The sequence below is a fragment of the Nostoc sp. genome (assembly GCF_036916735.1).
GTDB lineage: Bacteria > Cyanobacteriota > Cyanobacteriia > Cyanobacteriales > Nostocaceae > Nostoc.
This window is the reverse complement of sequence record NZ_JBALFV010000101.1, coordinates 172,848-230,518: the sequence shown is the minus strand read 5'-3', so window position 1 is coordinate 230,518 and position 57,671 is coordinate 172,848. Positions and strand designations below refer to the sequence as shown.

42 protein-coding genes and 3 pseudogenes (2 of these 45 cut by a window edge) are annotated in these 57,671 nt (G+C 42.6%); 25 read left to right on the top strand and 20 right to left on the bottom strand.

All coding sequences use genetic code 11. From position 1 onward, the window contains the following. Positions 1 to 589, bottom strand: partial view of a PD-(D/E)XK nuclease family protein gene (locus V7L20_RS24580; protein WP_334746573.1) — the 5' portion only. It extends 170 nt beyond the left edge of the window; 589 of the gene's 759 nt are visible here — the first part of the coding sequence; it begins with the start codon at positions 587 to 589; its stop codon lies beyond the left edge, outside the window. 338 nt (positions 590 to 927) lie between these two features. Then, a pseudogene (locus V7L20_RS24575) lies at positions 928 to 1,014 on the bottom strand (beta-carotene hydroxylase); the annotation flags it as partial. A gap of 210 nt (positions 1,015 to 1,224) precedes the next feature. On the opposite strand from V7L20_RS24575, the gene V7L20_RS24570 reads away from it, so the two are divergent. Further along, on the top strand, positions 1,225 to 1,449 hold the full coding sequence (locus V7L20_RS24570; protein ID WP_334746572.1) for a DUF433 domain-containing protein: 225 nt from the start codon (positions 1,225 to 1,227) through the stop codon (positions 1,447 to 1,449). 354 nt (positions 1,450 to 1,803) lie between these two features. On the opposite strand, the gene crtR is transcribed toward V7L20_RS24570, so the two are convergent. After that, positions 1,804 to 2,694 (bottom strand): beta-carotene hydroxylase, encoded by an 891-nt coding sequence (gene crtR, locus V7L20_RS24565; RefSeq protein WP_334746661.1) that lies wholly within the window; start codon positions 2,692 to 2,694, stop codon positions 1,804 to 1,806. Positions 2,695 to 3,073: 379 nt separating this feature from the next. Here crtR and pyk point away from each other — a divergent pair, with 379 nt between their 5' ends. Beyond that, positions 3,074 to 4,843 (top strand): pyruvate kinase, encoded by a 1,770-nt coding sequence (gene pyk / locus V7L20_RS24560; RefSeq protein ID WP_334746571.1) that lies wholly within the window; start codon positions 3,074 to 3,076, stop codon positions 4,841 to 4,843. Between the two features lie 94 nt (positions 4,844 to 4,937). On the opposite strand, the gene V7L20_RS24555 is transcribed toward pyk, so the two are convergent. Both V7L20_RS24555 and V7L20_RS24550 read right to left on the bottom strand, forming a co-directional pair. Then, positions 4,938 to 6,722, bottom strand: a complete 1,785-nt coding sequence (locus V7L20_RS24555; RefSeq protein WP_334746570.1) for a M61 family metallopeptidase — start codon at positions 6,720 to 6,722, stop codon at positions 4,938 to 4,940. An 83-nt stretch (positions 6,723 to 6,805) separates the two neighbouring features. Beyond that, positions 6,806 to 8,425 (bottom strand): cellulase family glycosylhydrolase, encoded by a 1,620-nt coding sequence (locus tag V7L20_RS24550; protein WP_334746569.1) that lies wholly within the window; start codon positions 8,423 to 8,425, stop codon positions 6,806 to 6,808. 574 nt (positions 8,426 to 8,999) lie between these two features. On the opposite strand from V7L20_RS24550, the gene V7L20_RS24545 reads away from it, so the two are divergent. Then, positions 9,000 to 9,800 carry a hypothetical protein gene (locus V7L20_RS24545; RefSeq protein WP_334746568.1) on the top strand — a complete coding sequence of 267 codons (801 nt, stop codon included), beginning with the start codon at positions 9,000 to 9,002 and terminating at the stop codon, positions 9,798 to 9,800. 353 nt (positions 9,801 to 10,153) lie between these two features. Here the strand turns inward: V7L20_RS24545 and V7L20_RS24540 are convergent, their stop codons facing one another. Next, the gene (locus V7L20_RS24540) at positions 10,154 to 10,921 is read right to left on the bottom strand and encodes a hypothetical protein (RefSeq protein WP_334746567.1); all 768 of its coding nucleotides are present in this window, start codon (positions 10,919 to 10,921) and stop codon (positions 10,154 to 10,156) included. A gap of 349 nt (positions 10,922 to 11,270) precedes the next feature. On the opposite strand from V7L20_RS24540, the gene V7L20_RS24535 reads away from it, so the two are divergent. The 5 genes from V7L20_RS24535 (at position 11,271) to bcsA (ending at position 21,865) form a co-directional block, all read left to right on the top strand. Further along, on the top strand, positions 11,271 to 13,031 hold the full coding sequence (locus V7L20_RS24535; protein WP_334746566.1) for a carbohydrate porin: 1,761 nt from the start codon (positions 11,271 to 11,273) through the stop codon (positions 13,029 to 13,031). Next, on the top strand, positions 13,028 to 15,385 hold the full coding sequence (locus V7L20_RS24530) for a tetratricopeptide repeat protein (RefSeq protein ID WP_334746565.1): 2,358 nt from the start codon (positions 13,028 to 13,030) through the stop codon (positions 15,383 to 15,385). Before V7L20_RS24535 ends, V7L20_RS24530 begins: the two co-directional genes overlap by 4 nt. A 39-nt stretch (positions 15,386 to 15,424) precedes the next feature. Then, on the top strand, positions 15,425 to 16,681 hold the full coding sequence (locus V7L20_RS24525; RefSeq protein WP_334746564.1) for a glycosyl hydrolase family 8: 1,257 nt from the start codon (positions 15,425 to 15,427) through the stop codon (positions 16,679 to 16,681). Between the two features lie 180 nt (positions 16,682 to 16,861). Beyond that, positions 16,862 to 19,201 carry a cellulose biosynthesis cyclic di-GMP-binding regulatory protein BcsB gene (locus V7L20_RS24520; protein WP_334746563.1) on the top strand — a complete coding sequence of 780 codons (2,340 nt, stop codon included), beginning with the start codon at positions 16,862 to 16,864 and terminating at the stop codon, positions 19,199 to 19,201. A gap of 51 nt (positions 19,202 to 19,252) precedes the next feature. After that, positions 19,253 to 21,865, top strand: a complete 2,613-nt coding sequence (gene bcsA / locus V7L20_RS24515) for a UDP-forming cellulose synthase catalytic subunit (RefSeq protein WP_334746562.1) — start codon at positions 19,253 to 19,255, stop codon at positions 21,863 to 21,865. A gap of 195 nt (positions 21,866 to 22,060) precedes the next feature. Here bcsA and V7L20_RS24510 read toward each other — a convergent pair whose 3' ends face one another. The 4 genes from V7L20_RS24510 to V7L20_RS24495 form a co-directional block, all read right to left on the bottom strand. Then, the gene (locus tag V7L20_RS24510; RefSeq protein ID WP_334746561.1) at positions 22,061 to 22,744 is read right to left on the bottom strand and encodes a Crp/Fnr family transcriptional regulator; all 684 of its coding nucleotides are present in this window, start codon (positions 22,742 to 22,744) and stop codon (positions 22,061 to 22,063) included. A gap of 463 nt (positions 22,745 to 23,207) precedes the next feature. Beyond that, the gene (locus V7L20_RS24505; protein ID WP_334746560.1) at positions 23,208 to 24,395 is read right to left on the bottom strand and encodes a HetZ-related protein 2; all 1,188 of its coding nucleotides are present in this window, start codon (positions 24,393 to 24,395) and stop codon (positions 23,208 to 23,210) included. Between the two features lie 1,591 nt (positions 24,396 to 25,986). After that, on the bottom strand, positions 25,987 to 26,334 hold the full coding sequence (locus V7L20_RS24500; protein ID WP_334746559.1) for a carbon dioxide-concentrating mechanism protein CcmK: 348 nt from the start codon (positions 26,332 to 26,334) through the stop codon (positions 25,987 to 25,989). A gap of 85 nt (positions 26,335 to 26,419) precedes the next feature. Further along, on the bottom strand, positions 26,420 to 26,731 hold the full coding sequence (locus V7L20_RS24495; protein WP_334746558.1) for a BMC domain-containing protein: 312 nt from the start codon (positions 26,729 to 26,731) through the stop codon (positions 26,420 to 26,422). A 270-nt stretch (positions 26,732 to 27,001) separates the two neighbouring features. On the opposite strand from V7L20_RS24495, the gene V7L20_RS24490 reads away from it, so the two are divergent. Further along, positions 27,002 to 27,886, top strand: coding sequence for an alpha/beta fold hydrolase (locus V7L20_RS24490; RefSeq protein ID WP_334746557.1), 885 nt, complete (start codon positions 27,002 to 27,004; stop codon positions 27,884 to 27,886). Positions 27,887 to 28,310: 424 nt separating this feature from the next. Here the strand turns inward: V7L20_RS24490 and V7L20_RS24485 are convergent, their stop codons facing one another. Both V7L20_RS24485 and V7L20_RS24480 read right to left on the bottom strand, forming a co-directional pair. Further along, positions 28,311 to 28,949, bottom strand: coding sequence for a hypothetical protein (locus tag V7L20_RS24485; protein ID WP_334746556.1), 639 nt, complete (start codon positions 28,947 to 28,949; stop codon positions 28,311 to 28,313). After that, on the bottom strand, positions 28,937 to 29,569 hold the full coding sequence (locus V7L20_RS24480; protein ID WP_334746555.1) for a ParA family protein: 633 nt from the start codon (positions 29,567 to 29,569) through the stop codon (positions 28,937 to 28,939). The genes V7L20_RS24485 and V7L20_RS24480 overlap by 13 nt, the downstream gene beginning before the upstream one ends. A 310-nt stretch (positions 29,570 to 29,879) precedes the next feature. Between V7L20_RS24480 and V7L20_RS24475 the strand changes: the two genes are divergently transcribed. Continuing rightward, on the top strand, positions 29,880 to 31,250 hold the full coding sequence (locus V7L20_RS24475; RefSeq protein WP_334746554.1) for a cytochrome P450: 1,371 nt from the start codon (positions 29,880 to 29,882) through the stop codon (positions 31,248 to 31,250). A 328-nt stretch (positions 31,251 to 31,578) separates the two neighbouring features. On the opposite strand, the gene V7L20_RS24470 is transcribed toward V7L20_RS24475, so the two are convergent. The 5 genes from V7L20_RS24470 to V7L20_RS24450 form a co-directional block, all read right to left on the bottom strand. Further along, positions 31,579 to 32,169 carry an acyltransferase gene (locus V7L20_RS24470; protein WP_334746553.1) on the bottom strand — a complete coding sequence of 197 codons (591 nt, stop codon included), beginning with the start codon at positions 32,167 to 32,169 and terminating at the stop codon, positions 31,579 to 31,581. 626 nt (positions 32,170 to 32,795) lie between these two features. Next, the gene (locus tag V7L20_RS24465; RefSeq protein WP_334746552.1) at positions 32,796 to 33,053 is read right to left on the bottom strand and encodes a YggT family protein; all 258 of its coding nucleotides are present in this window, start codon (positions 33,051 to 33,053) and stop codon (positions 32,796 to 32,798) included. Positions 33,054 to 33,180: 127 nt separating this feature from the next. Next, a complete protein-coding gene (locus V7L20_RS24460; protein WP_334746660.1) occupies positions 33,181 to 33,534 on the bottom strand; it encodes a hypothetical protein in 354 nt (117 codons plus the stop codon). A 72-nt stretch (positions 33,535 to 33,606) separates the two neighbouring features. Next, positions 33,607 to 34,257: a uracil phosphoribosyltransferase gene (gene upp, locus V7L20_RS24455; protein ID WP_334746551.1), complete on the bottom strand. Its 651-nt coding sequence runs from the start codon at positions 34,255 to 34,257 to the stop codon at positions 33,607 to 33,609. A gap of 196 nt (positions 34,258 to 34,453) precedes the next feature. Next, positions 34,454 to 34,645: a hypothetical protein gene (locus V7L20_RS24450; protein ID WP_334746550.1), complete on the bottom strand. Its 192-nt coding sequence runs from the start codon at positions 34,643 to 34,645 to the stop codon at positions 34,454 to 34,456. A gap of 50 nt (positions 34,646 to 34,695) precedes the next feature. On the opposite strand from V7L20_RS24450, the gene crtH reads away from it, so the two are divergent. Then, complete coding sequence (gene crtH, locus V7L20_RS24445) at positions 34,696 to 36,198, top strand: carotenoid isomerase (protein WP_334746549.1); 1,503 nt, start codon at positions 34,696 to 34,698, stop codon at positions 36,196 to 36,198. A gap of 160 nt (positions 36,199 to 36,358) precedes the next feature. Then, a complete protein-coding gene (locus V7L20_RS24440; RefSeq protein ID WP_334746548.1) occupies positions 36,359 to 37,696 on the top strand; it encodes a serine hydrolase in 1,338 nt (445 codons plus the stop codon). Positions 37,697 to 37,913: 217 nt separating this feature from the next. Here the strand turns inward: V7L20_RS24440 and purT are convergent, their stop codons facing one another. Next, entirely contained in the window at positions 37,914 to 39,077 is a 1,164-nt protein-coding gene (gene purT, locus V7L20_RS24435; protein ID WP_334746547.1) for a formate-dependent phosphoribosylglycinamide formyltransferase, read from the bottom strand. A gap of 65 nt (positions 39,078 to 39,142) precedes the next feature. Further along, the gene (locus V7L20_RS24430; protein ID WP_334746546.1) at positions 39,143 to 39,625 is read right to left on the bottom strand and encodes a pentapeptide repeat-containing protein; all 483 of its coding nucleotides are present in this window, start codon (positions 39,623 to 39,625) and stop codon (positions 39,143 to 39,145) included. A gap of 632 nt (positions 39,626 to 40,257) precedes the next feature. Here V7L20_RS24430 and V7L20_RS24425 point away from each other — a divergent pair. From V7L20_RS24425 to accD, 13 genes and pseudogenes are all read left to right on the top strand, one after another. Further along, positions 40,258 to 41,295 carry a response regulator gene (locus V7L20_RS24425; protein ID WP_334746545.1) on the top strand — a complete coding sequence of 346 codons (1,038 nt, stop codon included), beginning with the start codon at positions 40,258 to 40,260 and terminating at the stop codon, positions 41,293 to 41,295. A 141-nt stretch (positions 41,296 to 41,436) separates the two neighbouring features. Continuing rightward, on the top strand, positions 41,437 to 44,523 hold the full coding sequence (locus V7L20_RS24420) for a hybrid sensor histidine kinase/response regulator (protein ID WP_334746544.1): 3,087 nt from the start codon (positions 41,437 to 41,439) through the stop codon (positions 44,521 to 44,523). A gap of 95 nt (positions 44,524 to 44,618) precedes the next feature. Next, positions 44,619 to 44,867, top strand: coding sequence for a hypothetical protein (locus V7L20_RS24415; protein WP_334746543.1), 249 nt, complete (start codon positions 44,619 to 44,621; stop codon positions 44,865 to 44,867). A gap of 533 nt (positions 44,868 to 45,400) precedes the next feature. Continuing rightward, positions 45,401 to 45,625, top strand: a pseudogene (locus V7L20_RS24410) (element excision factor XisI family protein); the annotation flags it as partial. A gap of 60 nt (positions 45,626 to 45,685) precedes the next feature. Beyond that, a complete protein-coding gene (locus V7L20_RS24405; RefSeq protein ID WP_334746542.1) occupies positions 45,686 to 50,263 on the top strand; it encodes an ATP-binding protein in 4,578 nt (1,525 codons plus the stop codon). 220 nt (positions 50,264 to 50,483) lie between these two features. Beyond that, positions 50,484 to 50,672, top strand: a complete 189-nt coding sequence (locus V7L20_RS24400; RefSeq protein WP_334746541.1) for a hypothetical protein — start codon at positions 50,484 to 50,486, stop codon at positions 50,670 to 50,672. 22 nt (positions 50,673 to 50,694) lie between these two features. After that, the gene (locus tag V7L20_RS24395) at positions 50,695 to 51,753 is read left to right on the top strand and encodes a CheR family methyltransferase (protein ID WP_334746540.1); all 1,059 of its coding nucleotides are present in this window, start codon (positions 50,695 to 50,697) and stop codon (positions 51,751 to 51,753) included. A 71-nt stretch (positions 51,754 to 51,824) separates the two neighbouring features. Continuing rightward, positions 51,825 to 52,163: pseudogene (locus tag V7L20_RS24390) on the top strand (P-type ATPase); the annotation flags it as partial. A gap of 131 nt (positions 52,164 to 52,294) precedes the next feature. Then, positions 52,295 to 53,383 carry a 3-isopropylmalate dehydrogenase gene (gene leuB, locus V7L20_RS24385; RefSeq protein ID WP_334746539.1) on the top strand — a complete coding sequence of 363 codons (1,089 nt, stop codon included), beginning with the start codon at positions 52,295 to 52,297 and terminating at the stop codon, positions 53,381 to 53,383. Positions 53,384 to 53,473: 90 nt separating this feature from the next. After that, entirely contained in the window at positions 53,474 to 53,734 is a 261-nt protein-coding gene (locus V7L20_RS24380) for a hypothetical protein (RefSeq protein WP_334746538.1), read from the top strand. A gap of 179 nt (positions 53,735 to 53,913) precedes the next feature. Beyond that, positions 53,914 to 54,762: a prepilin peptidase gene (locus V7L20_RS24375; protein WP_334746537.1), complete on the top strand. Its 849-nt coding sequence runs from the start codon at positions 53,914 to 53,916 to the stop codon at positions 54,760 to 54,762. 600 nt (positions 54,763 to 55,362) lie between these two features. Continuing rightward, a complete protein-coding gene (locus V7L20_RS24370) occupies positions 55,363 to 55,650 on the top strand; it encodes a hypothetical protein (protein ID WP_334746536.1) in 288 nt (95 codons plus the stop codon). A 160-nt stretch (positions 55,651 to 55,810) separates the two neighbouring features. Beyond that, complete coding sequence (accD, locus tag V7L20_RS24365) at positions 55,811 to 56,761, top strand: acetyl-CoA carboxylase, carboxyltransferase subunit beta (RefSeq protein ID WP_334746535.1); 951 nt, start codon at positions 55,811 to 55,813, stop codon at positions 56,759 to 56,761. A 122-nt stretch (positions 56,762 to 56,883) separates the two neighbouring features. Here accD and V7L20_RS24360 read toward each other — a convergent pair whose 3' ends face one another. Continuing rightward, on the bottom strand, positions 56,884 to 57,671 hold the 3' portion of the coding sequence (locus tag V7L20_RS24360) for an MFS transporter (protein WP_334746534.1). The gene runs 640 nt beyond the window's last position; the window shows 788 of its 1,428 coding nt (coding positions 641–1,428); its start codon lies beyond the right edge, outside the window; the stop codon is at positions 56,884 to 56,886.

Genomic DNA, 57,671 nt, shown 5'->3' with positions numbered 1-57,671 from the left:
CAAATTTGAGTTGTTCAGGAGTGGTTGTAATGATGTCAGATACTAAGCCAGTTTCTAAGTTATAGAATGAGGCAATAGATGGTTGTTGTGGATAGAGATAGTTAGCTGCTAACAGGTAGACGTAAGCCTGTCGTCGGTCAAAGTCTGATTTACCTGTCTTGAAATCTAAAATATGAATAGTACCATCTGGCTGTTTAAAAGTGCAGTCAGTTGGTGCATATAGATTGAAATAATAATTACCTTCTTGGATAGTGATTGGTGAAGGAAATCCCTCATCGCCTTTGCTCAACTGAATAATTTGCTTGCCAACTAAAATAGGTTCTTTACAATAGTTATTCAGAATCTCAATGATTCGCTCTTGAACTTCCTTTGGCTCTTGATTAAGTTTCAGAATAGCTGCAACTTTTTCTACACCCTCAGACTGTGACAAAAGTTGTGGATATTGATAAAATTCATAAACACCGCCTTGTGCTAATTTCCCAATTCGCTGATGTTTATTGTCTTCCAACAGAGCTTTAACTTGAGGTTCTTTCTGACGAACCTTGTTAAAGCCTCGCTTCATATCACAAAACCAGAATTCTTGACCCACTCATGAATCTGATAAAGACCAAAGATTATAACTTGCAGATGGTAGCCAAGCTTGTTTCATAAGTTTCAATTTCCTATGATGAAAGCTGGTGTTTGACGTGGCGTACCTGCTCTAAATCTCGAATCATAGACAGAATTTCTCTGTTCTTAGTTAAGAAGAGACTATATACCATCTTATGGTTAGTGGTCAAAGCTCTTAGGAAAAAAACTATATGCTATATCTGTAAATTAACTTTTTGCCAATAATTATTTATCTAATTGCATCACTTCTACCACGACAGTGATCGTACATTACGTTTTATTGCCAATAGAAAGCCACAAATGATGAATTAAGTGTTAATTATGTCCCATAATCAGAATATTGAGAACTGAGTTAGGATAAACACGAGCATTTTTCCAGCGATCGCACTCTGCAAAGGGACAATGAAATCAGGGCGAACGCACGGCATTTTTGAAACCCCTGCTGGATAAGGATCTTGACGAAAAAATAGGCTAAATTAAAAAACGCCGAAACCCTTGCTATTAAAGGATTCTTATACTTTAGATGCTTTGCCCTGACAATGGAATATATACTGAGATTTCCAAAAGGGTGAGAGTTAGGATCAAAAAATAGTCTGTTGCAGACAAGCTAACTATATGACATCCACATCGCGTATTGTTCATAGCGACCCCGATATATTGGGAGGAACCCCTGTTTTTGTTGGTACTCGTGTGCCGATAAAAACCTTGCTCGATTATTTAGAAGCAGGTGACTCAGTGGATGAGTTTCTAGATCACTTTCCCAGTGTCAGCCGTGAGCAAGCAATTGCCACTCTCGAATTAGCAAAGGAAATGCTAACCGCTTATGCGAATTTTGCTTGATGAGTGTGTTCCACGACCTTTAAGGCGTGAACTCACTGATTATGAGGTACGCACAGTTGTGGAGATGGGATAGTCAGGCAAAAATAATGGTGAGCTATTGCAACTGATGATCCAGGAGAGTTTCACAATTCTCCTCACAACAGACCAAAACTTACGATATCAGCAAAACTTGCAACAGACTGGAGTTGCGGTCGTTGTTCTTGTAGCGTCTAGTAATCGCTTGCCTGATTTACTTCCATTAATACCCAGTGTTCGCAGTATCCTAACTATGATCACTCCGGGTGTGGTTGTTGAAATCAGAGATTATTGACGCGTTGGCGCAGCCCGTCGTAGGCATCGTTTTATACAGCAACTCTATTCTTTGTGATAATGAAACCGAATTCCTAAAAAGATATCATAAACAAACTCAAAAAAGTCCTTTTTCTGCAACAATCCTGAAGTTTGATAACAGCCTTTTTTATCTAACAGGGGCTTCATCACATAGTATGCAGGTTGATAATTATACCAAGGAATAGAAGGCCACAAATGATGAATTAAGTGGTAATTCTGTCCCATAATCAGGATATTGAGAACTTGGTTCGGGTAGACGCGAGCATTTTTCCAGCGATCGCGCTCTGCAAAAGGACGATGGGGCAAATAGTCAAAAAATAATCCCAGTGCTATCCCCACCACAAAAGCGGGTATGAACCAAAAATTGAGAATGTAACCCAAAAAGTGGTATTGCACTGATATATAAACAATTACACCAACAATTAAGCGGCTGATGAACCATTCTAATAGCTCATATTTCCGCCACAGTCGCCGTTGAAAGAAAAACACTTCATGGTACAAAAACCGCACCGCAATTAGCCATAGTGGGCCACCCGTAGAGACATAATGATCTGGGTCGTCTTCGGGATGATTGACATGTCCATGATGCTGTAAATGCACCCGCGTAAACACTGGAAAAGCAAAAGCTAGCATCAATGCACTGCCATGCCCTAACATCGCATTCATTACCCGGTTGCGATGGGCAGATTGGTGACAAGCATCATGAATTACCGTCCCAGCACAATGCAAGGCAATCGTGTTAACGCAAAAGCACAACCAGTGCGACCATTCCCAAAGCCAGTAACCAAAGTTAGATAACACCAGCATTCCTACAGCTACTAAAAACAGTAGTAGCGTGGGATTGAAATCACCAGGAGGCGTTAAAAATTCCTTCGGCGGGATTGTCAGTGGCTTTTGTGCCTCCGATGCGATCATCTCTAACATTGACTCCTTCTTAATCAAACATTACAAATATACGATGAAGATTAGAAAATAATAAAATTTTGTAAAGTTTTGTATAGCAATATTTATCCACAGCTTTGCATCTTAGTAGATGAATAACGTTATGATTCAAGACTTGAACTAATTTTTACTGATCAGTGGGGTATGACAATTTCTAAGAAGTTGATGGGATAAACACCTTCGTTAGGAGGATGGATACAAGATTGATGTACTATATCTAGTCTATCCCACAGCCTCCACTCTCCCATAAACCCTCTCTAACTGCTTATGTCTATTGATATAGCAGTGACTGAAAAGGAGATGCGACTTAAGTTACGATAACTTCCCAGATAGCTCCCTAACTTCAGCCCCTATGCAATTAAGAGATTCTCTGCGCCGGACAAAAATTGTCGCTACTATTGGCCCCGCCACTAGCAGTCCTGAAATGCTCAAGGCGATTATTGAAGCGGGAGCCACGACGCTGCGGCTAAACTTCTCCCACGGAACTCATGCCGATCATCAGCGTAGTATTCGCTTAATTCGGCAAACCGCTTTTGAATTAAATCAGCCAGTGGCTATTCTCCAAGACTTGCAGGGCCCAAAAATTCGCTTGGGGAAGTTTGACAACGGGTCTATAGTTTTGGCAAAAGGCGATCGCTTCACCTTGACAAATCGTCCAGTGGTAGGTAATCAAGAAATTAGCTGCGTCACCTACGATTATTTAGCCGAAGAAGTCCCAGTTGGTGCAAAAATCCTCCTCGATGATGGAAGAGTAGAAATGTTGGTAGAGCAGATTAACCGGGACAAAGGTGATTTGCATTGTCGGATCACCGTGCCTGGCAAACTTTCTAACAACAAAGGCGTAAACTTTCCTGGCGTTTACCTGTCAATTAAGGCAATGACTGATAAAGATCGAGAGGATCTGATGTTTGGTCTAGATCAAGGTGTAGATTGGGTGGCACTTTCCTTTGTCCGCAATCCCCAGGACATGATCGAAATTAAAGAACTAATTTCCAGTACAGGCAAGCAAGTGCCAGTGATTGCCAAAATTGAAAAGCACGAGGCCATTGAACAAATGGAGGCGGTTCTAGCTTTGTGTGATGGCGTGATGGTTGCCAGAGGTGACTTAGGCGTAGAATTGCCAGCTGAAGATGTTCCGGTACTCCAAAAGCGTCTAATTGCTACAGCAAATCGCTTGGGGATTCCTATCATCACCGCCACCCAGATGTTAGACAGCATGGTCAGCAATCCCCGTCCCACTCGAGCTGAAGTATCGGATGTGGCAAATGCGATTTTAGACGGCACAGACGCGGTAATGCTCTCCAATGAAACTGCTGTGGGTAGCTTCCCAGTAGAAGCAGTGGCGACGATGGCACGGATTGCCGAGCGCATGGAGCAGGAACAAGCTCAACACTTAAACTTACGTTCCTTAAGAGATGCGCGACGCTCGATTCCCAATGCTATTAGTCAAGCTGTAGGTCAAATTGCCGAACAACTAGGTGCAGCAGCAATCATGACCCTAACCCAAACTGGGGCAACAGCTCGCAATGTCTCTAAGTTCCGTCCCCAGACACCAATTTTGGCAGTGACACCCCATGTAAATGTGGCGCGACAACTACAAATGGTATGGGGAGTAAAACCTCTGTTGGTATTAGGATTACCTTCTACAGGTCAGACATTTCAAGCTGCGATCAACGTGGCTCAGGAACTGAAGCTACTATCTGAGGGAGATTTAGTAGTAATGACGGCTGGCACACTCCAGGGAATTTCCGGCTCCACAGATTTGATTAAAGTAGAGGTGGTAACAGCAATACTAGGTCACGGAATTGGATTAGGACAAGGTTCAGTCAGTGGTCGCGCTCGGGTGGCTAATACTGGTATGGATGTTAGTAACTTTAATCCTGGAGACATATTAGTTGCACCCCGCACTAGTGCCGATTTCGTCGAAGCAATTCGTAAAGCCGCCGGGATTATTACGGAAGAAGAAAGTCTTACAAGCCACGCAGCAGTAATTGGCCTGCGTCTCGGCGTACCAGTGATTGTCGGCGTGAAACACGCAACGCAAGCGATCCGGGATGGAGCGATTATAACGCTGGATCTGCAACGGGGTTTAATTTATTCTGGGGCAGTGAGAACGGCTTAGAAGTGGGGATTGCTGACTGAAGACTGGAGACTGGGGATTAGGGAGGCAGAGGGCAGGAGAAGAATATATTTAATTCTCAATGCCCAATGCCCCTTTATGAAACAGTTGTGATTACTACTCCAAGCCATCTAGCAAAATTTTGCTGTTGTATGGAGTTAGGATACTCAACAGGCTTTACCTGATACCGAGTGGGACGTGGTGAAGCGAGGATGATCGAATAAGTACGCAGTTCGTCTTGGTGAAAAACTGTGACTTTAATTTTATCGTTTGGTTGGTAATCTTTGAGGCGATCGCTTAAGCCACTCGCCATTAGCTTAATCCCATCAATTGCTAATAATTCATCACCTGCATCAATTCCCCCTATTTGTGCAGGTGAACCAGTTTCCACAAACTTAATCATCTCTCGCCCATTCTCTGTATTTATTCTCACACCCAAGTAAGGTTCTTCCTGCTGATCAGCTACCAACTGCAAGCCAAAGGGTTCTAAATACTGATTCAAAGGCAAATCGTCAGTGCCATCAATGTATCGTTTAAAGAAATCAGTCAAATCGATTCCAGCTACAGATTCTATAACTTCCTGCAACTGTTCTGGAGTATACCCAATTTCATCTTTCCCAAATTGCTGCCACATTTTTAGCATCACGTCATCGAGGGAGCGCTGATTGTCGTGAGTAGAGCGAATCAGTAAATCCAGCAACAACGATACCATTTCTCCCTTTAAATAGTAGGAAATTTGAGAATTACCGCTATTGGCATCCGGGCGATAGAGTTTTATCCAGGCATCAAAACTCGACTCAGAAACGGGTTGTACCTTGCGCCCTGGTGTCATTTCATATCTGGTAATTTCTTTGCCCAAATTATTCAAATACCATTGAACATCATAAATTCCTGCCCGCAAAGGAATTAACAAGTCATAGTAACTAGTAGTACCCTCACAAAACCACAATGATGGTGTGTAATTTTCTTGGTCATAATCAAACACCTCTAATGCTTTTGGGCGAATTCGCTTGACATTCCACAAGTGAAAGAACTCGTGTGCTAGCAATTGGATAAAGCGATTGTACTTATCCTGAGCGCGAAATCCAAAACGCTGGTAAATTAAGGAACAAGAGTCTTTATGCTCCAAACCGCCAAAAGCTTGGCTAAATAAATGTAGTAGAAACACGTATCGTTGATATGGCAAACCGCCGAACATCTGCGCTTCTACCTGAATAATTTTTTGAATATCAGCAATCATGTGCTGGGCAAGGAAATTTCCTTGCCCCCAGATTGCCAGTTCATGGGGTTTTCCCAAAACCTCAAAATTATACAATTGGTGGCGACCAATCTCAAAGGGAGTATCAACAAGAGTATCAAAATCATTAGCCAAAAAAATATTTGTTTCCTTACCAACGGGTGGCAAGGCAGTAGTTACCTGCCATTCTGGGTGTGGTGGTACGATGGTAACGCGAATGGGTTGCTTGTCCCAGTCCGGTATTCTAAAAAATAGTGCCGCACCGTTGAAATAACCGTGGGTAGCATCTAAGTGATTTGTCCGTACCGATAGTTCATTTGCAAAAACACGGTAACGTACAGTTAATTCTGAAACACCTTTTTTCTTTACCTGCCAGTGATTTTTAGTGAGCTTCCGCCAAGGTAAAGGCTTACTCTCTGCAAAAGCCCCAAAATCCTGTAAATTCTTGGCGTATTCCCTGACTAAGTAGGAACCGGGTGTCCACACCGGTAGCTTTAAATCAAGAATTGGCGAGGAGTAATCGACAAGGTGTAAAGTCACCTCAAACAGATGGGTTTCTGGTTGGGACATTGCCACCAAGTAATGAATCGTTGGCCCGGTTTCCCGAACGTGGGTATTGGGACGAGTTGCTCTTACTTCAGTCATCTTGTGTGCTGAGTTAATACTCAATGGTTAATGAGATTGGTGATTTCTCCTATCATGACAAATTCGCCTTTTAACTTTTGACTTCAAATCGAAACGGCAGCAACTTGCTGCGGTTGGTAGTCAGAACCAAGTTTGTTGGCACAAAACCCAGTATCCCGTACTTGATTGGGTTCAATTGTTTTTTCCCAATCCAAAGGAGCTGCTACATACTGTATAGTTCCTTGCTGTTTAAAATCTGCGTTCCAAAAGTTATTAATCTTAGCTTGATTAATGTTAAATGTTAGCTGCCAGTTATTAACCTTGGTATTACCCTGATTTGTAATTTTGAAACTGACACAAAATCCAGTTTCCCAGTTGGAATTGATCTTAGTAGTGACTTTTAGTTGAGCAGTACTAGTAGTAGATGGGGAGACAGCAGGAGTAAGAGTTGGAGAAACAGAAGGAGGAGTTGGAAAAACAGGAGGATTACTCGGTTGATCTGGCGGTTGAACTTGTATAGGTGGGAGCAGTTGGGACAGTAATTGCTGCTTGGGTAAGTCAACACTTTGCCAGTCATCTAATAAAATTCCGCCTGTATCACTACTATCAGGATTCCAACTCCAGTAAGTAAAGCTTAAGTTATTTTTTTGAATGTATTTCACCAACTCATTTTGCCAAATTCCTTCTTTGGAATTTAAGTCTACTTGCCGTCCCCCAAACTCCCCAATCAAGATGGGAGCAAGATTCTGACTAGCGATATAGTTAAATCCTATTTGCCAGCGATCAATTATATTGTTAGGAAAGTTAGAGTCAGAAAAGTAAGGCTGATTGTACACCCCAGCGCCGTACTCATGAGGAGAATAGACTAGTTTCTTAGAACGAGACAAACGTATTGGGTATTTTTTTACACCTTCTAAATTTCCACCATACCAATGCTGTGGCAGTTTTTGACCCGGAACATTCTTTTCCACTCCTTCAACGACAATTAGCCAATTAGGATTCACACTCAAAATCGCATTACCTGCACGTTCTGCTGCTAGTCGCCAGTCAGTACTTATATTGTTATCACCCCAGCTAGCTTTACCATGAGGTTCATTTTTTAAGTCTGCGCCAATAACGTTAGTTTGATTCTTGTATCGGATTGCTAACATTGTCCAAGTATCGATCCAGTCTGCTTCTGTAAAGCCGTCTCCATACCACAATTCTGGAATTTGCTGGTCGTTGAGGCGGTGGCTGTCGAGCAGAATTAGCAATCCTTGACGTTCCGCTTCCTGAATAACTAAGTCCATTACCTCCAAGGGTGTTCTACCTTGAAGTTCTATATTGCTGCCAATTGTATAGTCAATCCCACTTACATTAAACGATCGCAATGCTGCTACAGAATAAGGAAACCGGATGACGTTATATCCTAAGTTTTTAATCTGTGCAAGCATTTCTTTATAATCTCGTCGCCATAAACCGTGAGGGGCGTGTGTATCAGTTTCCATACCAAACCAATTAACACCTCTGAGCAATACAACCTTGCCTTTGACATCCACAATGGTTCTACCAATTGTTGAAAGTGGTAGCTCTATTGGCATCACCGCCCTAACACCATCTAACTGAATACTAGCAGGTGTCTTAGTCAAGATAATTACTAAAAATACTACTAGACTTAAGGAAAATAGCAGTAATTGCTTATGTAATCTCACTGTTTTTGGTTTCTTGTTATCGATAACTTGCATACTATTATTACTTTTATGGTAGGGCAATATATAAGTCGAATCAGCAAAAAAATATATGATGTTTTTTACAATTAAGGAGATTTGACAGCATCTTTAGCTAAAAAGTATTTTGTAAATGTGATTTTTCGCCGACGATAAATATTTATACTTTAATTACAATGCATTTATTTGAGTGTTATTTGTATTACTTAATTAACTTTCTATGCATCTAGCCATCCTAGTAATCTTAGAGCAATATTTAGCTACTATTGTTTCTATATCTGCAAAAATTGGATAGTAAAAGTCAAGAACGCTAAAATCTTTACCTGATAATACGTATAAACTTCTATCTATGTTTTGCATTTCCCTATATATAATTTGGGGTAGTTGCTTAATTTACAAAAAATTTACGTAATTTACTGAGTTCTTCATGAGTTATCTATTGAACATATCTCGTATAGAGAATAATTTAGATACTAAGGCAGTACACACATTGAGTCACCGCAAAAACTCTATACAAGCTAGAAGTTATAAGCGGTAATTAAATCTGCTGCAATCTACTCATAGTCTTCTCTTTTACAAAAGCTTTCTGAATATGACACTTTCTGCGCTGCAAAAATTTTTACTACCGCCTGCGATCGCTTCTCTAAGTGTATTTTCTTTAATGTCATTTCCCCTTGCGACACTAGGCGATAAACAAATTGCTATCAAATTCCAGGAAGAACCTATTTTTTATGGCAAGCTTAGAGATATTGCTATCCCTTACGTAGTTTTTGCAACAGCACTTAGTATAGGGTCTGGAATTTCAGCGCTCGCTTTCTGTGGTTGGCGAAATTCTTCTTCTAAATCAGCAAAAATTCAGCAAGAATTATCTAATTTAGAGCAACACCTACAGCAAAAAGAGATATTACTAAAAGAATGGCAAATTTCCGAGCCTCGACTGCAAATTTCTGGATTGAGTGCTTTTTTAGATGACGAAGCACCTTTTGATCAAACTCTCATCTCAAAAAACTCTGCAATCACTGCATCTCAACCAATTGGAGCGCAAACCCCGACGCAGGTACACGCACAGCCAGTAAATCCTGTACCAAAGGTTGCAACTCAACAAAATACCACTAACACTACTAGAGATATTGCTGCTACTTCTGCGTTTGCATCTGCCCAAACTTTCCTTGGCTATGCTCAAGAAAATCCCAACAATATCAAAGAAATTACTGCTGGTGAAATGAATCAAACAGCAATTATGCCATCAGAATTTGAAGAGTTGCAAAAACAAATTAAAGAAATGATGCTACAAATGCAAGCAATGCAGGAGAATTTGCAACTGTCTCAAGCAACAAATGCTGAGGTAGAATCCCCAGCTAAATTTAAGATTTACTATAATACTGTCCTTTAAAATCTACTCAAATCAATGCCCACTAAATTGGTGGTTATTGAGTAATTAATATCTGGATGCCAGCGCTCATATTGAGGCTGGTATTCCAGTTTGTATCTATGAAAAAGAGAGCAAGGCTAGAGTACAATACAGTTCAGTTAAGCATTTCTTTCCTGTCTCGCTGTTCTCTGCGCCTCTGTGGTAGCCTGCGGCAAGCCTCAATCAAGTAAAAAGTCGGGTGAGGGTAAATAGAGGCAATTTTATCGGTTTGATGCTCTTATAGCTTTTCCTAATCAAATGATGTAGATCATAACCCCCTCCTTACTTGCGAGGAAGGGGGTCAGTACCTATTCAACTGAGAACCACTATAATTCTCATCTAAGAAACTCTGGAGGAGTCAGATAGGCATTCGTTTGCCTATTTTTAATCGGTGGAGGTAAGGTATTTTTAAAAGCTATGGATTGCGGCGGGATTTGATATCGGTTTCCCCAACCACCATTCAAGTCTTCTGGTTGCCGACGAGGTGGTATTGTTTTTCCCGTAGGTAGGGGTACTGTTAAAGTTTGGCTAACTTGTAAATATTTTTCACCTTCGTTAGTAAAGCGAATCAACTTGCTTTCAAGCTTTTCAAGCTGTTGATTTTCTAACTTCAACTTTTGAGAGTTTTGATTATCTGGCTGTTCCGACTGAGTAGCAGGATCGAAAATAGCTACAAATGTAACGCCACCTTCTGGGAACAGTCGTATTTGTGTTGGATTTGCTTGCCAGACTTCTTGGAAACTACCATCGGCTGAAACTTGCCACAGATTCAGCGCAGCCTCCCATTGTCCCTGTTTCACTTCCACAATTTGACGAGCCAGAATTGAACGGTTAATGTTCATGTCTGAATTGAATAAAGCTTCTGTTTGTCCTGATACTGGACGCAAATAACGCACAGCGGCCACTGTAATCTTGCTAGATTCGGGCAGATTGGTACTACCGACAATATTGTATATACCTTTACTTGATATCGGTTGTATATCTCCGATTTTCATCTCTACCTTTTCTTGTGTTTTTTGAACACAGCCATAACTGGCAGCTAAAAGTATTAGCCAAGTGCTTATCTGGAACCTACTAGGATAAAAAGCTTTAAATTTAGCCATAATAGTGTTTAAATGAAGTTTTTTTGGGGAAAAAGCCATATTGTTATCTAATTTTTTCCAATTAACTCATATTTTTACTTATTATGCCCAATTTATTTTTGAAAATAACAAATTTTATTGACTCTTAATCAATTAGTTTAAAATCAAAAATTTTATTCAACCTAGTGGTTAATACCCATTTACTTTGCTAAAGTAGCGACATTGAATAACCAAAATATGTAGTTGTTCCCCAACTAGGCTGATGAGGCAAACAGTACTCGATTGTTATAAATTTACTTTTCCAAGCCAGTACTACAAGGTTTATCCACTGCTTTGTACTGTCGCCGTCTCGATTTGCTGGGTACTGGCAGTGAGCGAAAAATCTTCAGCTCAAGTCAACCCATCTCAGCTAAAGACTATCGACTACCAATTGGGTTTAGCAGAACCGCTACCAATGGCTAAATTACCCGTCGATAATCAATCTCAGTCAGGGTGGCAAACATTACCTTCTCCAGGCGTAACGACTGGTGTAGCAGTTGCACCGATCGCTAATCCAGTGTTGAAAGTTGTGGAACCCAAACCAGTTAACGATCTCCAACAAATGGAGAGTGTCTTCATTCAGCAACAGGTAACTGGAAAAGCCCCGGCAGCAACACCTAGTTCTGTTGCACCACGAGTGGCAGCAGGTGGAGATACTTCTAACCTAAATTTAGGATTGCAGGGACAGATGAACGGCTCGGAGCCACCAAGTAGTTCAGCCCCACTGCCACCACTCGCCAACTTGTCTGCAACGCCAGAATCAACTGCACTAGCAGCACCAACTTTTAATCAACTACTCAGTTCTCAAACGGCTCCCCTGTCGCCACTTCCCAACTCGGCTGCAACGCAAGAATTCACTGCACCAGGAGTAGCACCAACTTTTAATCAACTACTCAGTTCTCAAACAGCCCCCCTGCCACCACTTCCCAACTTGCCTGCAACCCCAGAATCAACTGCACCAGGAGCAGCACCAACTTTTCATCAACAATTACTCAATCCACAGACAACACCATCAGTCCTTAGTACAACTCCTAATCCAAGCACAGCAGTGCCAGTTACCCCATCGATAACTACTCAACAACGCCGCCAGCTACCAAGCAGCAGTTTAAGGGAACCCTCTTTACAATTTCAAGGAGTTTATATTAACCAAGGTGGCGACACCACAGCGCGGGCGAGAGTCAGTGGAGTCTATCCACTGTCTCCTCAAGCTTTGATTGGGGCAACCCTGGACTTAACAAGCCAAGGCAGCAACCGCAACTTGGATGACTCCCGAAACGATGGTTTGAACGTCAACGAGCTTTATTTGGCGACTTCACTAGCAGGAGTACCTAATCTGCGATTTGTGATCGGTCAAATAGATTTAACGTCTTATTTTGATCGCAACAGCTTTGCTAAAGATGGAGCCAGTCAATTTTTTAATCCGGTGTTTCAAACTAACCCTGCACTAGCGGCGACAGGGATTAGTTCACGCACTGGTTTGTTAACCGATTGGAGCATCACCGACAATATTGAAGCAAAAGCGGCAGTCTTTTCATCAGCAGACAAAATCGGTGACTTTTCTTTAGATGGATTTGCTGGCGAAATCGGCATCCGTTATGGCAATGCAATTATTCGTGGTACTTATGCCAGCGATCACGACGCTGGTGTTAATGATAGCTTCCTTGAAAGCTATAGCATTGCCAGAGGTAACAATCAATTTGGCACTGATAAAAACGATCGCGAAGAAGCGTATGGTCTCAACGCCGAAGTCTTTATTCCCAATCTAAAATTAGGTTTGTTTGGGCGTTATGGTCACTACGAAAACCGCACTTTAGGAGAGGGTGCAAATACTTATGTGTTGGGAGCTAGTTTTGTGGATCTGTTTACCCCAGATGATCGGCTAGGAATAGCTTATGGACGCGCTCTCTCTAATGAGCAGCTACGTCGTGGAGATCGTCCCGATGTATTAGAAATGTTCTATGATTTTAAATTTCTTGACAATCTACGGCTAGGCTTGTCGGTTCAAGAACGTGATGATTTCTCAGAAACAGTTTTCGGTATCAGAGTGAAATCAGAATTTGGTATCACTCCCAGAGGGAGAATTACTCAATGAGTCAAAATAGTATAGATAAAAGGCAAAAGGGAAAAGCTAAAAAAATTAAATATCGTTCTCTTTTTACTTGTTCATTTTTCCTTTGTACTTACTTGCTAACTATACCACCTTTGGGCAGCATTGCCCCAGCTGAAGCACAGAGCTTATCAACATCAGCACAAAAAGGTTTTGCATTCTTAAAAAAAGGCTTCATTAATGATGCGATCGCAGCCTTCCAGCAAGTCCTCAAAACTCAACCCCAATCTTCCCAAGTTAGGTTAGGATTAGCGATCGCTTATCGCAAAGCCGGACGTATCCCTGAAGCTTGGAGTGCTTATCAACAAGTATTGGCGGCAGACTCCAACAATCAACTAGCTTTAAAGACAGTTGGTATATTAGCTACTTATCGTCCTGAGTGGAACTTAAAAGGAATTGAGACTCTGACAACTTTATTAGAGTTAAATCCTAACGATTCAGAAGCTCGTCATTACCGTGCTCTACTCTACTCTTATCAAGGGCGATTAAGCGAGTCCCTAGCAGACTACCAAATCGTGCTCAACAACAACCCTACACCAAAGGCAGTCGTTGATGCAGCTCAAACTTATAGTTATAGTGAGGATTTTCCTAAAGCACTGGAGTTATTTAACCGCTACCGCACCACTGGCAAAGCCATTACAGATTATGCAGCACTAGCCTACGGTCGCAGCTTACGAGAAACCGGCAATCCTGGAGGGGCAGTAGAGGTGTTAGAAGCGCAGTTGCAGCGCTCTAATAAACTTAACGAGATGGGGTTTGAAACCCGTAAAGAACTAGCTATAGCATACCTTGCCAATCAACAACAAGCCCAAGCGTTGGCGGTTTTAGATGTATTACAGGGAAGGCCAGATGCGATTTTGCCCTTAGCGCGATCGCTCAATGAAATTCGCAAGTACACCAATAACCCCACCCTCACCCAGCAAGTTTTCAATCTCTACCGTCAAGCACTCCAAACCGATCCCAACCCTTCCCCCAAACTACAGCGCGAAGTTGCTGATGTCTTTACTGGGTTCCCCGAAGGACGACAAACAGCATTGCAACTGTATCGACGAGTGGCGTTAGAATTTCCCAACGATCAAAGTCTGGTGGTGCAGCAATTAGCTTTGGAAAATCAGCTAGGTTTGCTCGGTAAAAATGACTTGAAACAGCGTTTAGCTACTGCAATACAATCAGCACCGAGCGATCACGTCCAGTTGCAACAGCTAGCTAATGCTTTAGTGAACATTGATGTTCCCGATCCAGAATTTTTACCTGTGTACCAAAATCTTTTACAAATGGGGGTTAACGTACCATTTTTGAATTTCCGAGTGGCGCAAATGTATGTGCAGCGCCAAGAGTTAAATGGTGCAAGGCAAGCTTTGGCAGCTTACACAGCTACCAAAGCAGGTGCTAAAGACCTCGCACCCCAATTATTAGCAGCAGAAATTGAGCGTCGTGAGGGTAGTCTCGAAGCTAGCGCTCAACGTTACCAAGCTGTGCTTGCTAGTAAGCCAAATAATAGCGATATTATTGATGCTGCTTTGGGCGGACTGGCTGGAGTGCGACTGCAACAAAAGCGTTTTGATGAGGCTGTGACAGTTTATGACCAATTGATAGCCCGCAATCCTCAAAATTTGTCGATTCAACTAGGGCGTGCTAGTATCGGCTATCAAGCCAAGCGGATCTCCCAACCAGAAGCAGAGGCAGTTCTCAACAATTGGTTAGCTACACAACCTGCAACCAATACTCCTCCAGAACTATACAGTTTGCTAGGAGCGCTGCCTACCGATCCGCAAAAAGAAGCTTTATATAGTTATCTAGTAGAAACTGATCCTACTTCCATACCACTACAACTGCGCCTATTACAGGTGATAGCAAAACGCAATCCTGCCCAAGCACAAGCGCGGATGAAGCAGTTGATTGCCCGTATTCCTAACACTTCTGACTCATACCAGTTGCAGGCAGAGTTGGCTCGATCTGTAGGTGATTTGAATTTGGCTAGCAGTACCTATCAGAATATTTTGGCGCAGCAACCAGATAACATCGATGCCCTAGCGGCTTTGGGCGGAATTCGCTTTGAACAGCGCCGCTTTGAATCAGCACAGGAGATTTATGCTCAAGTGTTGGCACAAAAACCGGAAGACAAAGGCACACGCCGCGCCCTTGCTGGATTGAATGCAATTTTAGATCAGCCTTTGACAGCACTGGCACAGTTAGAACAACTGCAATTAGAAGCAGCCGCAGAAGGAGGAAACGATAGCGATGCATCTCGGCAAATACAGCAAATCCAAACGGACTTTCTGCTACGACGAGGATTTCAACCCCCTTGGGAAGATTATCAACGTCGAAACAGAAATTAGCGATCGCTTAAATCTTTTACAAATCAAACTATTCTTAGGATGTGGCACTTCCCAAAAGTGGCAGCTATTGCCTGCCTGATTGGTTTATCTGCCTGTGTTTCTAGTTACTCAGCAGCAAACCCTAAAACGCCGGATGAGCTAACTCCGGTGGCAAACGTCCCCACTGAAGGTAGTAGTCAAAATCTTACTGGATTATTAACCGATCTTCCTAAATCCACCCCCAACCGGGAATTACTTGCCCAAAGTTGGGATAGCTACCGCCAAAGATTTATTCAGTCAGATGGACGGGTGATTGATTACGAAGCAAGCGATCGCTCAACTAGTGAAGGTCAAGCCTATGCTTTGCTAAGAGCAGTACTGATTAACGATCCGACAACTTTTGCCTTGACTTTAAACTGGTCAGAAAATAACCTCCAGCGCCAAGTAGATGGTAAACGCACAGATAGGTTGTGGGCTTGGAAGTGGGGACGAAAGGAAGATGGTAACTGGGGTGTTCTCGACAGCAACTTTGCTAGTGATGGAGATATAGATGCGATTACTGCACTGATTTTAGCATCACGGCGTTGGCATCAACCCGAATACCTGGAACTGGCAAAACTCAAACTGCAAGATTTGTGGAATTTGTCCACTATCTCAAAAACCCAAGGTGAGCGCTATCTGTTACCAGGGCCTATAGCTGCATTCGTCCAGGATGCATCTACCGTTTACCTGAATCCTTCTTATTTTGCACCCTATGCTTTTCGCATCTTTGCACAAGTTGACTCCCAACATAATTGGTTGAGTTTGGTAGACAGTAGCTATCAAGTGCTAGAAAATTCTGCAAAGCTTTCTAGCGTAGGTTTACCCAGTGATTGGGTAGCTCTAAATACCAAAACAGGACAATATCAAACCCTACCAGCATCTAGTCCTCTGAAGAGTTTGTATAGTTTTGATTCCTATCGAGTCTGGTGGCGTTTGTCGTTGGATGCTGCCTGGTTCAACTCACCCCAAGCGCATAGCTATCTAGTGACATCCACTCAGCACTTGCAAAAACTGTGGAGTAAACAATCGATACCAGCACGGATTGATCTGCAAGGGAAACCATTAGTGGATTACGAAGCTACATCCCAATACGCTATGTTGTATGCTGCCATGCAGTTAGTGGAACCAGCGATCGCTCAAGAACTGCTTGTAAAAAAAATACTGCCTCAATACAAGCAGGGAATTTGGGGAGACCAATCTGCTTATTACACCCAGAATTTAGCTTGGTTAGGATTGCTACCTCCAAAGACAATTCCCGAGCAATTGCTTAAATAATATCCTCTGACGCTGAGTTAGGGCACAAGCTTCCCAACTACCTTTTACTCCCGACAGATTGACTCCCGTTGCTTTTTTAAAAAATATGATGGGACGATTTTGAAGTTCTAAAAGCACCAAAACACCTGTGCTTTTTACGTCAAAAAATTCAGTAAATTCACACTAAAATCACACTATATCATGAAGCAATTGTTTCATCTTTCCCAAATTAGTAAAAAAGCAATTATTGTTACTTCTTGCTTTTTTTTGTTTCCTAGTTCATTATTGAGCGCTCAAGCTCAAATCAAAGGTGATCTGCAACAAGAAGTAACTTTATTAGCTCAAGCAACGACATCAGAAACTACTAGTAAAGCAGACTTAAAAGCTCCTAGTGCCAAGAACCTAGCAACTTACACTCTAGAATTTAATCGTAGTCCGATTGTAGGCAACCGGATGCGCTTGCGCGGAGTTTACTCAGAAGGTCGTCTTGCCTTTACCCGTCCTCGTGGCTGGAAACTAGATCAAGGTAAAGTACAAGCTTTAATCCGTTTTCAACATTCACCAGCACTATATGCCAATCGCTCTAACCTGACCGTGCTATTGAATGGCATCAGTGTTGGTAGCGTACCACTCAATCGCAAAGAGTCCCAAGTAGGTCAAGTACTGTTCAATATTCCACCAAAGCTGCTGCAAGATTACAACGAACTCACATTGGTGGCACAGCAGAATAACAGCCTCGAATGTAGCGACCCTAGTAGCCCCGACTTGTGGACAGAGATTTTGCCAGATTCCAAATTAATTTTTAACTATGAACGGCAGCCGATTACCCTGAATTTTAGCCGCTATCCTTATCCTTTCTTTGACGAATTCGGCTTAGAAACTAACCAAATTGCTTATTTGCAACCGAGTCAAGTTGATCAATCCTGGTTGACAGCAGCAGCTCGCTTACAAGTGGCATTGGGAAGAATCGCAGATTTTCGCCCGATTCAGACGAGCGTGGTGTCTGATGTCGCAAATGTAAAGGCAAACGATCGCTTGGTGATCATTGGTACTCCCAATGAACAACCAACCTTAAATACTTGGAATAATTTGCCTCTGAAAGTCGTCAGCAATCAAATTCTTGATCGTGATAATAACCCCGTACCAGATGAAACAGGGGTGTTGATTATAACCAAAGCTGAAAAGAGCGGAGTTCCGGTTTTAATTGCCACTGGCAACAGTGCAAAAGCTGTAGAAAAGGCAACTCAATTTTTATCACAGCCAGACTTGCGGAAAATGGGTACTGGTCAGGTGGTTTTTGTCGATACCCTCAAGGATGCTTCGACACCAGGACTCCGCCAATGGCCTCGTTATTTGCCAGAACAAAATTCTTTTAAACTGGGCGACATCAAAACCCAAGTAAATGGTGAGCCGTTTAGTGATGTGACTGTACGTGGAATCGGAGCGCCGCCAGTTGAAATTGATTTTCGGGCTTTACCAGATGATAGATTTCTCCGGGGTAGTTCGATGAATCTGGTATACAGCTACGGGCCACAAGTTAATCCCCGAACTTCTGCGATCGAAGTTTTACTGGATGGAGTTTTCATTGGTGGGGCACGTCTTGATTCTGAGTCGGGAGAAACTCGCAAAAACCTTAAAGTCAATTTGCCAGAAAACTTGATCAAACCCAGCTCGAAACTGCAAGTTTTCTTGCGGATGAATCCGAGAGAACCGTTTGACAAACAGAACTGTCTTCAGCCACCAGATCAACAACTGACAGGTACGGTGCATTCTGATACTAGCTTCGACCTGAAACGGGAAATCTCTACACAACTACCAGACTTAAACCTGCTGAAATTTGGTTTCCCCTTTGCTGCACCGCAGGATTTGTCCCAGACAGCGATCGTCGTGCCACAAATCCCCTCGAAGACAGATGTGTTAACCTTATTGGCTTTTAGCGAACGCTTAGGAAGGCTCAGTCAAGCAGATGCTGTCAAACTAAATGTTTATACACCGGATGCTTTGCCAACAAAAGCTCGCAACAACGACCATTTGGTAGGAATTGGAACGCGAGAAGACTTTCCTTTTCCCGAAGTATTTAATTCCACTGGCTTCAACTTAAGTCAGGCATATTCCCGCTCCTCTGCCAATGCTGTAGTTCAGACCCCGCAGGATACCCAAGGGATGATTAAGCAAATTATCTCTCCTTGGAATAGCGATCGCGTCGTTCTAGCTTTAACATCTCAAACCGAAACTGGTTTAGAGCGAGTGCGGCAAGTCCTCAATCAAGATCCGTGGTTCTTCCAACTCAAGAAGGATACGGTACTAATTAGTAGCGATCAAAAAGACCCAGTTTCCTACGATGCTGATGCCTATCAACTACAGTTTTTCCAAAGCGCTCCTAACACTCGTCGCTTGGAAAACACCACTATCCTCAGTAAAGCATCACGCTTTTTACAAGAAAATTGGCTATTGCTACCTGTAGGCATCTTCACTGTGTCTCTAATTCTTTACGGAATTCTTCAGTTGTATCTCAAGCGCTTGACTGTTGATAAAAAGTAGACACTTTCGGTCAGGTATCGCCCATTTTAAATTTCAAAATTTAGATCCACAATGTCTTCTTCCCCCCACACACCGCCCCGGAAATCACGCGATCGCCAGCGCTTAAAATTGAGCAATTGGTTGATTGATATTACCCCCCGATTTTTTGACAGCACTCTTCAAAATATTGGTGTAAAACAATTCAAGTGGTTTATCTTGCTGCTACTGGTACTCTCTGTGCCACTGATTATTACTCCGATAGAAGTTTGGCAGCAGGGATTCGTAGCATTGTTTCTTGTGCTACTTGGTCAAATTGTAATACACGCAGAGTTTCAAGAGTCTTCTTCAGAAATCAGCCACTATTATCACTTGTTTATGCTGTGGCTGAGTATAGTAACAACGCTGCGTTATTTATACTACCGCACCAGCTACACCCTCAACTTTGATGGTTGGCTTAACAGCATCGCTTGTGTATTCTTGTTCGCCGCCGAACTTTATGCGATCCTCACCTTAATATTGGCATACTTTCAAACTCTGAAAATTCAAGAACGCCAACCAGTTAATCTGACAAACATTCCTCAACAGGAATGGTTCAAAGTTGATATCTACATCCCCACATACAACGAAGATGTGGAGATTGTTCGTAAGACGGCTGTAGCAGCCTTAGCTTGTGATTATGCTCCTGATAAAAAAAAGGTTTATGTCCTTGATGATGGTCGTCCAGAAAAGTATAAAGAGAACGACCCACGCCGAGAACAGTTTAGCAAAAGACGGGAACAGCTACGGCAAATGTGCCAAGAACTCGGCTGTATACACATGACGCGGGACAATAACGACCACGCTAAGGCTGGTAATATCAATACCGCCTTTTACAAAACCGACGGTGATTTAGTGTTAATTTTGGACTGCGACCACATCCCATCGCGGCAAATTCTCTTGCATACAATGGGCTTTTTCTTCGATCCCAAAGTATCGTTTGTCCAAACTCCTCACTGGTTCTATAATCCCGACCCGTTTGAGCGTAATTTGCTCACCAAAGGTAGAATACCCGCAGGCAATGAACTATTTTATAAGGTACTGCAAAAAGGTAACGATTTTTGGAATGCCGCCTTTTTCTGCGGTTCGGCAGCATTAATCCGTAAATCCCACGCTTTAGAAGTTGGGGGAATTGCAGTGGAAACCGTGACAGAAGATTGCCACACTGCTTTGCGATTGCATTCGCTGGGTTACAAGTCTGTCTACTACGACAAAATTATGGTGGCTGGTTTAGCGCCAGAAACTTTTTCTTCTTACGTAGGACAACAAGTGCGTTGGGCCAGGGGGATGGCGCAGATTCTGCGATTAGAAAACCCCATTTTTAATCCGAAGCTAAACCTAACATTTGCACAACGGATTTGTTACTTTAGCGCGACTTCGCACTTTTTGTATGGCTATCCCCGTCTAATATATGCGATCGCTCCCACACTCTTTTTATTATTTGGCATTAACTCTGTCCAAGGTTTGGGTTTAGAAACTCTAGCCTACGCCTTACCCCATATTCTCCTCTCCCTTTTCACTAACTACATCATTTACAAAAACGTCCGTTTCTCCTTCTGGAATGAAATTTTTGAATTTGCGATGGCTTTCCAGGCTGGGTGGGTGACGATGTTAGCGCTGTTTAATCCCAAGCTGGGTTCATTTAACGTTACTGATAAAGGAACGTCTATAACCAAACGTACATTTGATTGGGAATCGATGCGTGGTCTTTTGGTGGTGACAGCACTTGTAGTCTCTTCCTTACTAGCTGTTCCCTATTGGCTGCTGCTACATCCTGAAGATTGGCAAGCGGTCTTAGTCAACACCATGTGGTCTGTTTTTAATCTGGTTTTGCTGATAGCTGCTTTGCTGGTTGGCTTTGAACAACCACAAGTACGTACTGCCCACCGTTTACAACGTCGCCTCCCCATATTAATTAGCAGTAGGGGTCAAACAATCATGGGCAAAACGGTGAATATTTCAGAAACTGGGGCATTAATTTCTTTAGAAACTTGGCCTAATTTACTGGAGGAAGCGGAAGTTGAGGTGATGGGAGATTATACTGCTAGCGCCTCTTTAACAGCGCAGATTGTCCGAGTCTCTCCTATTAATGACACAGAAACACTTTTGGCTGTTGATTTTGTGAAGCTCAACGATGCCCAACGCGATGCTTTAACTCTAGTTTTATATTCTGATGTCCGGGAGTGGTATTCGCAAAAGGGCCAGTATGTAGACCGACCCTTCGCTTCCCTTGGATTCTTAGCCACAAGTCTGACTCGGGCCTTGCGTGACGTGAAACAAACTAGCCGCAAAAAGGTACGCAAGCAGGTAAATAGCGATAGCCGACTCTACTGGGATGGTAACTTCTTCTTTGCAGTAGCTACAGAATTAGGAACAACAGGTTTGCGCTTGGAAATAGAGGATACAAAAGCCGTGTCTTCTCACAAAATGATAGGACAACAGGATTTGCACACGATGCGAACTGTTAAACCATTAGTTGGTTTACTGTTGAATGAGGATGAGGATAACCTCTCATCTAACCGATTTGTTGCGGAAATTCACGCAGTAGAAGAACAGACAAATGGCAAGATTGCACTCGAATTAGTTTTTCCAGAAAAATTCAAAGAACGTCAACACACAAAAATTAAACAACTGTTGGAGGTTCTGTAGCAGAAGTACTTGACTAGATGTTTGACTGGCGCAAGCTCCATTTAAGTTCAGATGTTGCTTGCGCTTAGGAGTATTTTAAATTGTAAAAGTCAATTCAATTTTTGTGGGGTGGGCAGCGTTCGACTGAGTGCTGCCTACCCCACAATAAATAATTAAATATTTTTCGATTTAGAAGTTTATAAGAACCTTTAGCAATCACACTTTACCAGCCAAGTTCATCAACTGTTTGAAGTTTACAAGATAAATGATGTTGTTGGCGCTGTCAATTTTAATCCACCCTTTCTCATGCAGTTTTTCCATAATTTTGGTAGTTTCTTCAACACCAATTTCTGTTACCTCTGCTAAATCTTTGAAAGGAATGTTAAAAATTTCCTTTCCAAAATTCGATTCTTGACCATAGCTTTCGCCTAAAGTCACTAGAGTATAGGCGAGTTTGACTGCTGGTGGTGAAGACCGCATTTGTAAACGCAAGTTAATTTGCCGCAATCGTCGCACCATAAGTTGTAACATCCGGTGATGTAACTGCGGGTCTTTGAACAAGATTTGAATAAAACGCTCTCTGGATACACTCAGCAAATTCACAGACGAAAGGGCTATGACATCGGTTGAGCGTGGAGATTCATCCAAAATTGCCATTTCTCCAAAAAAATCGCCCCTACCAAAAATTGCCAGAGCTACTGAATCTTCCCCGACGGTACGCCGGACTTTGACCCAACCTGAAACAACGAAGTAAACTGCGTTACCCCAGGCATCTTCCATCACAACGGCTCGCCCAGATGGGTATTCATGTTGAATTGCAACGTTGAGCAGCCATTCCAAAGTCTGGGGAGTGGCTGTACTCATTAAGGGGAAAAGTTCACTAAAAACCTCAGTCTGCATGAAATATTTATAAGAAATGGATTCAAGAGCAGGAAACTAACTTATTCACTATAAATTTTTTTAACCAGTATCTTATTTAGAATACGGCAGCAAAATCTCTATCTATTTGAGTTGAACTCTAAGCTTGATTGGTATAGAGTTCCATTACAACATAACAATTATGTATAAAATTGGAATCAGCGATTTCACTTACAGAACTATGATTTGAGGTTTAATTATTTAATTAAAACTTTAGTTGTGGATATAAAGGTTATTAATATAAAAAATATATCGAGCGGAAAGTGTAACGAGACATAACGCGTCCAAGATTAATCCCATGCTTTTAAGCGTGGTTCCGTCTGCTTTCAGAAGTTCTACTCTAGTAACTGAGGCATGAGGGGATGAACTTGCTATGAATTCTCCCCTGCTCTCCATCTCCTAGTTTGGTACACCACCTTAATTGAGCAATTAAATACCTCATAGGCTACTCCAGGGTTCTTAAAGCTTGTGCTGCTAGATAGATTTTTGTCCATTCGCCTAGTGCTTGATGGGTTTTGAGTTTTAACTGTTGGCCTATTGCTTCTATCGAGTTACCTGCTCTTTGCAAATCTAGAATCTGCCGTCCTAGAGGAGTCAATTTTTTATCAAGTTGCTGCCATTGATTTTGGGTTAAACCTAAGTTATGTTCTTGCAAGGAAATTGAGAGCCAATCCTCTACTAGCTCTGGTTTACCTTTGAGGGCAAAAACACGCACAGCATGGTAACTAATTTTTTCTCGTAGACGGTATACTTCTTTGGTCGGCTTATTTAATTTGTGGGCGATCTCGTCCTGGGATTTACCTTGTAAATATAGTCGTAGCCACTCTACTGCGTCTGTTCCCAGATTTTCTTGTAAATAATTTTCAAATTCTTTTTGCACTGACTGACGCAGGACTTGTTGTTCCTCTAACTGTTGTGCTTCTTGATATTCTGCGATCGCCTGACTATCGACTAAGTTAATCCGATTGTCACTGTCGTCTGTGAGAACTTCTTCTGACACCAGTCTAATCAAGTCACGACCCGGCACTTGGGTTAAGCCACCGCGCTGAGTGCGACGCAAGTAATTTACAAACCGATAAGCTAACAGGGGTTGATTGCGTACTGGTCGCAGACAATATTCTTCTACACTGGCAAATAGCAGAGCATCTCCCAATCGTCTATCACTTGTATATTTGGCAATATCAGCCATTTGCTGTTGCATCTGGCTGTCGCTTTGCAGTAATTCTTGGAGTACTTCTTGCAACACGTCCATAACACTACGCTGGCGATCGCGGCTTAGGGCTACCCAAGTCTGAATTTTATTCCGTAATGTTACTAAACTCCCCAATCGCGTTATCAAGTTCCGATAAGCACGTTCTCGCCCCACCCCCAAATAGCGTAGACGTAAAATTCTCCAGCGATATTCCATCGCTTGTTTGGCGATGTCGAGTTCTTTAGGATTAAACAGATCAAACCGTTTGGAGTCAGATCCCAACAGCCAGAGAATAATGCTTTCTCTAGCAGCTTCATTTTGGTCTGGACATTCCGCAGCCAAGCGCTTTCGCCAATCTAGAGCTAGTTGTTCCACATCTGCTGTCATAGTGAGATTGCGTTCCTCGAAACTCAATTTTGAAGTTTGCATCACAACCCCCATTTGTCCCACCTAATTGTTTAACTGGCAACCTGCCCAGATTTCATGAGTCTCATGAAAATAGCTTAACGATTCCACTTTTATTACGTCTTAATTCACTAGAATTATGCAGAAATTTCTATATTGATGTTTTGTTTAGAATTTTAAATAGCCCCAAACCCATATATATAAAGTTTTTGGGGCTATTTTTTAATTTAACTTTTTTGTAAAGTTATGTTTTGTAATTGAGAATAGAAATCTGCCTATAGTAGTGGCGACAAACCTTTGCACGAGGTGGGTTGAGGAAATCTGAACATTTTGTAACCGAGCCGAGGAACGAATCTAATTTAACTCAATGTCAGGCATAATTTCACCCGTATAAGTTTCAAAAGACCCAGTATTCCACATGGCAATGTCTACGATGGGCTACGCCTACGCTATTTTGGATAGTAGGGATTGATAGGTCAATTTATCCTTTCTAAACTATAGGACTTATATCTGATTTTGAACAAGATTTTAAATAAAACCCTGATAAAACTGGCTTTTCAGTCTCAGTATGTTTTCAGAAATAAAATCGGAGTCCTATACAGGGCAGCATCTAAATTACTCTTGATCACAACCAAGGTTAAGAACCAATAACAAAATCAGCATTTCTCGTTTGATTTAGTTTCCAAGACTCAAAGCGATGTCTACGACAAGCTACGCCAACGTTAAAATTATGTCAACAAGCAGGCGTTAATGCGACTATTTTTGAACCTATTAAGAAAAATTTTTTTGTTGACATGATGTGTTCGTCCTGATTCTACTCCTATTTTATGAAGAACCAAAAAATTCTTGAATCTCAAGCTTCTTATTTTTCTGGCTTTTTGCTTTTCTATAAAGCATAATAGTTTGAATTTTATATATACAAAATCTATATAACTCATATTTTTTCATATAAACTTCATATAAAAGCTCATCTTAAACGACAAATCGTCATACTTACGATCCTCACACTTAAATAATACCAAGACATAGGCAGGGCAAACGCATCTAAATATTGACGAGCCTGGATAAGAGTGTAATTCAGCGAAACCCTAATCAGATATAATTTTTAGGAAACTAAATATGAATTTTTACAATAATGATAATCATTATGAGGGTGAGTTAGAGACAATCGGCGGCTGCCTGTCAAAGAACGTGATATTTTAACACTTACTGTCAAAAAGAGATTGTGAGGTTAATTACAGAACTAAATGCAGATTATGTAATTACCTTAAAAAAGAACCAAGGCAACCTTTATCTATATGATTTTGAAATCTTCTTAATTTTTATTAGTAAATAAGATGCGTTTGCCCTGGAGTCCTATAGCTTTATCTACAACTGTGCCTATAATATTGGCAAGTTATTCTTACAACTTTTATCTTCTCAAAAATCAATAGTCAACAGTCAATATTGATTTTGACTATTGACTTTGACTGTTGCTTTCCCTGTGCTTCAAAATTCAACTTATGAAAAATCTCAAAACAGAAAAAGTGCAATCCTCTAAAGTTTTGATAGTCAGAAGTCTGACAACAAACTTATCTTGAAATTCATTTATGGGAATTTTTTTGAATTCCCCCGCAGAAGGTTAAATCTATCGACTGTTTGATCTAACAATGGGATTTTCTACAGATTCTCGATACCCTTGGACTTGTTCTGTGTAAGCAATTGGCAGAACAGCTTCAACGTTTTCATGGGGACGAGGAATAATCACCCAGGATTCTAAAGTACCGCCATAAACATTTTCTGCGGCTTCAACACCAGCAGCCATCGCTGTCTTTACCTCAGAAACATCGCCACGAATATTAACTGTAAAACGAGCGCTACCCACTCTGATATAACCAACGAGGGTGACTCGACCAGCTTTTACCATAGCATCTGCTGCTGCTAGCACCGCAGGGAAACCTTTCGTTTCAAGTGCTCCAACTGCCTGTAATGACATTATTAATCTCCTGTATGAATAAACGATATGGAGGCTACAAATTAATTGTACGAAGCTTCGCTACAGATGTTTATAGCAAAATTGCCTAGAACATGCGGAAAGGTTCTGATTCTTCAGTGAAATGGATTGGTAATATAGTTTCCACATTTTTCGGGGGATTGGGAACAATGTAGTGGGTAATTACTGTACCAACCTTGACTTGCTCTCCAGCAGCGATTCCGGCTTCAACAGCTCTATTTACTTCAGAAACGTGTCCCCGGACGGCGACTAATAAACGAGCGCTTTCTGCTTGACCATAGTACACAATTGTGACTGCGGCAGCTTTTACCATTGCATCTGCTGCTGCTAAGACACTAGGAAAACCTAAAGTTTCAATTACGCCAACGGCCATTGGCATGGCATTAGCTCCTGGATTAAGGGATAGGCGATTTTAATTGTACGTGGCTTTAGTCCCAATTTTGACATTTTAGAAAACTTTTTTTGATGTCATAATTTTTAGGGGAGTGGAAAGTTAGGAGTTGGGAGTAGGGAGTTAGAATGTTTTGATAGCTGCTGGTCTACGTTTTATGTATTACAATTAATATTCCAGCATGTTAGTTTGTGCAATTTTGTTGTATAACAAATTTAGCGATGGGTGGAAACAAGCTAGTACAATAAACTGAAATTTATGTTTCCAAATTTTCTTCCTAAAGCAGTTGGCCAACTGACAGAATCTGCCTCCATCGCCCTAGCTCAGAGTATTCAAATAACTGCGATCGCTACTCCTTTAATTAATCAACCAGTTACCACAACATTCGTTAAGCAAGGAAGTGGTGGAACTCCTATTTTATTAATTCACGGCTTTGATAGTTCTGTATTAGAATTTCGGCGGCTTTTGCCATTATTATCTGTACATAATGAAACTTGGGCAGTGGATTTGTTAGGTTTTGGATTTACAGATAGACTGTCAGGAATTGCCTATAGTCCAACTGCAATTAAAACCCATCTTTATTATTTCTGGAAAAGTCTGATTAACCAACCTGTAATTTTAGTAGGCGCTTCGATGGGGGGTGCGACTGCAATTGATTTTACATTGACTTACCCGGAAGTAGTAGAAAAACTGGTGTTAATTGATAGTGCTGGGTTAGCGGGTGGTTCACCATTAAGTAAATTAATGTTTCCTCCGTTGGATTATTTAGCAACTCAGTTTTTGAGTAATCTAAAAGTGCGCGATCGCGTTTCTCGGATTGGATATAAAAATCAAAGTCTTGCCTCTGTCGATGCGCTATGTTGTAGCGCATTACATCTACAAATGCCGAGTTGGCATCAAGCTTTGATTGCTTTCACTAAAAGTGGTGGTTACAGTGCTTTTCGATTTAAAAAAATATCACAAATTGTCCAACAAACGCTAATTCTATGGGGCGATTCCGATAAAATTTTGGGTACTAGGGATGCCATGAGATTTAAAAGAGCAATTCCCCACAGTACACTGGTGTGGATTCAAGATTGTGGTCATCTCCCACACTTAGAACAACCACAAATTACCGCACAGCATATTTTAAGCTTTCGATAATTGTAGTTCAAACCCAAGAAATCTAATGCATCTCTTACACCTTATTGAATCTATTTGGAGAGAACTAGGACTAGCTCTTTCAAGGTAACTAGTAAAATCTTTTTTCTGTGTGCGCTGCGCCAGTTGCTAAAGAGCGGGAACGCTAAGAGCGAACAAGTCGGGAAACCACAAGGGCGTACTGGTTTCTCTGTGTTTCATCTTTTGAAAGTAATTTTTATAACTATAAAGACGCAGAAAACACTGAGTAAAGAGCTTAAAAAAGAATTTATAGTTCAAAATTGTTATCTACCTTGAAAGGGCTAGTCCTAAGAACGTCTTAAAAAAATACTCTAGTTAGTATACTGTGGCGGAAATTTACCTACCTTTAACAAGGGGATTTTGCCTCAAGTCTTATTAATCGTAGCTGGATTTGCGCCAAGCTGTACTAGTCAAGTAACCACATCTCATTAGAACTCTCAGGATACTCGTTTGGTTGATTTTGTGGTTGATTTTGAGCTAGTTTTTCTGATGACCGATGTGATTTTTTGTAGTTAACTGGATTGTAGTATTCTTTTACGGGTCTTATAGCACTAGTTGCTTTTACAGCTACAGTAAGTTTAGAATTATCTTCTGCGGTTTGTTTTAAAGCATTAATTTCTTCTATAAGCTTGGAATTTGCTTCTGCTAGTTGCAGTGCTGTTTTTTTGGTTTCTTCAAGTTCTTTTGTAACCTGTTGTACTAATGATTTATGTTCGGATGCTAATGTTTGTTGTTTAGATAATTTTGATTGCAAATCAGCAATTTCCTGCCCAAGAGATGCTTCATTTTTATGGCTTTTTTCTAGATTACTTGTCAACTCTTTGACAATTGCTTCTAATTCAGCCTTAGTTGGAGTTGTGCGCTTAGTAGAATTTGGCTCAGATGTTTGTGCTGAGGATTGTTCATCAGATAAAGCTTGTTCTTCGGCAATTTCTTTTGCTGTAATTTCGCTCGCAGATTCGCCTTCAGAGGATGTAATTTTTTGCGCCTCTTCTTGTAGTAAGTCAGAGAGACTTTGTTTCTTAACCATTATTATTTTCTCCAATCACGCTGTAATTCATCAGCTGCACGACGGTAGTCTAACTCCGCCTCCCGTGCATTACTTCCTCGCCATTGACTAATCGCTACACCCTCAAGTGCCGCTCGTTCATGAGCCTTATAAGCACGGATAAAAGTATTACAAGCAGGAATACCTAATCGAGTGAGAGTGTTTTTTGCTTCTAGTGCTTCCCCCATACTGCGCGTATCCACTTTGGTAAGCAGTACCCGATGGGGAGTTCCCACGGGGATGACGGCTTCCTTAACTGTTTCCACGAGGATAGCTAAATCCATTGCGGCTGGGGGTGTAGGCAAAACTAGATAATCTGCGATCGCAACTACCGCCACTAATGCTTCAGAGCGTAGCGCGGGAGGCGTATCCACCACTACTAAATCGTAACCTGTTATCTTTCCTAAATTACCTAAAAGTGTAGGATCTGTTTCTTGAGATAAATCAAATCCCATTCCCTGCTGACTGCGCCCAAACCACCAACTGGCAGAACCTTGAATATCTGCGTCAATCAGCAGTACCTTTTTTTTCTTCGCAAAGTTTGCAGCCAGATTGACTGCGGTAGTCGTTTTACCGACTCCTCCTTTACCATTAAGAATAGCGATGATTTTTGGCACTGCTTTAGCTAGGAAAAGGGAGTGGGCTTGCCGTGAGCGTAGCCGAAGGGGAGTGGGGGGTGGGGAGTAGGGAAGAAATCTTTTTCATTTTTGGTTGTGGGATTTTTTGATTATGGACTGACTTGAAAAAGTTTTGAGTACTGAGTTAGTGATTATAAGTTATTAGTTATTATCCTTTTTTTATACTCTTTACTCCCTACTCCTTACTTCCCATTCTCTACTCCCCCATGATGAATATACCGCTTTATGTGACCTTCAAGAACATGAAAACTCGTAAGAAAATTCTGAAGCCAGCAATTGACAAACTCCGATGATAGCAAGTTACAATTTGCCTGATGGGCCTCAAATGCCGCGCTGGCTACGGATGATCAAGTTTATTGGTCAGCCTATAAAATATGTTGATGATTTTGCCAAAATTTATGGTGATACTTTTACCATCAGGAGTAGTCGCTCTGATAACCATCTTGTGTACTTTAGTCAACCCCAAGCGCTTGAACAGATTTTTACTGCTGATTCCAGGCATTTTGAGGTTGGAAGGGGGAACATAGGACTAAAATTTTTACTTGGTGATCGCTCCTTTATGTTATCAGATGGTGATCGCCACCAGTGCCAACGACAACTACTAGCTCCTCCTTTTCATGGCGAAAGGATGCGGGCCTATGGTCAGGATATCCAAAAAATAACCCGACAAGTGAGTAATCAATGGCAAATTGGCAAGCCTTTTAATATCCGCGAGTCGATGCAAGAAATCACCTTGCGTGTTATCCTGCGAGTTGTATTTGGTTTAAATGAGGGAGAGCTTTTTGAGTCATTGAGGCGATCGCTAAGTGACTTACTAAACTTCATCAGTTCGTCCCTAATGTCTAGCGCCTTCTTTTTCAGGTTTATCCAAAAAGATTTCGGTGTGTGGAGTCCTTGGGGCCGGATTCTGCAACAACGGCAAAAAATTGATCAACTTATTTATGCTTTGCTTCGAGAACGTCGAGCTGAACCTGATCAAAATCGCCAAGATATCCTGAGTTTGATGATGGCGGCCCGTTATGACAATGGTCAAGGCATGTCAGATGAAGAATTACACGATGAATTGATGACACTGCTAGTTGCCGGACATGAAACTACCGCTTCTGCATTGACATGGGCTTTTTACTGGATTGACTATTTACCGGAGGTGCGTAGAAAGTTGCTACAGGAACTCAACACCATTGGAGTTAACTCCGATTTGAGTAGTGTAGCTAAATTGCCCTATTTGACAGCAGTGTGCCAAGAAACATTGCGAATTTACCCAATTGCTATGACTGCTTTCGTGCGGATTGTGAAGACCCCCATTAAAATTATGGGCTACGAACTGCCAGAGGGAACGGCAATAGTCCCCAGCATTTATTTAGCGCATCATCGGGAAGAAGTTTACCCACAATCCAAGCAGTTCAAACCAGAACGATTTTTTGAAAGACAATATTCACCTTATGAATATTTACCCTTTGGTGGCGGTAATCGTCGCTGTATTGGCATGGCATTTGCTCAGTATGAAATGAAAATTGTCTTGGCAACTATTTTGTCAGAATTTCAAGTATCGCTAGTGAACAAACGTCCTGTGCGTCCTGTGCGCCGTGGGTTAACTATAGCCACACCGGCCGGAATGCGTATGGTTGCAACACCTCAAAGTAATACCAATTCTGGATGAAGATGCGCCTATAGTGCAAGAAATAAAGAATGAACCGCCCTTCGGGTGACGCTCCTTCGTCGCTCTAAGCGTTCGCGTAGCGTCTCGTAGAGAAGCTATGCCGTAGGCTTTACGCTGCGCTAACACCAGTCGCTTACGGTGGGAAACCCGCCTACAGCGCTGGTTCACCAAGAGCGCCAAGTACGCCAAGAAATAATCAATTAAGAGATTTAGCGCAGCTTCACAAAGAAAGAGTATAAGCATACAAATACACCAGCGCTCATTTAACCAAATAGGGTGGGCATTTTTATCCCCACCGTACTATCGTCTAATAATTACGAATTACTAATTACGAATTATCTTGATATTGCTTGTTTGCAAGTTGTTCATAATGTTTTTTGTCGCGGTATTTAATTGTTCTCATAGGTTGATTTCCAACAATTGCTAAAGGTTCAACATTAGCAGTTACAACCGTACCAGCCGCTACAATTGCCCCATCTCCAATGGAAACTCCTGGAATAATTAGGACATTTCCGCCAATCCAAACATTGCGACCGATAACAACAGGTTTATGAATATAGACATTATGTTGATATGGCAAATCATTACTTTGATAGTCGTGGTTTGCTGAAAGAATAACAACGTTAAATCCAAGTGTAGTGTTGTCGCCAATTGTGATTCCACCACGTCCATCTAATAAGACATCGGGGCCGATGTAGACTTTATTCCCCAGAGATACATTTTGCGGATGGTCAATTCTAATATCTCGCTTAAATCTTAGACCTAAACCGCAAAATTTTAGTTGGCTCTTTAGCTCTTGATGTTTGTAGCGCCTGATTTTAGTTTCTAGGTATTCTCCCCACTGTACCAAACGAGGCACTAACCGTTGTTCAAATAGTCGCTCTAACTTATTTGTAATTTTATCTTTGAGCTGTTTCATAAAACCTCACGGTACTTTAGGAACCCTCTGGCTTTTAACCGGGGAAGAAAAAGGACGCGGTACTTTAGCATCCTCCGCATTTGTTAGGTTTTCCTGATTAGAGTATTTTCTCCCGTGTGAATATCGTTTCTTTACTAGTAGACTGAGAGTCTAAGATTTTGGAATTATAGATGCACAAAGTTGAGAATTATCAGACTGAGCCATGAAAAATCTCATAAAAAATTAATGAGAGACCGCTTTTGATGGCAACTGGTTTGTACTATAATCAGTAAAACAGATTCCGGTTGATTACAGTGTTTTTGTAACAAAGATTCCAAAACAGATCAGTCGTTGTATTTATTCAAATTTGCTGCGGTCGCAAACGCGCTGAAGCCGCACTTTGCAACTTTCAAAAAAGTTTATTGTTGCTAATCTAAGAAATGGCAATAGCGATAATTGAGTGGAATTATAAGTTTATGGATCGAGGTGGTAACCCAGTTTCCGAAAATATTTTCGATTACACGGTAGTATAAATAATGGAGTTCCTAACTATAAAAATTGTAGAGACGCTTGTAAAATTTGCATCTCTACAAAATTTTTTATTGGAGTACTAATTAAAATCCCTGTACAAATAGATGACAGGCTAGTTAATAAGGAATGGCTCTCAGAAAGCCACCAGCTAAGTTGAGTACTAAGAAAGCTAAGATCGGAGAAAAATCCATACCGCCCAATGGAGGAATAATTGAGCGGAATAAATTCAGATAAGGGTCGGTTATCTGGGCTAAAGCAGCAAATGGCTGATTATACCAATTGATTGTCGGGAACCAAGTCAACAAAACCCGGATAATTAGCAAATAGCTATAAAAGGTAACAAAGGTAACTAGTGTCGTAATCAGTAAACTCATGGATAGGTGTCTTTCCTACTAAGTGTCAAATGCGGTCTTATCTTTTAATTTTAATTTAGTCCATGTCATGATGTTTGCGGATTTAGCACTTACCACACTTGACATTTTCACCACGTTTAAGCAAACTTCAAGAGTCTTTAGTAAGGGAGCGGTCATTAGTTGCTTGAGGTGAACCGCCGTTAACATTTCCCAATTGCTTCCGCACATCATCAATTGTGGCATTTAGCTGGGCAATTTTATCTTCTAGCGATCGCCTAGCCGTTTCTATGCCGATGCTCTCGCTTTCTGAGGCTTTCATCTGACGCCGCTTTGCTGCTATTTTCTTCGCTTCAGCTTGGCTATCCGTCAGTTCTGTCTCCTCCTCTGCTAGCAATTCTGGATTACGTCGAGAAGCAATTAGTGCCCCGATAACACCGCCAAATACGCCACCGACAAATGCTCCTGCTATAAAACCACTGCCAAAACCATCTCGTTGACTCATATTACCGCCTTCAAGAAACCTTGCAACTTTTACAGTAGTTATGCTATTTTCCTGCCCTAGCTGCATACTAGCTTAAGTCCCAAAGATGCGATCGCCTGCATCTCCCAATCCCGGTAAAATATACCCCTTGTTGTTAAGTTTTTCGTCAATAGTCGCTGTGTAAATTATTAAACCTGGATAAGCTACACTCAGTTTTTGCAAAGCTGGTGCAGCTGCCACTACGCAAACAATTCGAGTCAAAGTCGGATCGGCACCCCGTTGTGTCAATTCTGCCATTGCTGCCATCATCGACCCTCCTGTTGCCAACATTGGATCGGTAATTAACACTCGTGTTTGAGGGTCAAATTTTTCTGGTAACTTGTTCAGATAACAATGAGGTTGGAGTGTCTCTTCATCTCGCGCCAAACCAAGATGGTAAATAGAAGCTAAAGGCAGTAAAGTCTGCGCTCCCTCAAGTAATCCTAGTCCAGCCCGTAGAATCGGCACTACTGCTACTGGTATCTGGGGATCAATGACGGTTGCCAAACAGGTATCCAAGGGACTCTGCACAGTGGTTTCTTGGGTCGGCAACCAGTCTCGCGCAGCTTCATAAGTCAGCCATCTTCCCAACTCAGTCATAGCACTACGAAATAATACTGAAGGTGTGCCTGCATCACGGGCAACTGCCAGCCAGTGTTTTATCAGAGGATGGGGTGGGACATAAACGCGCAATTGTAGCGTCATAGGCAGAAATAAGGGCTTTTTTATTGTATAAGAACTGAAAACACCATAATACTCTTTCCTGCATCCGGCTGACAGCTGAGAATTAACACGCTCAACTCTATTGATATTATTTTTCATTAACAGTTGACATTAATTCTTAATTAAGGCTATATTCTTATACAGTGTTCTCCTCTCTTTTAAGGATCGGCAGACGGGATTAGCCAGCAGCAGCAGGCTCGTCCCTCTTTTTTTTGTTGGGCACTTGCACTGCCCTTTGACTACGCTCAGGAACCGCGACTCGTGCCGAGCCTGTTCTGAGCGTAGCCGTAAAGCCTGCGGCATAGCTACGCTTAGGGCGCAGCCTCTGGTAGAGTTGGGCAAAGCCGAGGTAAGTCGAAGTATTGGGCATTGGGAATTAGGCAGAGGGTATAGAGGAGAATAACTAATGACTAATGACTAATGACTAAAATGCAAGATATTGATGTGATCGTGATTGGGTCTGGTATTGGCGGATTAGTAACAGCGACCCAGTTAGCAGCGAAGGGAGCAAAAGTGCTGGTACTAGAACGTTATTTGATTCCAGGTGGTAGCGCTGGTTATTTTGAACGCCAAGGCTATCGGTTCGATGTTGGTGCATCGATGATTTTTGGGCTGGGAGAGAACGGCACTACTAATTTACTCACTCGCGCTTTGTCAGCTGTGAATGTTAGCCAAGAAGCGATCGCAGATCCGGTGCAGATTCACTATCATCTACCCCAAGGTTTAAACTTGAAGGTTGACCGGGTTTATGAAAAATTTTTGCAAAATCTTGCTGCTCATTTTCCCAATGAAGACCAGGGGATTCGTCGCTTTTATGACGAATGCCAAAAAGTATTCAAGTGTCTCAACAGCATGGATTTGCTGTCGTTGGAAGAACCTCGGTATTTATTGCGGGTATTTTTCCAACATCCTTTAGCATGTCTCGGTTTAGCTAAGTATCTGCCCCAAAATGCCGGAGATTTTGCAAGACGTTACGTTAAAGACCCGCAATTATTAAAATTTATTGATATGGAGTGTTATTGCTGGTCAGTGGTTCCATCAGACATGACACCAATGATTAATGCTGGGATGGTCTTTTCTGACAGGCATTATGGCGGAGTTAACTATCCTAAAGGCGGAGTAGGACAAATTGCTCAAAAACTTGTAGAAGGTCTAGAGAAGGCTGGAGGTAAAATTCAGTACCAAGCTAGAGTCACGAAAATTCTCACAGAACAGGGAAAAGCGGTAGGTGTACAACTGGCTAATGGTAAAGTATACCACGGTAAACGCATAGTTTCTAATGCTACACGCTGGGATACTTTTGAACAATTATTATCAGTAGAAAAAATGCCGCTTAATGAGAAGAAGTGGCAACAAAACTATCAAAAATCTCCAAGTTTTTTGAGTTTGCACATTGGGGTAAAAGAGTCAGTTTTACCTGTAGGGACGGAATGTCACCATATTTTGCTGGAAGATTGGGAAAAGATGACAGCAGCAGAAGGCACAGTTTTTGTTTCGATTCCCACATTGCTCGATCCAGATTTAGCACCAAATGGATATCACATCATTCATGTATTTACACCTCACTGGATTGATGCTTGGCAAAAACTTTCTTTGAGTAAGTACGAAGCGAAGAAAGAAGAGGCGGCTTGGCGAATTATTGATCGTCTAGAAAAGATTTTTCCCGGATTAGATGCTGGATTGGATTATCTGGAAGTGGGGACACCCCGTACCCATCACCGCTTTTTGGGTCGTCAGGATGGTACTTATGGGCCAATTCCCCGGCGCAAATTGTGGGGGTTATTGAATATGCCCTTTAATCGCACAGCTATTCCAGGACTTTATTGTGTAGGCGATAGTACCTTTCCAGGTCAAGGGTTGAATGCAGTAGCTTTTTCTGGGTTTGCCTGTGCCCATCGTATTGCCGTAGATTTAGGATTTTAGCGTAAATCAATCAAACAGTAAATTATCAAGTTGATAAATTTTCTTCACCAATGTAACAGCATCAGCCGCGCGATCGCGAAAATTTTCTTTGATAATTGTGCTTTAATGGTGAGCGGTTTTTGTTTTCCAAAAATCTTCCTCACACACATAGCGATTATTGATGCTCCTCACACACAAAGAAAATCTTCTCAAAGCCAGTTGGCTATTACCCAGCTTCTTAAGTCTGTTCCTATTTGGCTCCAGTGTCAAAGCTGCTGCGATCGCTAATTGGCATTTTGATAGTAATCGTAATCATCTGGACTTTACCACAGATGAAAATGTTCAACCTAAAGTGCAACTACTTACCAACCCTACTCGTCTAGTAATTGATTTACCTGGAGTCACACTAGGATATCCACAGACTAGTCAAAGAGTGGGGTTAGTAATTAAAGATATTAGTATCGGGCAGTTTAACCCACAGACTACCCGCATGATAGTTACTTTAGCACCAGGTTACACCTTTGACTTAACACAGGTGAAACTGCAAGAGGAATCACTTAATCATTGGTCTGTGCAGTTACCCAAACCAGTACCACTGACTGCAACCCAGCCGAAATATCTAGAAATAACTCCGAGTCTTTCTCCAAAAGTCAGTGATAATAGCACTCTGTTTGCTGGCGTGGTTTTGATGCATTCACCGATAAAAGTGCTGGAACCTCAAATTAAAGCCTTGATGAATCGCTACAGTTTTCTGAAAACAGGAATGTTTTTCCTGGATTTGGATACAGGGGATTATCTGGATATTGGAGGCGATCGCGTTTTTCCTGCTGCTAGTACGATTAAACTGCCAATTCTCATCGCCTTTTTCCAAGATTTAGATGCTGGTAAAGTCACCTTAAATGAAATGCTCACCATGCGGCGTGACTTAGTAACCAATGGTTCTGGAATTATGCAGTATGAGCGAGTTGGTAAGAAGTACACAGCTTTAGAAACCATCACTAAGATGATTACCATCAGTGATAATACCGCCACCAACATGATTATTGATCGCTTAGGTGGAGCGGCGCGACTAAATCAGCGCTTCCGTAGTTGGGGACTGAAAGACACAGTAATTCGCCATCTTTTGGCTGACTTAAGGGGAACCAACACCACAAGTTCTCAAGATATGGTGCGGGTGCTGGCTTTAGTTGTAAATAACAAGCTAGTTTCTTTACAAAGTCGGGAGCAAGCTTTGGATATTCTGCGTCACACCACAATTCACACACTACTACCCGCCGGTTTGGGCAAAGGTGCTGTCATAGCTAACAAAACTGGAGATATCGGGTTTCTCATCGGCGATGCGGGATTTGTTACTATGCCCAATGGTAAGCGTTATCTGGCCGCTATCTTTGTTACCCGTCCGTATAAGGATAGCAGGGGGAGAGACTTTATTCGTCAAGTTTCCCACCTTGTTTACGATTACCTAAATCAGCTCAATCCAGTTGCTGCGCTTAATTCGCCTAACACTGCTACAAGATAGGAGATGCGATCGCCAACAGAAAAATCTTTGGAATAAGGCAGCGAACAGCAGAAAAAAGAGTTTGAGCCTTGTTTACTTTTCTTCACACAGTTTCGTTTTATTGTACCGATTTACTTAGTCTGTTAAGTTAACACTGATTCCTCAGCAAGTTTATAGTAAGCACTTTAGTTCTTAATTTTTTAAGCACTAAAATACTTACTACGAACCTCTGAGAAAATTAGATCAATTTGATTTTACTTGCAGCTCTAGTGGCCTTTTCTCTAGCTTCTTGGACATTAGCACCTTTAGCTAAAGCTACGCCCATTCGCCGATATGGATGAGCATTAGGTTTACCAAATAATCTAATATCTATATCTTTTTCTGACAAAGCATCGGCCACACCACTAAAAGCAATAGAATCAGATTTTTCTAAAGCTAAAATTACTGCACTAGCTGATGCTCCTAGCTGTTCTATATGAGGAATTGGCAAGTCTAAAATAGCTCTTAGATGTAATTCAAATTCATTGATGTTTTGGGAGATTAATGTCACCATTCCGGTATCGTGCGGTCTGGGAGAAAGTTCAGAAAAAATTACTTCGTCTTTGGTAATGAAAAACTCAACACCAAAAATTCCGGCTCCTCCTAAAGCATCAGTGACTTTTATAGCTATTTCTTGAGCTTTTAATATCTTGTCTTCAGAAATTAATGCGGGTTGCCACGATTCTTGATAATCGCCTCTTTCTTGCCGATGACCAATAGGAGAACAAAAAATAGTTGCTGCATTCCACTGTTTAATTGTCAATAAAGTTATCTCAATTTCAAAGTTAATAAATTCTTCTACGATGACCTTTTGACTGTCTCCTCTAGAATTAGCGATCGCATAATTCCAAGCTTTTTTAACCTCATTCTCATCCCGCACTACAGACTGACCTTTTCCAGAGGATGACATTACAGGTTTAACAACATTAGCAAACCCGATTTCATCAGAAACTGCAATCAATTCTTCTAAAGTTGTTGCATAACCATATTTAGCCGTTCTGATGCCTAATTGTTGATGTGCCAGTTCCCGAATTCTATCGCGGTTCATTGTATAGTTAGTGGCAGCCGCAGTTGGTATAACTGTAATCCCTCGCTGCTCAAATTCCAGAAGTTTTTCTGTTCTAATTGCTTCAATTTCTGGTATAATAATATCTGGCTGATGTTTTGTCACTACACCTTCTAAATCATCAGCATTGAGCATAGAAATAACTTCATAAGCATCAGCAACCTGCATAGCTGGAGCATTGGCGTAACGGTCAACGGCAATCACATAATTACCAAGACGTTGAGCAGCGATCGCAAATTCTTTGCCTAGTTCTCCTGAACCCAGCAACATCAATTTTTGGGGCAACTTAATACTCATTAACTTATCCTGGTCAATATCAATTCAATCATCTTAGAATTTTTTGTGTTTTAATTACCAACTTCTCAATAATTAAATATAGCTTTGCGCAATTGTAAATCTTGACATTGTAGATGATTTAAACCAGTAGCTACGCCAAACTGACACTTATCTACTAGAGTATCTAACCAAATAGTTTCGTTCAGAGTTGCACCTCGTAAATCTGCATTTCTCAAGTCAGCTTTCGTAAAATTTACAAATAATAGGTCTGCATTGACTAAACTGCTACCTTGTAGATTTGCTCCTGATAAATTTCCTCGAATTAAGTTTACGCCATCTAAAATTAAACCAGATAAATCTGCTCCTATAAGATTAGGAAACTTTAGCTGACTTGGATATTTAAAAAACCGCATCATACAGATGATATTTGCTTCATTTAGTCGTATTTTGGTTAAAAAATCATAACGAGCTATGCCTAGTTGCTTGAGAATTTGCAGACGTTGTGCAGGACTTTGTTCTAAAAACTGGATGGCTGTATGGCGTAGGTCTTGAGTAGAAAGATTTAGCATAATTCTTAGATAGTCGTTATATTTGTGTCGATTAAGAATTTAATCGGCAATTTAGGCAAATAATAGATAATATAGCAGTCCTAAATCATTGATGAAAAACAAGAACCTCGACTTATCAAAAAAGCCAGGGTTATAACATGTATCGATAACTACTTACCTAACGTCCTGCTAATAATGCTTTCGTAGCAGATTCGCCTGCTAACCTCACCTGCGTTGTCAACAGGAAATTTAACAACGCTAATTGAGGGGGATATAGAACTTTTTATACCGATAATACGACTTTTCAAACATCCCCTAAGAGCTGATTTCTAAAGAAAATCTTAAAAATACCCAATTCATTGCTATGTATAACTTTTAGAGAATCAACGCTCTTATGGCTTAAATTCCTGAAACCCTGACGAGACAAAGACTTTACTCTAGTTTACAAATTAGCTCTAAGAGCTAACATTGCCAAGATTATCTGGTTCAATTGACGTATCGTTGTAGCGTTTATCTGCGGTAACAGACACTGTAGTAGTGATAAGATGTCGGGTATGGGCTGAACAGTAGTTTTTGAATTATCGTTTGGGAAAACAATTACTCTACTTCATCCTCTTATTTTGGCTAAGGTATTGCAAAGAGACAAGTTAATTATGAACAGAGATCAGTTGCTATTTGAGTTTAAAAATATTAAAGAGCAGATAGAGACACTGTATAAATACATTAAAGAAACACCAATGCAGCAACAGGTGATTGCAGAGTTAGAAGCTCTTGACGTTTCTATCAGCAACTTAGAGCTACTCAAAGAAGAAATGCAGGCTAGTTTGGAAACAATGGAAATCATTGAGGAACAACTGCTACAACAAAATGAAAATATAATAAGAGAACGCAAGCATTATTATAATTTATTTAAATTTGCACCTAATGCTTATTTGGTAATAGATGCCCAAGGAAGAATTAAAGAAATAAACTATGCTGCTGCATTATTAAATATGTTGCCCAGTTTCTTAGTTGGCAAATTATTAATTAATTTCGTCTCTAGGGAAGAGCATCCATTTTTTCATATAAAACTGAACCAGTCGTTAAATGTAAAGTCTGTGCAAGAATGGGAGGTATCTATCTGTCCGCGGAACGCTCAAGCTTTTGATGCTTTACTTTTAGTGAAGCCTGTCCGAGAAGCTTTTGAAACACAGAGTTTACTACAGATATGCTTATATGATATTACCAAGTACAAACATATACAGCGATCGCAATTAGCAGCAAGTCAGCAACCTGTCTTGAGTGAACCTGTAAAAACGCCTTATAGACTTGATGGCTTACGCGTACTCTTTGTAGATGACGAAGCTGATACCCGCGAGTTGATTACAGCAGTGCTAAAGCAATATGGGGTGATAGTGACAACAGTTGCCTCAGTAACAGAGGCGCTCTCTGAATTAGAGCGATCGCGTCCCGATGTCATAATTAGCGATCTTAGAATGCCCGAAGAAGATGGCTATACTTTGATTCGCAAAATAAAGGCACTAGAAATAGAGAAAGGATGGCAAATTCCCACTGCTGCCTTGACTGCTTATCTTGCAGAAGACCGCGCAAAGGCAATGAGAGCAGGTTTCCAGTCGCACTTGCATAAACTGGCTGAACCAACGGAGTTAGTAGCAATGGTGGCACAGCTTGCAGGACGAAGTGAAAAGTGAGCAAGGGGATCAATCTTATCGCAGGGGAAAAAGGAATTTTAGTTTTTTACAAAGCTGAAATCTGATATCAATTCAGTAAAAGTTAGAATTTTCTTAGCTGAAAGATTTCAAACTTAAGTAGATATCTTTTCTCCAGGAAACATGGACAGCTTAACCGAACGCAAGAAAGATGCTCTGGCAATGGATGTATTTGCAGGCGGTGGCGAGATGGGCGAGTTGATGCGACGCAAGGACTGGTCACAAACGCCGTTGGGTCCGGTCGAGTCTTGGTCGCAAAGTTTGCGAACAGCCGTGAGTATCTGCTTATCTTCTACTTTCCCCCTTTGCCTGATGTGGGGACAAGAGATAATCCAACTTTACAATGATGCCTATCGCCCGATTTGTGGTGCCAAACATCCTCAAACATTGGGTAGTCCGGGACAGGAGAATTGGTCAGAAATTTGGCACATTCTCGATCCGCTCTTTGAAGGTGTTTTCCAGACGGGACAACCTGCCTATCTTGAAAATCTGCAAATGTTTATCAATCGCAATGGCTACCTTGAAGAAGTTTACTTGACCTTTTCATTTAGTCCCATTCGCGATGAAAGCGGTAAGGTTGCGGGCGTTTTCCATCCGATAATGGAAACAACTGCACAAGTGATTAGCTCAAGACGGCTACGAACGCTCAGCGAGTTAGGAACAAAGCTTGGAGCAGCAAAGACGTTGGAGGAGTGTTGCCAAATTGCGATCGCAACGCTTTCGCACAATGCGGCTGACATTCCTTTTGTGGTACTTTATCTACTTGCTGATGATGAAAAGCGTTTTCAGCTTTGGGGAACGACCGGATGGGACAAAGACTGGTATGATCTTCCCCCCGTCATTGATATAAGCGCATTAGAAGAACTGAAATTTCCGTTTGCACAAGCAATTCATACTAGATTAGTTGAGCTGGTGGAGATTGCAAGTCACAAGGATTGCAACAGCGCCCCTCTCAACACAGAACTGCCCAAGACAAAACCCCTTTCTGCTCTGGCTCTGCCCTTGATCCAACCAGCGCAAGCTCGTCTTACTGGCTTGCTGATTGCAGGTATCAGCCCTCACCTTTCGCTTGACTCTGACTATCGGCGATTCTTTGAATTAGTTGCCGGACAGCTGACAACCGCCATGACGAATGTTCGTGCTTACGAAGAAGAACGCCTGCGAGCCGAGGCATTGGCAGAACTTGATCGCGCTAAGACAGCCTTCTTCAGCAATGTCAGCCATGAATTTCGCACGCCCCTAACGTTGATACTTAATCCACTTGAGCAACTCATCGCCGAAACACAAGATTCACTCCTGCCCGACGAACAGCGCAAACTACTTAATATTGTTCAGCGAAACGCAATGAGGCTGTACAAACTGGTCAATACCTTGCTTGACTTCTCCCGAATTGAAGCAGGCAGGATACAAGCCGTTTATGAATCAACTGATTTAGCCCAATTCACAGCCGAGTTAGCCTCAGTATTCCGTTCGGCTATTGCAACAGCAGGGTTGCAATTAATCGTGGATTGTCCGCCCCTGACCTCTTTGGTGTATGTAGATCGCGAAATGTGGGAGAAAATTGTTCTTAACTTAATCTCCAATGCGTTCAAGTTTACCTTTGTTGGTGAAATTGTTGTTTCATTACACCCAATTGGTGACAAAGTAGAGCTAAAAATCCGAGATACAGGCACAGGCATTGCTCTCGAAGAGTTACCCCGAATTTTTGAGCGCTTTCACCGTATACGAAACGTACAGGCAAGGAGTTATGAAGGATCGGGTATTGGTTTAGCTTTGGTGCAAGAACTCGTCCACTTACATAGCGGTACTGTAAACATGGAAAGTGCCTTGGGTAAAGGAACAACATTTACAGTAACCCTGCCCACAGGCTCATCACACTTGCCATCTGAGCAAATTAGTAACAAAGCTACATTGCCATCAACATCACTTGCTGCTCCTTACGTCCAGGAAGCACAGCAATGGCAAAAACAAGAAAATTTGTGGCATTGGGGCCGCCACTTCGTGGCGGCCCCAATAAGTTCCTACGAGTTCTCATCTGGGCGTATTTTGTTAGTAGATGATAATGCGGATATGCGCGATTATTTAAAAAAACGTCTACTACAGGAACGATGGCAGGTAGAAGCTGTGAAGAATGGAGTAGATGCACTAACTGCTATCTCATTGCAACCCCCAGATTTAATACTCACCGATGTGATGATGCCAGAAATGGACGGTTTTCAATTGCTAAGAGCATTGCGTGCCGATCCAAAAACAAAAGGTCTACCCATCATGCTGCTTTCGGTTCGTGCAGGGGAAGAAGCAGCAATTGAGGGTTTGCGAGCAGGAGCAGACGACTACTTAATCAAGCCTTTTTCTGCCCAAGAATTAATCGCTCGCGTAGATTCTCATTTACAAATGGCGCGTCTGCGTCAGGAATTATCCTCAAATCGCCTCAAGGATGAGTTTTTAGCAACCGTTACTCACGAACTTCACGCTCCCTTAGTAGCTATCCTCGGCTGGACTCGCTTACTACGTTCAAATCAGCTAAATCCGTCTACTGTTTTACGTGCTTTAGATACCATTGAGCGCAACGCTAACAACCAGGCAATGCTAATTGAGGATCTGCTGGATATTTCAACTATTCTCTCAGGTAAAGTCCACCTGGATCGCCAACCAGTTAATATCACTTCTACTCTTAAAGAAGTGATTCAGACAATGTTAAGCGATGCTCAGGCTAAAAAAATTCAAATTCTAGAGACGCAATTAATCAACCAGCGCGTTACGGAAACAAGTGCGGTCTTGGGCTTTGCCCAAGAGGAGCAACTTCGGGAGGTTCCCTCTGTTGTAGCGTCTGGCGTCGCCTCTCTACAAAAAGATATTTGCGTTTGCGGGAATTTAATCCGTTTGCAGCAAATTTTTTCAAAGTTGCTGCATAACGCCATTAAATTTACACCCAAAGGGGGAAGTATTGAAGTTCGGCTTGATGCTGTTGACTCTTGGGCTACTATCCAAGTCTGGGACAATGGTATCGGTATTAGTGCCGATTTTCTCCCCCATGTCTTTGATCGCTTTACTCAAGAGGAAGTTCCCAGCCGTTACTCACCAGGAGGACTGGGATTGGGGCTAGCGATCGCTCGTCAACTCGTAGAACTGCACGACGGTACAATTGAGGCAGCGAGTGAGGGAGTTGGACGAGGTGCAACCTTTACTGTTAAGCTGCCATTAGTTTGACAGGCAATATCGCCAAAGACAATGGATTTTCAGCATTGTTTTAGGATTTCGTTCGCCCAGCGTGAGAGAACGGCTTGCCGCTGCTTTATACACAGATGGCAGTAAGCTTTAAAGTGAAAGCAAAAGCTGCTACAGCTTGCGCGAAACACGCAAACGTGAAAGCAAAAGCTCTTGCAGTCAAAGCGGAAGTTGCTACAGCTTGCGCGAAACACGCAAACGTGAAAGCAAAAGCTCTTGCAGCCAAAGCGGAAGTTGCTACAGCCTGCGCGAAACACGCAAACGTGAAAGCAAAAGCTCTTGCAGCCAAAGCGGAAGTTGCTACAGCCTGCGCGAAACATAAGTAGGGCTTGCTGAAGAAAAGTGTAATCTAGTTTAAATAAGGGTTTGAAGCCTTTTTCCACCAAACAAGTGCAAGGCTATAAAATATAGAGTCTCAAAACCTTTGCACAATCGTTAGCGATCGCTGGGTACATTTAGAAACTGAGCTATGAAACAACCATTCTACAAGCTGTATGGCTTCTAGATTTGCTTTAGAGACTTATTGAGCAAACCCTAAGTAGGTCGGCGTAAATAATTATTGTTGGAATAAGGCAGGGGGCAGGGGGCAGGGGAAAAAGACTTTGAGCCTTGTTTACTTTTCTTCATACAATTTGGTTTTATTGTACTGACTTACTTACAAACTAGGACTAGCCCTTTCAAGGTGGGTAAAAATTTTGGTCAATAAATTAATTCCTCTTTAACCTCTTTACTCTGTGTTCTCTGCACCTCTGCGGTTAAATAAGTCATTTTTAAACCGCAGAGGCGCTGAAAGCGCTGAGAAAAAACAATCTTATTTTACGAGTCACCTTGAAAGAGGTAGTCCTACAAACGTCAAGGCAGAAGTTGCTGCTGCACCATGCAGCTAGACTTAATTGAGAGCAAAGTCTGGATTGAGCATAATAGCACCGAAATTTTTATTGACCGAGAACTGATTGGGCGCGGTGTTGCGCCCCAAGATATTGTTTTAGGATTTCGTTCGCGCAGCGTCTTTGTAGGAGAATCGCCCAAAGTAAGAGAACGGCTTGCCCTTGCTTTACACACAGATGTTGCCAGCAAGCCTTAAAATGGTAAATCATAATAAACCAATTTATCAGCGATCGCACCCAATTAATTAATAAAGGCGATGCAACAACCTCAAAGAGAAACAGTCACGCTAGAGGATATTGTCATCACCCAAGAGTTGTCCCAGCGAAACCCTCGGACTGCAAACTTACTCTCGGAAAATCGAGCATTGCATACGTTGGCGCGGCAGTTGGTAAATCAGCCTGAAACAATGCTCCAGAGTCTAGTTGACATTGCACTAGAATTGTGCAATGCCCAAAGTACAGGGATCAGTTTATTTGAAGTCTTGCCAAGTGGTGAAGAAGTCTTTCGCTGGAATGTGTTGGCAGGAGCGTTAAAACAGTACGTTGGCGGCACTACCCCTCGCAACTTTAGCCCCTGTGGAACCTGCCTTGATCGCGGTACACCTGTGCTTTTTTCTCATCCCGAAAGGTATTTCATCTACTTTCAAGAAGCCAACACGACCATTGTCGAAGGCTTGGTGTTACCTTTAATCGCTGACAATCACGCTCTCGGCACGATCTGGATTATGTCGCATGATCAGCAACGGCACTTTGACACTGAAGACGTGCGGGTGATAACGAGTTTGGCAGACTTTACTGCTGCTGCACTGCTTTTAAATCAGCGACAAACCGGGGAATTGCTTGCTGCCAACGTTGCCCTAGAAGCTGAAATTGTTGAACGCAAGCTAAAAGAAGCAGCCTTGCACGAATCAGAAGAACGCTTGCGGGTGATGATTGCAAATCTGCCGTGTGGGGCGGCGTTTGTGGTTAATGGCGATCTGCGCTATCTGCTTGCCGAAGGCGAAGCGCTCTCTGCCGCTGGTTTCAAAAGAGAAGATTTAGTTGGCAAAACCATTTTTGAGGCAATGCCGCCCGAATTAATCCCCAAGTATGAGGAGCTATACCGCATGGCTCTGGCGGGCGAGTCATTCGCGCACGAACACAATGCACACGATCGCACTTACATCTCACGCGGAACGCCGCTTCGCACGAATAGCGGCGAAGTTTATGCTGTGCTTGCCGTTTCATACGACATATCCGAGCGTAAAAAAGCAGAAGTTGCTTTGCGCGAGAGCGAAGAACGATTCCGCTTATTCGTCACCGCTAGCTCGGACATAATATACAGAATGAGTGCAGATTGGAGTCAGATGCGTAACCTCGAAGGTAAGAACATCCTCGCCAGCACTGAGAAGCCCAGCCACACATGGCTTGAAACGTATATTCCCAAGGAGGAGCAGCCGCAGGTATGGGCTGTCATCCAAGAAGCCATCCGAACCAAGAGCACGTTTGAGTTGGAACATCGGGTTATTCAACAGGACGGCACAATCGGCTGGACGTTCTCGCGTGCCATCCCAATGCTGAATGAGCAGGGTGAAATCATTGAATGGTTCGGAGCAGCAAGTGATGTGAGCGATCGCAAACAAACCGAAGCCGCTATTGCTGCCGATCTCGAAGATACGCAACGGCTGCGCGAACTCAGTGCCCGACTAGTAACGGAAGGCGACATTCAAACGCTGTATCAAGAAATTATCTCTACCGCGATCGCCCTCACGCAGGCAGATGCTGGAACAGTGCAAATTCTGGATGAAGCGACGGAAGATTTGTTGCTGCTAGCTACACAAGGCTTTGAGTGCAATATGACTGAGCATTTTTACCGCGTCAATGCCAGCTCTGATACACCTTGCGGCATGGCGCTCAAGAGTGGCGGTCGCACCTTTGTTGATTTCGATGTGCCAGAAAGCGAAGACCTTGACGGTTCATACCGAATGCATGTGGAGGCAGGTTATCTCTGTGTCCAGTCCACACCGCTGATTACCCGTTCTGGCAAAGCGATTGGTATGGTTTCCACCCATTGGCGCAAACACCACCGACCGAGCGATCACGAACTGGACTTTCTCGATTTACTCGCCCGCCAAGCCGCCGATTTGATTGAGCAGCGACAAGCCCAAGCCGTTCTGCACGAGAGCGAGGCTTGGCTGGCAGGGCAAAAGTCAGCGTTCCAAGCTGCCGTCAAAGGCGCAACCCTCGAAGCATCGCTCGGCGTGCTTATCCGCACCGCCATCGAGCAATCAAGCACCGATGTCAGATGCGCCATTTACATTGCCGATGATACTGGAAGCGAGTTGCGCCACGTTGCCGGAATGTCCGAACCTTACGCCGAGTGTGTGGACGGCTTCAAAATCGGTGCAGACTCGCTAGCGTGCGGTTTAGCCTTCTATACGGGTCAACCGATTATCACTCCCGACGTAACCAAAGACCCGCGATGGCAGGATTGGCTATGGCTGGCCCAGGAGTATGAATACCGCGGCGTTTGGTCGTTTCCGATTGAGACGACCCAAGAAAAGATCGTCGGCACATTCGCAATGTATTTCAAACACCCGCACGAAGCCACACCGCGCGACTACGAATTCGCCGCCGTGCTGACACAAGCTGCCGCGATCATCATCTCCCGAAATCAGGAGGCTGAAGAACGCACCCGCGCCGAAGCAGCCATGCGCGAATCAGAAATTCAGCGAGTTCAAGAACAAGCTGCCCGCGAACAGGAACGTCAACGTGCCGAAACTCTGGCAGAACTTGATCGCGCCAAAACCCAGTTCTTCAGCAACGTCAGCCACGAATTCCGCACGCCGCTAACGCTGTCACTGGCTCCCCTCTCTGATGCCTTGAGCGATTCGGCCAATCCGCTAACTCAAGAACAACGGGAACGGTTAGAACTCGCACATCGCAACAGCTTGCGTTTGCTGAAACTAGTTAATATCCTGCTCGACTTCTCCCGCATCGAAGCCGGACGCATGGAAGCAGTCTATGAACCGACTGACTTGGCACTGTACACAACTGAGTTAGCCAGTGTATTTCGTTCCGCCATTGAACGGGCAGGATTGCGGCTAGTGGTCGATTGCCCATCATTGCTTGAACCTGTATACGTAGACCGCCAAATGTGGGAGAAAATTGTCCTTAATTTGCTCTCCAACGCCTTTAAGTTCACCTTTGAAGGCGAAATTGCCGTCAGGCTGCATCTTGCTGATGACCATCATGTAACGCTACAGGTAGAAGATACAGGCTCTGGAATTGAGCCGGAGGAACTACCCCATTTGTTTGAGCGATTTTATCAAGTGCGAGGAACAAAAGCCAGAACTCATGAAGGGTCTGGTATTGGTCTAGCTTTGGTGCAGGAATTAATTAAACTGCATGGTGGAACTATAGACGTAAGCAGCACTGTAGGGCAAGGAAGCTGCTTCACCGTCACAATTCTATTAGGCACAGCCCACCTGCCAAGCGTTAGCGAAGCGGGGCGCAATAGCGCACGTCGCCTACGTCGAATCGTAAGCGAATCTCCTACGGAGACGCTTCGCGAACGTATCACAGCAACACGCACGCTGACATCAACTACATTAGGCGCTGCACCTTATGTTCAGGAGGCAGAGCGGTGGATGGTGGAAGCAGGGGAGCAGGGAAGCAGCACTTCGGCTCCTTTCGGCTTCTCTACGAGACGTTGCGCGAACGCTCAAGGCAAATCGCTCAGTGACCAAGGAGCAGGGGAAGAAATTACCCCCTCATCCCGTGTCCTCATTATCGATGACAACGCCGATATGCGCGATTACCTCAAGCGGATATTAAACGAACACGTTGAAGTAGAAGCTGTCGCGGATGGGGCTACTGCACTGGCGGCAGCTAATCAAAGAGTGCCGGATCTGATTCTTTCTGATGTGATGATGCCAGGGTTAGACGGCTTTGAGTTATTGAAAGCATTGCGGGCTGATGCACGGACAAAAGAAGTGCCGATTATTCTGCTTTCTGCCCGTGCTGGAGAAGAGTCTGTAATTGAAGGACTCCTTGCTGGGGCTGACGATTACTTAATCAAGCCCTTTTCTGCCAGCGAACTTGTCACCCGTGTAAATGCCTATCTACAAATGGCACACCTGCGCTCTGAAACTCTCCGCCAGGAAAGAACAATTAACCGCAGAAAGGATGAGGTACTATCAACAGTTTCTCACGAACTGAATACCCCCTTAGTCGCTATTCTTGGTTGGACGCGGTTACTCCGCAGCAGCCCGCCCAGTCAAGCCATGCTGATGAAATCTCTGGAGACGATTGAACGCAATGCCACTCTGCAAGCCAAACTTGTTCAAGATTTGCTCGATATCTCGCGGATCACTGCGGGTAAAGTTAACCTGAATCTTCAACCCGTTGAACTGCAAGAAGTGATTGAAGCTGCGATCGCCACAGTGCGTCAATCTTACCAAACCAAAGATATTTGCCTAGAGTGTACGCTTGCTCTACCAGTAACAGTTCAAGGCGATCCAGACCGTTTACAACAAATTGTCTTAAATTTACTGACTAATGCCATCAAATTTACTCCTACTGGGGGAAAAATTGAAGTTAGTCTGCAAACTCATGAAAATCAAGCCCAGATTATATTAAGTGACACTGGCTGCGGAATACCTGCCGACTTTCTGCCATACATTTTTGACACATTTCGTCAAGCAAAAGGTGCAAAAAAAGGACTAGGGTTAGGACTGGCGATCACACGTAACCTCGTAGAACTTCATGGGGGTACTATCTACGCCCAAAGTCCAGGAGTTAGGCAGGGTGCAACTTTTATTGTCAACTTACCGTTGAGCGATAATAGTATTTAAGCCTTAAAGCAGTTTTTTAGTACTTAAAGTTTGTTATGTGCTAAATAACTGCCCTTTAAATTAAGAATAATACTATTATCTATAAATGTTAGTCAAATTTTTTATATTTAACATTAATAATACATTGTTTTGAGAAATTTCACTGAGTACGGCTAATGATACCTTTTTACATGAGCTTGGGTGCTTGAGTAATTATTTAGCAGCAAAAAGAGGTAATAACATGAGTAAATCAGTTTACCAGCAAGAATTAGAGACTTTATTCGATTACCTTCAGCAAAATCATGCTTGCAATCTAAGAGATTATAAGCACTTGAATTTGATACCTCGGTTACAATACCGGATGCAGCAATTGAAAGTTGAGAGATATAATAAATACTTGCAATATTTACAAGATAACCCCGAAGTTTAGTGTTTTAATTGACACTATTTTAATGGATTATACTGATTCGTTTTCGGAGTGCGATTCCTGGGATTATTTAGCTAACAAAATCATTCCCCAAATTATTAAAAGCAAGCATCCAGACGAAAGAATTCGAGTTTGGATTGCTGGCTGTGCTTGTGGACAGGAAGCTTATGCAGTAAGTATGTTGCTAGCAGAAGCTCTGGGTATGGAGCAATATTTGCAACGAGTGCAAATTTTCGCCACTGATATAGAAGAAGATGCGTTGAATTGGGGGCGACAAGGTAGTTATAGTGACTCTGAGTTAGCAAACATTCCCTGTAGATTTTTGTCTAAGTACTGCAAGCAAATTGAGCAATTTTATATTTTTCGCCCCGAATTGCGTAGGTCAATCATTTTTGGTCGCCATAACTTAGTGATGAATGCGCCCATAGCTAAAATTGACCTGCTTGTGTGCCGCAACGTCCTAAAGTATTTTGACGTAAAAATTCACGCAACTATTCTGATTCGCTTTCATTTTGCCTTGAGGGATAATGGTTTTCTTTTTTTAGGAAAAACAGAAAGCTTGATTAACGATAAACAAATCTTCATCCCCGTTAGTATGAAGGATTCGATTTTTACTAAGGCAAAGAATCTCAGTTTGCAAGAACACTTGCAGATTCGACCTGAGTCTGCTAAAAAGAAAGTACCTAACTCTTCAGATTCTCAAATTATCCACTTTTGGCAAGCTGCTTTCCAAAACAGCCCATTTGCCTTACTTGCAGTCGATTTTCGTGGTTGCCTAATTATGACTAACGAGCAAGCTTGTACTCTATTTGGTCTTAAAGACGACGATCTAGGTGTGCGAGTGCAAGATTTAGGAATAGGACAAGTTGCAAATCTTGGCAGCTTGATGAAGCGGTTAAATCGCGATCGCTCCTTGATAAGTAAAAAGAACGTAGAGTGGACAACTAGCCACGGCAACCATTATTTCGATATCTACATTACGCCAATAATAAAACCGAATGGTAGTCTAATTGGAGCAAATCTCACTTTTGTTACAATACCTTTGCCAAACTACCAGGATTCAATCCTTGTAGAAATAGGATAAATACATTTTAAAGAAGTAAGCTTGGCAAAAATTTGGGTTAATAATCGTACTAGTAATATCATGTCTAAACTCGTTTGGCTTCGACTAAACTTGTTCTTAGTGATTTGGTATTGCTGGCATCTGGGGATAGAGTACCCGCCGGTCTGCGGCTATTAAGTGTGCGTGGGTTGCAAGTTGATGAGTCTGCCTTAACAGGCGAATCCGTTCCGGTTGAGAAAGCAACGGCATCGCTGGCTGTGGAAACAGCGTTAGCCGAACGCAGCAATATGGTGTACGCAGAAAGTTTTGTTACTTTTGGACAGGCAGAAGGAATTGTAGTGGCAATCGCAGATGCCACCAAAATCGGTCGCATCTTGCAGTTAATTGAAAGCAGCACAAATCTGAAAATACCTCTGACTAGGGATATAGAAGTCCGATAGTGGTTTTATCCAATGCCAAATGATTACGTTAGAGTCGCACCCAAATAAATTAAAAACTCCATCAGTACATTTTGCTAGGTATGATATTTAATCTGTAAGCATTTACCTAGTAATAATCAGCTATGACCCAGAACTACCGTATTACTCTACTCCCCGGCGATGGCATTGGCCCTGAAATTATGGCAGTGGCGGTAGATGTGCTGAAAGTCGTAGGGAACCAATTTGATCTGAAGTTTGAATATCAAGAAGCCCTCATTGGTGGTGCAGCAATTGACGCTACAGGCGAACCTTTACCATCTGCCACTCTAGATACTTGCCGTAACAGTGATGCTGTATTACTCGCTGCGATTGGTGGTTATAAGTGGGATTCCCTGCCATCCAATTTACGCCCAGAAGCAGGTTTGTTAGGATTACGTGCCGGTTTGGGATTATTTGCCAATTTGCGCCCAGCGAAAATTTTGCCTCAGCTAATCGACGCTTCAACTTTGAAACGCGAAATTGTAGAAGGCGTGGATATTATGGTGGTGCGCGAACTTACTGGTGGGATTTACTTCGGTAAACCTAAAGGAATTTTTGCTACAGAAAATGGTGAGAAACGCGGTGTAAATACAATGGTTTACACTGAGTCAGAAATTGAGCGTATTGGACGGGTGGCGTTTGAAGCGGCTAAAAAACGCGGTGGAAAACTTTGTTCGGTGGATAAGGCGAACGTATTAGAAGTATCTCAGTTGTGGCGCGATCGCATCACTCAACTTTCCGAAGAGTATCCAGATATCGAACTCTCTCATTTATATGTAGATAATGCTGCTATGCAGTTATTACGCGCTCCCAAGCAGTTCGATACCATCGTCACAGGCAATTTGTTTGGTGATATTCTCTCTGATGCTGCTGCCATGCTCACAGGTAGTATTGGGATGTTACCCTCAGCTAGTTTGGGTGCTTCTGGGCCTGGTGTGTTTGAACCAGTTCATGGTTCCGCCCCAGATATTGCCGGACTTGATAAGGCAAATCCTTTAGCACAGGTTTTGAGTGTAGCGATGATGTTACGCTACGGTTTAGACCAGCCAAAAGCCGCAGATCACATCGAACAAGCCGTATTGCAAGTTTTAGAACAAGGCGATCGCACTGGGGATATAATTTCTCCAGGAAAAAACCTTTTAGGTTGCCGCGATATGGGCGATGCATTGATTTTAGCTCTTGAAGGAAAATAATTAAATAATGCAACTTGGGCAATTTGGCAACCTTCGCTATAAGTTTCGGGTAGACTAAAGGGAAATCTAGCAATCAAATAACAGTCGATAGTGTACGCATTACGACAAGGTCAAGTAAATTTTACCGCCCCAAAGAACCAATCGCCTTTGATTGATCCCGCCCTAATCAGAGCAGCTGGGCAGATATACTATACTCACTGTGAAGTACATCCCGAAATAGCTGGGCAACCTTCCGGTGTAGCAATTAATCGTGTGACTCATCGAGGTAAGGTTATTTTCACTAACCAACCAGTTCTTTTACCTCAAGAATGTTTTGTGCCCTTGAATCAAATAGAATCGCACATGTATTAGTCATTGGTCATCAGTCATTAGTTCATTAATCATTAGTCACTTGTACTGAGCGTATCGCTAAAGCGAAAGCTCCGCTAATGTGTAGCATCTCGTAGAGAAGGCGAAGTATTAGTTCTCGACAAAGGACTAAAGATAAACGACAAATGACACAGGACAAATGACAAAGGACAAATGATTGTATGGACATTTTGTTCGCCATTCCGGCGAGTGTAATGGTCTTTGTTTTGGGTGCATCTATTGGCAGTTTTATTAACGTTATTGTTTATCGGCTACCTGCTGGGTTGTCAATTCTTTGGCCGCCCTCTCGTTGTCCCCACTGCTTAAACCAGCTAAAAGCTTATGATAATGTACCAGTATTTGGTTGGATTTCGCTAAGAGGGCAATGTCGATATTGCAAAAGCAAAATTTCTGTCCGTTATCCTGTGGTAGAAGGAGTAACGGGCATAATTTTTTTACTAGTTTTTTTAGTATTCCAAGTTTCGACTTTAACAATAGGCTATTGGGCTTTTTGTAGTTGGTTATTGGCACTATCGCTTATCGACCTAGATACAATGACTCTACCCAATCCACTTACTCAGTCAGGTTTGGTAGTGGGGATTTTGTTTCAAATGGTGGTTGGTTTTTTACCAGAAGCTAGTTTTGTGGCATTGGTAAATCACCTGATGATGGCAATAGTCGGTGCAGTATTGGGCTTATGGCTGTTTGATGCGATCGCCCTATTGGGTTCAATTGCCTTTGGTAAAGCTGCAATGGGTGCAGGTGATGCCAAGTTAGCAGCCATGATGGGAGCCTGGTTAGGCTGGAAATATTTGCTCTTGGCTAGTTTTATTGCTTGTATGCTAGGAGCGTTAATTGGCAGCACTGTCATTATGCGTACACGCAAAGCCGCGAGTCAAAAGACATCATTACCAAGGTTAGGACAAAAGATGCCTTTTGGCCCTTTTCTGGCTTTAGGATCTGCGATTACTCTATTTAGCGGCGAAGCCATTTTGTCTAGCTACCTGCGGTTATTTTTCCCAGCTTTTTGAACTGAAGTGCAAAGTGGGGATCAGGGGAGCAGGGGTAGAAATCAATTCAAAATTCAAAATTCACGCATTAAAGAATTTCTGCCTCCAGCAATAACTGCCTCCTGTTTCCCAATTCCCATTCATAATAAATATTTATAATTCGTGACTGTAACCACCATTACCCCATCTACTCTTGATATTTTGATAATATTCAGCTTGTGACTTGTATTACCCTTGTGAACTACCCACCGTCTAGACGGATGTAGCTCTCCCAATTCATCAGGAATACCCAAGAGAATTGCGTAGTTCTATTGGTCTGACATCCCTCCAAGGGCATAAATCCTGATTTCTAAGACCCAAATCTTTTACCAATAGCTCTGCCCTACTCCTTCAAAGAAGCAAGCTACGCGTAGCTTCCCGTAGGGAAGGGTTTTCTTGCAACATATACTACTTATAAGCTTGGTTTTCGCTAGTGGCATTGATGGTCAAGACACTAACTATAATATCCGAGAAATCGGTATTCCTCATATATCCTAGATGCAATCGTCATCAGCCGAGGTTACTGAGCTTGCGTTGCCTTGAGCTTTGTCGAAGGGTCGAAGTGCTTACAATCCCCACCTTATGAATATATTGTTCGCGTTAGCGTCTGTCTGCGACACGCTGTGCCAACGCAGAGAAGGTGGGGACTTCCGTAATCCGTTAACAACGATTAACTGTCGCCAAGCACAACTAGTGCAACAGATGCTGATTGTTCATAACCTAACAATACGAATCATTGATTTGGGTAGGAGGGGGAAAGCATCTTATTTGGAGGTTGGTATTCTCATGGCTTTGTCAGTATGTCCCGATAATTATAAGTCTGCTGAAAAAAGAGCAAGAGACTTGTATTGGCATAAGTATTTTCGTTAAGCTGGCAACCAAAGATGAAAATTAAGGTCTCAATTGCTTAAAAGCGTAGTTTGACGATGTAGCTATTAGTCATTAATAAAGACAAATGACGAAAGCTAAGGACAACCCGATACGGCTTGACATGTTTTCGACCTCATACCCACTTAAAATAAAATAAAAAATGGCTAACAACGAAGAATCACGCGGTTTAAAGTCTCTATTTGATTGGTTTGCAAATCGACGGAAGTCAGGATCTACCAGCCTCGAACGCCAAGAACGTGAAATTGCGGACGGGCTATGGCATAAATGTTCTAAATGCGGTGTTTTGGCATATACAAAAGACCTGAAAGCCAACCAGATGGTTTGTACCGAATGTGGTCATCACAATCGCGTAGACAGTGATGAGCGCATCCGTCAATTGATAGATCACAATACCTGGAAACCGCTAGACGAGCATTTGCGTCCAACCGATCCGCTCGAATTTCGCGATCGCAAACCCTATAGCGATCGCTTGCGGGAAATGCAAGAGAAAATTGGCTTAATAGACGCAGTTAAAACTGGTTTAGGTCAAATCAATGGTTTGCCCATTGCCCTTGGGGTTATGGACTTCCGCTTCATGGGTGGTAGCATGGGTTCCGTTGTGGGAGAAAGACTTACCCGCATGATTGAGCAAGCCACTCAACGACGCTATCCTGTAGTTATCGTCTGCACCTCCGGGGGCGCGAGAATGCAAGAAGGAATGCTCTCCCTGATGCAAATGGCAAAAATCTCCGCAGCCCTACAGCACCATAAAGATGCGCGATTATTATATATTCCTGTTTTGACCAATCCCACAACAGGTGGCGTTACCGCTAGCTTTGCGATGTTGGGCGATATCATTTTGGCAGAACCCAAGGCAACCATTGGTTTTGCTGGTCGGCGAGTGATTGAGCAAACCCTGCGGGAAAAACTACCCGATGATTTTCAGACTGCTGAAGATTTACTCCGGCACGGTTTTGTTGATGATATTGTACCCCGTACCCAATTAAAGAACACCCTAGCCCAGCTGATTGCCTTACACCAGCCTGTACTAACAACACCTCAAATGGTGTTGTGGGAAACAATGTCCTTGACTTCTACTGCCGCAGAATAGTCAAAAGTCAAAAGTGATGAGTTAGGAGCAAAGCCGGAGACGCTCCGCCTCCGGTGAAGAGTTAGGAGTGTAAAATTCATAACTTCTCACTCCTCACTTCTAACTCCTCACTTTGACCTTCCTCACCTTCCCGGCTCTTTGACAAAAAGTAGTGGGATAAGCGCTGTTAATCGAAATAGACTCGAGAGAGCGAACAATCCCAGTAAGCCTCCAAACTGAGCAAATTGGAGGATAAAACTGCCTATAGTTGTGCCTAAAGCACCACTTGCTCCCGCAACGGCAGCTGCGGTCGCAAAATATATAGACTGATTTTTAATTGGTGCGATCGCCAATTGTATATTATTGTTACACAAGTCAATCGCCGCCCAAGTTCCTCCAGTCAAGATGTGTAACAGGGGTAACCACAACCAGATATCAAGGTGATTAGCACCAATCCCCAGCCAAAGCAGTGGTGTGCCTGCAACCAAAATCCCAATACAGATCAAAATGGGACGATTGCCTATCTTGTCTGCTAATTTGCCCCACAGGATGAGCATCAGCAAAGTTGCTCCCGCCTGAAGGCTGTTGTAGATAGTTACGTAGCTCACGTCTAAATCTAGCGTGTCGAGCATATAGAGGTTAAAAAAAGGACTGCTGAGGTTAACAGCAAGGGCCCAGAAGCTGAAATACAGCAGAAATCTCAAAAAATTAGAGTTTTTCCAGATGCTGGAAGCTGGTGCAACAGGTGGGGTTGAATCCTCATCTGAACAATCCTCTTTGCTAAGAGCTTCCTGCTCCCTTGCCTCTTGTTGAATCTCATTTGTTTGAGTTAACTTGCCATAATAAGTGTTTTGGGAGCGCGGATTCATATCCACCTGGAAATATTGACACCCCAATCCCACAATCCCAAACACTATACCTATCAGCAGAA

Bases quoted from the DNA above. Each gene is read 5' to 3' on its own strand.
- V7L20_RS24570 (WP_334746572.1), top strand. From the start codon at position 1,225: ATGACATCCACATCGCGTATTGTTCATAGCGACCCCGATATATTGGGA.
- crtR (WP_334746661.1), bottom strand. From the start codon at position 2,694: ATGATCGCATCGGAGGCACAAAAGCCACTGACAATCCCGCCGAAGGAA.
- pyk (WP_334746571.1), top strand. From the start codon at position 3,074: ATGCAATTAAGAGATTCTCTGCGCCGGACAAAAATTGTCGCTACTATT.
- V7L20_RS24555 (WP_334746570.1), bottom strand. From the start codon at position 6,722: ATGACTGAAGTAAGAGCAACTCGTCCCAATACCCACGTTCGGGAAACC.
- V7L20_RS24550 (WP_334746569.1), bottom strand. From the start codon at position 8,425: ATGCAAGTTATCGATAACAAGAAACCAAAAACAGTGAGATTACATAAG.
- V7L20_RS24545 (WP_334746568.1), top strand. From the start codon at position 9,000: ATGACACTTTCTGCGCTGCAAAAATTTTTACTACCGCCTGCGATCGCT.
- V7L20_RS24540 (WP_334746567.1), bottom strand. From the start codon at position 10,921: ATGGCTAAATTTAAAGCTTTTTATCCTAGTAGGTTCCAGATAAGCACT.
- V7L20_RS24530 (WP_334746565.1), top strand. From the start codon at position 13,028: ATGAGTCAAAATAGTATAGATAAAAGGCAAAAGGGAAAAGCTAAAAAA.
- V7L20_RS24525 (WP_334746564.1), top strand. From the start codon at position 15,425: ATGTGGCACTTCCCAAAAGTGGCAGCTATTGCCTGCCTGATTGGTTTA.
- V7L20_RS24520 (WP_334746563.1), top strand. From the start codon at position 16,862: ATGAAGCAATTGTTTCATCTTTCCCAAATTAGTAAAAAAGCAATTATT.
- bcsA (WP_334746562.1), top strand. From the start codon at position 19,253: ATGTCTTCTTCCCCCCACACACCGCCCCGGAAATCACGCGATCGCCAG.
- V7L20_RS24510 (WP_334746561.1), bottom strand. From the start codon at position 22,744: ATGCAGACTGAGGTTTTTAGTGAACTTTTCCCCTTAATGAGTACAGCC.
- V7L20_RS24505 (WP_334746560.1), bottom strand. From the start codon at position 24,395: ATGGGGGTTGTGATGCAAACTTCAAAATTGAGTTTCGAGGAACGCAAT.
- V7L20_RS24500 (WP_334746559.1), bottom strand. From the start codon at position 26,334: ATGTCATTACAGGCAGTTGGAGCACTTGAAACGAAAGGTTTCCCTGCG.
- V7L20_RS24495 (WP_334746558.1), bottom strand. From the start codon at position 26,731: ATGCCAATGGCCGTTGGCGTAATTGAAACTTTAGGTTTTCCTAGTGTC.
- V7L20_RS24490 (WP_334746557.1), top strand. From the start codon at position 27,002: ATGTTTCCAAATTTTCTTCCTAAAGCAGTTGGCCAACTGACAGAATCT.
- V7L20_RS24475 (WP_334746554.1), top strand. From the start codon at position 29,880: ATGATAGCAAGTTACAATTTGCCTGATGGGCCTCAAATGCCGCGCTGG.
- V7L20_RS24470 (WP_334746553.1), bottom strand. From the start codon at position 32,169: ATGAAACAGCTCAAAGATAAAATTACAAATAAGTTAGAGCGACTATTT.
- V7L20_RS24465 (WP_334746552.1), bottom strand. From the start codon at position 33,053: ATGAGTTTACTGATTACGACACTAGTTACCTTTGTTACCTTTTATAGC.
- V7L20_RS24460 (WP_334746660.1), bottom strand. From the start codon at position 33,534: ATGAGTCAACGAGATGGTTTTGGCAGTGGTTTTATAGCAGGAGCATTT.
- upp (WP_334746551.1), bottom strand. From the start codon at position 34,257: ATGACGCTACAATTGCGCGTTTATGTCCCACCCCATCCTCTGATAAAA.
- V7L20_RS24450 (WP_334746550.1), bottom strand. From the start codon at position 34,645: ATGCCCAATACTTCGACTTACCTCGGCTTTGCCCAACTCTACCAGAGG.
- crtH (WP_334746549.1), top strand. From the start codon at position 34,696: ATGACTAAAATGCAAGATATTGATGTGATCGTGATTGGGTCTGGTATT.
- V7L20_RS24440 (WP_334746548.1), top strand. From the start codon at position 36,359: ATGCTCCTCACACACAAAGAAAATCTTCTCAAAGCCAGTTGGCTATTA.
- purT (WP_334746547.1), bottom strand. From the start codon at position 39,077: ATGAGTATTAAGTTGCCCCAAAAATTGATGTTGCTGGGTTCAGGAGAA.
- V7L20_RS24430 (WP_334746546.1), bottom strand. From the start codon at position 39,625: ATGCTAAATCTTTCTACTCAAGACCTACGCCATACAGCCATCCAGTTT.
- V7L20_RS24425 (WP_334746545.1), top strand. From the start codon at position 40,258: ATGAACAGAGATCAGTTGCTATTTGAGTTTAAAAATATTAAAGAGCAG.
- V7L20_RS24420 (WP_334746544.1), top strand. From the start codon at position 41,437: ATGGACAGCTTAACCGAACGCAAGAAAGATGCTCTGGCAATGGATGTA.
- V7L20_RS24415 (WP_334746543.1), top strand. From the start codon at position 44,619: ATGGCAGTAAGCTTTAAAGTGAAAGCAAAAGCTGCTACAGCTTGCGCG.
- V7L20_RS24405 (WP_334746542.1), top strand. From the start codon at position 45,686: ATGCAACAACCTCAAAGAGAAACAGTCACGCTAGAGGATATTGTCATC.
- V7L20_RS24400 (WP_334746541.1), top strand. From the start codon at position 50,484: ATGAGTAAATCAGTTTACCAGCAAGAATTAGAGACTTTATTCGATTAC.
- V7L20_RS24395 (WP_334746540.1), top strand. From the start codon at position 50,695: ATGGATTATACTGATTCGTTTTCGGAGTGCGATTCCTGGGATTATTTA.
- leuB (WP_334746539.1), top strand. From the start codon at position 52,295: ATGACCCAGAACTACCGTATTACTCTACTCCCCGGCGATGGCATTGGC.
- V7L20_RS24375 (WP_334746537.1), top strand. From the start codon at position 53,914: ATGGACATTTTGTTCGCCATTCCGGCGAGTGTAATGGTCTTTGTTTTG.
- V7L20_RS24370 (WP_334746536.1), top strand. From the start codon at position 55,363: ATGAATATATTGTTCGCGTTAGCGTCTGTCTGCGACACGCTGTGCCAA.
- accD (WP_334746535.1), top strand. From the start codon at position 55,811: ATGGCTAACAACGAAGAATCACGCGGTTTAAAGTCTCTATTTGATTGG.